At 44.1% G+C, this 57,671-nt stretch carries 58 protein-coding genes, 5 tRNA genes, 1 other RNA gene and 1 riboswitch (2 of these 65 running past the window's edge); of the genes, 37 read left to right on the top strand and 27 right to left on the bottom strand.

What is annotated here, in order from left to right; translation table 11 throughout:
* A protein-coding gene (locus tag H0S56_RS04135; RefSeq protein WP_195725721.1) for a DOMON-like domain-containing protein crosses the window boundary here: on the top strand, nt 1-221 show its final stretch. It extends 319 nt beyond the left edge of the window; 221 of the gene's 540 nt are visible here — the last part of the coding sequence; its start codon lies off the left edge, out of view; it ends in the stop codon at nt 219-221.
* A gap of 148 nt (nt 222-369) precedes the next feature.
* Here the strand turns inward: H0S56_RS04135 and H0S56_RS04130 are convergent, their stop codons facing one another.
* Entirely contained in the window at nt 370-591 is a 222-nt protein-coding gene (locus H0S56_RS04130) for a hypothetical protein (RefSeq protein ID WP_004280572.1), read from the bottom strand.
* Nucleotides 592-693: 102 nt separating this feature from the next.
* Complete coding sequence (locus H0S56_RS04125) at nt 694-1,182, bottom strand: hypothetical protein (RefSeq protein ID WP_005252549.1); 489 nt, start codon at nt 1,180-1,182, stop codon at nt 694-696.
* A gap of 308 nt (nt 1,183-1,490) precedes the next feature.
* Between H0S56_RS04125 and carA the strand changes: the two genes are divergently transcribed.
* The 3 genes from carA to greA all read left to right on the top strand — a co-directional run bounded on the left by carA (nt 1,491) and on the right by greA (nt 6,442).
* Nucleotides 1,491-2,630: a glutamine-hydrolyzing carbamoyl-phosphate synthase small subunit gene (gene carA, locus H0S56_RS04120; RefSeq protein ID WP_004280574.1), complete on the top strand. Its 1,140-nt coding sequence runs from the start codon at nt 1,491-1,493 to the stop codon at nt 2,628-2,630.
* Between the two features lie 13 nt (nt 2,631-2,643).
* Nucleotides 2,644-5,874: a carbamoyl-phosphate synthase large subunit gene (gene carB / locus H0S56_RS04115; protein ID WP_195725720.1), complete on the top strand. Its 3,231-nt coding sequence runs from the start codon at nt 2,644-2,646 to the stop codon at nt 5,872-5,874.
* A gap of 91 nt (nt 5,875-5,965) precedes the next feature.
* Nucleotides 5,966-6,442: a transcription elongation factor GreA gene (gene greA / locus H0S56_RS04110; RefSeq protein WP_005103954.1), complete on the top strand. Its 477-nt coding sequence runs from the start codon at nt 5,966-5,968 to the stop codon at nt 6,440-6,442.
* A 74-nt stretch (nt 6,443-6,516) separates the two neighbouring features.
* Here greA and H0S56_RS04105 read toward each other — a convergent pair whose 3' ends face one another.
* Nucleotides 6,517-7,110: a TetR/AcrR family transcriptional regulator gene (locus H0S56_RS04105; RefSeq protein ID WP_086044574.1), complete on the bottom strand. Its 594-nt coding sequence runs from the start codon at nt 7,108-7,110 to the stop codon at nt 6,517-6,519.
* Nucleotides 7,111-7,246: 136 nt separating this feature from the next.
* Here H0S56_RS04105 and H0S56_RS04100 point away from each other — a divergent pair, with 136 nt between their 5' ends.
* Both H0S56_RS04100 and H0S56_RS04095 read left to right on the top strand, forming a co-directional pair.
* Complete coding sequence (locus H0S56_RS04100) at nt 7,247-7,651, top strand: RidA family protein (protein WP_004280579.1); 405 nt, start codon at nt 7,247-7,249, stop codon at nt 7,649-7,651.
* A gap of 101 nt (nt 7,652-7,752) precedes the next feature.
* Nucleotides 7,753-8,376, top strand: a complete 624-nt coding sequence (locus tag H0S56_RS04095; RefSeq protein WP_195725719.1) for a CatB-related O-acetyltransferase — start codon at nt 7,753-7,755, stop codon at nt 8,374-8,376.
* 1 nt (nt 8,377) lies between these two features.
* On the opposite strand, the gene H0S56_RS04090 is transcribed toward H0S56_RS04095, so the two are convergent.
* The 5 genes from H0S56_RS04090 to coaD all read right to left on the bottom strand — a co-directional run bounded on the left by H0S56_RS04090 (nt 8,378) and on the right by coaD (nt 11,212).
* Nucleotides 8,378-9,802: a KAP family P-loop NTPase fold protein gene (locus H0S56_RS04090; protein ID WP_227554925.1), complete on the bottom strand. Its 1,425-nt coding sequence runs from the start codon at nt 9,800-9,802 to the stop codon at nt 8,378-8,380.
* A 100-nt stretch (nt 9,803-9,902) separates the two neighbouring features.
* Nucleotides 9,903-9,979: transfer RNA gene (locus H0S56_RS04085), tRNA-Met, on the bottom strand.
* 72 nt (nt 9,980-10,051) lie between these two features.
* An RNA gene (gene rnpB, locus H0S56_RS04080) (RNase P RNA component class A) lies at nt 10,052-10,429 on the bottom strand.
* A gap of 26 nt (nt 10,430-10,455) precedes the next feature.
* Nucleotides 10,456-10,719: a YfhL family 4Fe-4S dicluster ferredoxin gene (locus H0S56_RS04075; protein ID WP_004280584.1), complete on the bottom strand. Its 264-nt coding sequence runs from the start codon at nt 10,717-10,719 to the stop codon at nt 10,456-10,458.
* Between the two features lies 1 nt (nt 10,720).
* Nucleotides 10,721-11,212, bottom strand: coding sequence for a pantetheine-phosphate adenylyltransferase (gene coaD, locus H0S56_RS04070; protein WP_004280585.1), 492 nt, complete (start codon nt 11,210-11,212; stop codon nt 10,721-10,723).
* 139 nt (nt 11,213-11,351) lie between these two features.
* Between coaD and smpB the strand changes: the two genes are divergently transcribed.
* The gene (smpB, locus tag H0S56_RS04065) at nt 11,352-11,831 is read left to right on the top strand and encodes an SsrA-binding protein SmpB (protein WP_004280586.1); all 480 of its coding nucleotides are present in this window, start codon (nt 11,352-11,354) and stop codon (nt 11,829-11,831) included.
* A 55-nt stretch (nt 11,832-11,886) separates the two neighbouring features.
* On the opposite strand, the gene H0S56_RS04060 is transcribed toward smpB, so the two are convergent.
* The 3 genes from H0S56_RS04060 to rluD are packed head-to-tail and all read right to left on the bottom strand — an operon-like array spanning nt 11,887 to nt 14,318.
* On the bottom strand, nt 11,887-12,447 hold the full coding sequence (locus H0S56_RS04060; protein ID WP_004645771.1) for a flavodoxin family protein: 561 nt from the start codon (nt 12,445-12,447) through the stop codon (nt 11,887-11,889).
* A 40-nt stretch (nt 12,448-12,487) separates the two neighbouring features.
* Nucleotides 12,488-13,228 carry a peptidoglycan editing factor PgeF gene (gene pgeF / locus H0S56_RS04055; protein WP_195725717.1) on the bottom strand — a complete coding sequence of 247 codons (741 nt, stop codon included), beginning with the start codon at nt 13,226-13,228 and terminating at the stop codon, nt 12,488-12,490.
* Between the two features lie 37 nt (nt 13,229-13,265).
* Complete coding sequence (rluD, locus tag H0S56_RS04050; RefSeq protein WP_184412382.1) at nt 13,266-14,318, bottom strand: 23S rRNA pseudouridine(1911/1915/1917) synthase RluD; 1,053 nt, start codon at nt 14,316-14,318, stop codon at nt 13,266-13,268.
* Between the two features lie 71 nt (nt 14,319-14,389).
* On the opposite strand from rluD, the gene H0S56_RS04045 reads away from it, so the two are divergent.
* Together H0S56_RS04045 and H0S56_RS04040 are read left to right on the top strand one after the other, a co-directional pair.
* Nucleotides 14,390-15,355 carry an outer membrane protein assembly factor BamD gene (locus H0S56_RS04045; protein ID WP_044108721.1) on the top strand — a complete coding sequence of 322 codons (966 nt, stop codon included), beginning with the start codon at nt 14,390-14,392 and terminating at the stop codon, nt 15,353-15,355.
* Nucleotides 15,356-15,580: 225 nt separating this feature from the next.
* Nucleotides 15,581-17,503, top strand: coding sequence for a DNA primase (locus tag H0S56_RS04040; RefSeq protein ID WP_195725716.1), 1,923 nt, complete (start codon nt 15,581-15,583; stop codon nt 17,501-17,503).
* Nucleotides 17,504-17,642: 139 nt separating this feature from the next.
* Here the strand turns inward: H0S56_RS04040 and hemA are convergent, their stop codons facing one another.
* Nucleotides 17,643-18,932 (bottom strand): glutamyl-tRNA reductase, encoded by a 1,290-nt coding sequence (gene hemA / locus H0S56_RS04035; RefSeq protein WP_044108718.1) that lies wholly within the window; start codon nt 18,930-18,932, stop codon nt 17,643-17,645.
* A 79-nt stretch (nt 18,933-19,011) separates the two neighbouring features.
* Between hemA and H0S56_RS04030 the strand changes: the two genes are divergently transcribed.
* The 11 genes from H0S56_RS04030 to panD all read left to right on the top strand — a co-directional run bounded on the left by H0S56_RS04030 (nt 19,012) and on the right by panD (nt 25,109).
* The gene (locus tag H0S56_RS04030; protein WP_180086312.1) at nt 19,012-20,724 is read left to right on the top strand and encodes a tetratricopeptide repeat protein; all 1,713 of its coding nucleotides are present in this window, start codon (nt 19,012-19,014) and stop codon (nt 20,722-20,724) included.
* A 7-nt stretch (nt 20,725-20,731) separates the two neighbouring features.
* The gene (gene lolB, locus H0S56_RS04025) at nt 20,732-21,310 is read left to right on the top strand and encodes a lipoprotein insertase outer membrane protein LolB (RefSeq protein ID WP_195725715.1); all 579 of its coding nucleotides are present in this window, start codon (nt 20,732-20,734) and stop codon (nt 21,308-21,310) included.
* Between the two features lie 21 nt (nt 21,311-21,331).
* Nucleotides 21,332-22,159 (top strand): 4-(cytidine 5'-diphospho)-2-C-methyl-D-erythritol kinase, encoded by an 828-nt coding sequence (gene ispE, locus H0S56_RS04020; protein ID WP_195726048.1) that lies wholly within the window; start codon nt 21,332-21,334, stop codon nt 22,157-22,159.
* A gap of 2 nt (nt 22,160-22,161) precedes the next feature.
* A tRNA-Gln gene (locus H0S56_RS04015) sits at nt 22,162-22,236 on the top strand.
* Nucleotides 22,237-22,262: 26 nt separating this feature from the next.
* Nucleotides 22,263-22,337: transfer RNA gene (locus tag H0S56_RS04010), tRNA-Gln, on the top strand.
* 20 nt (nt 22,338-22,357) lie between these two features.
* Nucleotides 22,358-22,432 (top strand) — tRNA-Gln (locus tag H0S56_RS04005).
* A 92-nt stretch (nt 22,433-22,524) separates the two neighbouring features.
* Nucleotides 22,525-22,599 (top strand) — tRNA-Gln (locus H0S56_RS04000).
* Between the two features lie 36 nt (nt 22,600-22,635).
* A complete protein-coding gene (locus H0S56_RS03995) occupies nt 22,636-23,589 on the top strand; it encodes a ribose-phosphate pyrophosphokinase (protein ID WP_005103975.1) in 954 nt (317 codons plus the stop codon).
* A 98-nt stretch (nt 23,590-23,687) separates the two neighbouring features.
* Nucleotides 23,688-23,984 (top strand): 50S ribosomal protein L25, encoded by a 297-nt coding sequence (gene rplY / locus H0S56_RS03990; RefSeq protein WP_004645781.1) that lies wholly within the window; start codon nt 23,688-23,690, stop codon nt 23,982-23,984.
* Nucleotides 23,985-24,002: 18 nt separating this feature from the next.
* Nucleotides 24,003-24,584, top strand: a complete 582-nt coding sequence (pth, locus tag H0S56_RS03985) for an aminoacyl-tRNA hydrolase (protein ID WP_195725714.1) — start codon at nt 24,003-24,005, stop codon at nt 24,582-24,584.
* A gap of 144 nt (nt 24,585-24,728) precedes the next feature.
* The gene (gene panD, locus H0S56_RS03980) at nt 24,729-25,109 is read left to right on the top strand and encodes an aspartate 1-decarboxylase (RefSeq protein WP_004280606.1); all 381 of its coding nucleotides are present in this window, start codon (nt 24,729-24,731) and stop codon (nt 25,107-25,109) included.
* Between the two features lie 68 nt (nt 25,110-25,177).
* On the opposite strand, the gene H0S56_RS03975 is transcribed toward panD, so the two are convergent.
* Nucleotides 25,178-25,744, bottom strand: a complete 567-nt coding sequence (locus H0S56_RS03975; RefSeq protein ID WP_195725713.1) for a GDYXXLXY domain-containing protein — start codon at nt 25,742-25,744, stop codon at nt 25,178-25,180.
* On the bottom strand, nt 25,741-27,546 hold the full coding sequence (locus H0S56_RS03970; protein WP_121979627.1) for a DUF2157 domain-containing protein: 1,806 nt from the start codon (nt 27,544-27,546) through the stop codon (nt 25,741-25,743). The genes H0S56_RS03975 and H0S56_RS03970 overlap by 4 nt, the downstream gene beginning before the upstream one ends.
* Nucleotides 27,547-27,716: 170 nt before the next feature.
* Nucleotides 27,717-27,871, top strand: a riboswitch (FMN riboswitch).
* Between the two features lie 106 nt (nt 27,872-27,977).
* Between H0S56_RS03970 and ribB the strand changes: the two genes are divergently transcribed.
* Nucleotides 27,978-28,637, top strand: coding sequence for a 3,4-dihydroxy-2-butanone-4-phosphate synthase (ribB, locus tag H0S56_RS03965; RefSeq protein WP_044108711.1), 660 nt, complete (start codon nt 27,978-27,980; stop codon nt 28,635-28,637).
* 65 nt (nt 28,638-28,702) lie between these two features.
* Here ribB and H0S56_RS03960 read toward each other — a convergent pair whose 3' ends face one another.
* Both H0S56_RS03960 and H0S56_RS03955 read right to left on the bottom strand, forming a co-directional pair.
* Nucleotides 28,703-29,314: a LysE family translocator gene (locus tag H0S56_RS03960; RefSeq protein WP_195725712.1), complete on the bottom strand. Its 612-nt coding sequence runs from the start codon at nt 29,312-29,314 to the stop codon at nt 28,703-28,705.
* Between the two features lie 44 nt (nt 29,315-29,358).
* Nucleotides 29,359-29,847, bottom strand: a complete 489-nt coding sequence (locus tag H0S56_RS03955; protein ID WP_227554943.1) for a DUF1289 domain-containing protein — start codon at nt 29,845-29,847, stop codon at nt 29,359-29,361.
* Nucleotides 29,848-30,036: 189 nt separating this feature from the next.
* On the opposite strand from H0S56_RS03955, the gene trhO reads away from it, so the two are divergent.
* The 4 genes from trhO (at nt 30,037) to H0S56_RS03935 (ending at nt 32,612) form a co-directional block, all read left to right on the top strand.
* Complete coding sequence (trhO, locus tag H0S56_RS03950; protein ID WP_004645789.1) at nt 30,037-30,969, top strand: oxygen-dependent tRNA uridine(34) hydroxylase TrhO; 933 nt, start codon at nt 30,037-30,039, stop codon at nt 30,967-30,969.
* A 206-nt stretch (nt 30,970-31,175) separates the two neighbouring features.
* Nucleotides 31,176-31,454 (top strand): hypothetical protein, encoded by a 279-nt coding sequence (locus H0S56_RS03945; protein ID WP_004280617.1) that lies wholly within the window; start codon nt 31,176-31,178, stop codon nt 31,452-31,454.
* Between the two features lie 87 nt (nt 31,455-31,541).
* The gene (locus H0S56_RS03940; RefSeq protein WP_180086320.1) at nt 31,542-32,159 is read left to right on the top strand and encodes a DedA family protein; all 618 of its coding nucleotides are present in this window, start codon (nt 31,542-31,544) and stop codon (nt 32,157-32,159) included.
* Between the two features lie 27 nt (nt 32,160-32,186).
* Complete coding sequence (locus tag H0S56_RS03935; RefSeq protein WP_195725711.1) at nt 32,187-32,612, top strand: ABZJ_00895 family protein; 426 nt, start codon at nt 32,187-32,189, stop codon at nt 32,610-32,612.
* A 77-nt stretch (nt 32,613-32,689) separates the two neighbouring features.
* On the opposite strand, the gene H0S56_RS03930 is transcribed toward H0S56_RS03935, so the two are convergent.
* The 3 genes from H0S56_RS03930 to H0S56_RS03920 all read right to left on the bottom strand — a co-directional run bounded on the left by H0S56_RS03930 (nt 32,690) and on the right by H0S56_RS03920 (nt 34,764).
* Entirely contained in the window at nt 32,690-33,841 is a 1,152-nt protein-coding gene (locus H0S56_RS03930) for an IS4-like element ISAbe18 family transposase (RefSeq protein ID WP_195726034.1), read from the bottom strand.
* Nucleotides 33,842-33,961: 120 nt separating this feature from the next.
* A complete protein-coding gene (locus tag H0S56_RS03925; RefSeq protein WP_004280621.1) occupies nt 33,962-34,486 on the bottom strand; it encodes a YecA/YgfB family protein in 525 nt (174 codons plus the stop codon).
* A 71-nt stretch (nt 34,487-34,557) separates the two neighbouring features.
* The gene (locus H0S56_RS03920; protein WP_004280622.1) at nt 34,558-34,764 is read right to left on the bottom strand and encodes a PA3496 family putative envelope integrity protein; all 207 of its coding nucleotides are present in this window, start codon (nt 34,762-34,764) and stop codon (nt 34,558-34,560) included.
* A 399-nt stretch (nt 34,765-35,163) separates the two neighbouring features.
* On the opposite strand from H0S56_RS03920, the gene rpoD reads away from it, so the two are divergent.
* From rpoD to H0S56_RS03890, 6 genes are all read left to right on the top strand, one after another.
* A complete protein-coding gene (rpoD, locus tag H0S56_RS03915) occupies nt 35,164-37,050 on the top strand; it encodes an RNA polymerase sigma factor RpoD (protein WP_004280624.1) in 1,887 nt (628 codons plus the stop codon).
* A gap of 113 nt (nt 37,051-37,163) precedes the next feature.
* Nucleotides 37,164-37,451 carry a YbeD family protein gene (locus tag H0S56_RS03910; RefSeq protein ID WP_114541670.1) on the top strand — a complete coding sequence of 96 codons (288 nt, stop codon included), beginning with the start codon at nt 37,164-37,166 and terminating at the stop codon, nt 37,449-37,451.
* 150 nt (nt 37,452-37,601) lie between these two features.
* Entirely contained in the window at nt 37,602-38,261 is a 660-nt protein-coding gene (lipB, locus tag H0S56_RS03905) for a lipoyl(octanoyl) transferase LipB (RefSeq protein WP_195725710.1), read from the top strand.
* Between the two features lie 74 nt (nt 38,262-38,335).
* A complete protein-coding gene (locus H0S56_RS03900; protein ID WP_004645797.1) occupies nt 38,336-38,869 on the top strand; it encodes a hypothetical protein in 534 nt (177 codons plus the stop codon).
* Nucleotide 38,870: 1 nt separating this feature from the next.
* Nucleotides 38,871-40,055, top strand: a complete 1,185-nt coding sequence (locus tag H0S56_RS03895) for an iron-containing alcohol dehydrogenase (RefSeq protein WP_004280629.1) — start codon at nt 38,871-38,873, stop codon at nt 40,053-40,055.
* Between the two features lie 267 nt (nt 40,056-40,322).
* On the top strand, nt 40,323-41,714 hold the full coding sequence (locus tag H0S56_RS03890) for an APC family permease (RefSeq protein WP_195725709.1): 1,392 nt from the start codon (nt 40,323-40,325) through the stop codon (nt 41,712-41,714).
* A gap of 68 nt (nt 41,715-41,782) precedes the next feature.
* Here the strand turns inward: H0S56_RS03890 and H0S56_RS03885 are convergent, their stop codons facing one another.
* The 8 genes from H0S56_RS03885 to rplU all read right to left on the bottom strand — a co-directional run bounded on the left by H0S56_RS03885 (nt 41,783) and on the right by rplU (nt 48,420).
* A complete protein-coding gene (locus H0S56_RS03885) occupies nt 41,783-42,265 on the bottom strand; it encodes a hypothetical protein (protein WP_195725708.1) in 483 nt (160 codons plus the stop codon).
* Between the two features lie 89 nt (nt 42,266-42,354).
* Nucleotides 42,355-42,831, bottom strand: a complete 477-nt coding sequence (locus tag H0S56_RS03880) for a tRNA (cytidine(34)-2'-O)-methyltransferase (protein WP_195725707.1) — start codon at nt 42,829-42,831, stop codon at nt 42,355-42,357.
* A gap of 302 nt (nt 42,832-43,133) precedes the next feature.
* Nucleotides 43,134-44,516: a siroheme synthase CysG gene (gene cysG / locus H0S56_RS03875; RefSeq protein ID WP_195725706.1), complete on the bottom strand. Its 1,383-nt coding sequence runs from the start codon at nt 44,514-44,516 to the stop codon at nt 43,134-43,136.
* 73 nt (nt 44,517-44,589) lie between these two features.
* Complete coding sequence (gene serS / locus H0S56_RS03870) at nt 44,590-45,861, bottom strand: serine--tRNA ligase (RefSeq protein WP_195725705.1); 1,272 nt, start codon at nt 45,859-45,861, stop codon at nt 44,590-44,592.
* A 100-nt stretch (nt 45,862-45,961) separates the two neighbouring features.
* Nucleotides 45,962-46,723 (bottom strand): RsiV family protein, encoded by a 762-nt coding sequence (locus H0S56_RS03865; protein ID WP_195725704.1) that lies wholly within the window; start codon nt 46,721-46,723, stop codon nt 45,962-45,964.
* A gap of 169 nt (nt 46,724-46,892) precedes the next feature.
* Nucleotides 46,893-47,588 carry an outer membrane lipoprotein chaperone LolA gene (gene lolA, locus H0S56_RS03860; RefSeq protein ID WP_005106298.1) on the bottom strand — a complete coding sequence of 232 codons (696 nt, stop codon included), beginning with the start codon at nt 47,586-47,588 and terminating at the stop codon, nt 46,893-46,895.
* Between the two features lie 246 nt (nt 47,589-47,834).
* Nucleotides 47,835-48,089, bottom strand: coding sequence for a 50S ribosomal protein L27 (rpmA, locus tag H0S56_RS03855; RefSeq protein ID WP_004280639.1), 255 nt, complete (start codon nt 48,087-48,089; stop codon nt 47,835-47,837).
* A 19-nt stretch (nt 48,090-48,108) separates the two neighbouring features.
* The gene (gene rplU, locus H0S56_RS03850; RefSeq protein ID WP_004280640.1) at nt 48,109-48,420 is read right to left on the bottom strand and encodes a 50S ribosomal protein L21; all 312 of its coding nucleotides are present in this window, start codon (nt 48,418-48,420) and stop codon (nt 48,109-48,111) included.
* A gap of 445 nt (nt 48,421-48,865) precedes the next feature.
* Here rplU and sdsA point away from each other — a divergent pair, with 445 nt between their 5' ends.
* The 6 genes from sdsA to adeK form a co-directional block, all read left to right on the top strand.
* A complete protein-coding gene (gene sdsA, locus H0S56_RS03845; protein ID WP_004280641.1) occupies nt 48,866-49,843 on the top strand; it encodes an All-trans-nonaprenyl-diphosphate synthase in 978 nt (325 codons plus the stop codon).
* Between the two features lie 15 nt (nt 49,844-49,858).
* The gene (locus H0S56_RS03840; protein ID WP_195725703.1) at nt 49,859-51,907 is read left to right on the top strand and encodes a site-specific recombinase; all 2,049 of its coding nucleotides are present in this window, start codon (nt 49,859-49,861) and stop codon (nt 51,905-51,907) included.
* Nucleotides 51,908-52,059: 152 nt separating this feature from the next.
* Nucleotides 52,060-52,662 (top strand): phosphatase PAP2 family protein, encoded by a 603-nt coding sequence (locus H0S56_RS03835; RefSeq protein WP_195725702.1) that lies wholly within the window; start codon nt 52,060-52,062, stop codon nt 52,660-52,662.
* 36 nt (nt 52,663-52,698) lie between these two features.
* Nucleotides 52,699-53,961 carry an efflux RND transporter periplasmic adaptor subunit gene (locus tag H0S56_RS03830; RefSeq protein ID WP_004280644.1) on the top strand — a complete coding sequence of 421 codons (1,263 nt, stop codon included), beginning with the start codon at nt 52,699-52,701 and terminating at the stop codon, nt 53,959-53,961.
* A gap of 13 nt (nt 53,962-53,974) precedes the next feature.
* Nucleotides 53,975-57,151, top strand: coding sequence for an efflux RND transporter permease subunit (locus H0S56_RS03825; RefSeq protein ID WP_195725701.1), 3,177 nt, complete (start codon nt 53,975-53,977; stop codon nt 57,149-57,151).
* Nucleotides 57,151-57,671, top strand: partial view of a multidrug efflux RND transporter AdeIJK outer membrane channel subunit AdeK gene (gene adeK, locus H0S56_RS03820; RefSeq protein WP_195725700.1) — the start only. 946 nt of this gene lie beyond the right edge of the window; only the first 521 of its 1,467 coding nucleotides appear in the window; it begins with the start codon at nt 57,151-57,153; its stop codon lies beyond the right edge, outside the window. Before H0S56_RS03825 ends, adeK begins: the two co-directional genes overlap by 1 nt.

Genomic DNA, 57,671 nt, shown 5'->3' with positions numbered 1-57,671 from the left:
ATGATATTGAGCTGAATCAGCTCAAACGTACGCATTATGGTCTTAATGTCAGTGTGGATCTGACTGATTTTATGGCAACACATAAACTGAAATGGGAAAACTTGTTCCTGGGTTTATCTGCTGTTTTAAAAACCTCACAAGGTGATCAATACTATGCCATGCAGCATAGTAGTCCTCAGGCAGATTTTCATAATAAACGTGACTGGTTGCATGTGTTTTAAATAGATTGACGCTGTGCATCAGCTATTTAAAGTGTAACAGGCGAATGAAACGTGAGACTTAAAGTCTCACGTTTTTGTTTATCGCTCAACAATGATTGATCCTCTGTATAATTATTCTAGATTTTTTATCGTTTTCAACGTTCATATTTTAATGATGCAGATGATGCTGTTCCTGAATGGATTTCACAGCAGCATAAAGAATAAAAGCAAAAGTAATGATCATCAGAAGAATGGTCCCAAACACCAGTCCCAGTACTCCCAGACATAATACGATTACACCCAGATAAAGTATGCGCCCCAATCCGCTTTCCAGATTCAGTAGCATGATCAATATCAGTAAAATAAGTACACCTACAAAATGCTGTTGCATCGTGACCCCCTTTAATTGTTATTGTGAGTCCGTTTTGCTGCATAAAGACAAAGGAGAACATTTGATTGTTCTCCTTTTTAAATAGCGACCTTTCAGCGCAGCCTAACTTTTCAGCTCAGGACTTTTGTCTGAGCTCTCTGTTTTCACCACGGGTTTGACTTTTTTCAGTACTTCAATGGTACTGTCCTTAGAACGTTTAAAAGTATCGGTCAGATGTTCCTTATGCTTGGTCGAAATCTGACTGACATCTTCTTTCAGCTCTTTACCCAGATTGGATAGGTCTTCAACGACAGCGTTGAATTCTGTCTTGATAAAGCTTTTCAATTCGGTTAATTCTTTCTGCGAACCGAAAATCTGCTCCTTCAAAGTATCAATACGCTGTAACACCTCCTGCTTAAATTGATGCAATTGTTCCTGCACAGTATCGCTTAACTGTTTGGCTTCAACTTCAAGCTTTTCCTTACTTTCCTCGATGGTTTCAATTGCCTGATCTTTAGCCTCGACTGCTACTTTTTCAAGCTTCTCGGCAGTTTCAGTGACCACGCTCGGAGTGATTTTTTTAGATGTAGTAGATTTAGGTGCTGTAGCCATTTGTCTTGTTCCTATTGTTATATCGACTAAGCTATATTAGTAGATTTGATAAAAATTAAGATTTGATTTGTCTGACAATTATTAATTGCTTACATTTTTTCACATTGCTTACAAAACAGACTTCCATGCAAAAAGCAAGCCATTTATCTCATACTTTCGCTGCAAAGCCGTTGGACTTTGGGGGGCATTCTGCGTATAATGCCGTGTTAAGTTCAAGCGAGCAGACATAGGAGGGTAGGTTTAAAAATTAGCCTTCCTTTTTTTTCGTCTTCTCGCTTTTTTACAGCCTAAATTTCAGGAGCTTTGGTTTGAGCACCCCAGCAATTTTAGCCCTTGCCGATGGAACTATCTTTAAAGGTACTTCGATTGGCGCATCGGGTAGTACGACTGGTGAAGTCGTTTTCAACACTGCCATGACTGGCTATCAAGAAATTTTGACTGACCCGAGTTATGCACAGCAACTTGTGACACTGACTTACCCACATATCGGTAACACAGGCTGCAATGAAGAAGACGCTGAATCAGGTCGTATTCATAAGGTTTGGGCTAACGGATTGATCATTCGCGACCTGCCTTTACTGCACAGTAACTTCCGTTCAACCCAATCATTAGCTGAATATTTGGTACAACACAATGTTGTGGCAATTGCGGATATCGACACGCGTAAATTGACACGTATCTTACGTGACAAAGGTGCGCAAAATGGCTGTATCCTTGCTGGCGAAAATATCACTGAAGCTGAAGCGCTTGAAAAAGCACGTGCATTTGGTGGTTTAAACGGTTTAGACCTGGCAAAAGAATGTTGCGACCCTGAAGGTTTTGAATGGACTGAAGGCTCTTGGACATTAGGCAAAGGTTTCTCTCAACCAGAAGCTAAATTCCATGTTGTTGCATACGATTACGGTGTCAAAACCAACATCTTACGTATGCTCGCAGACCGCGGTTGTAAACTGACTGTTGTGCCGGCGCAAACTCCTGCTGCTGATGTACTTGCACTGAATCCAGATGGCGTGTTCCTTTCGAACGGTCCTGGTGATCCGGCTGCATGTGACTACGCAATTGAAGCTGTAAAAACAATTGTAGAAACCACTGAAATTCCAGTATTTGGTATCTGCCTGGGTCACCAGATCCTTGCGCTTGCAAGTGGTGCTAAAACCTTAAAAATGCCTCACGGCCACCACGGTGCGAACCATCCTGTACAAAATCTTGATAACGGTACAGTGATGATTACTTCTCAAAACCATGGCTTCGCAGTCGATGAAAGCAATCTGCCTGATGTGTTGCGTGTAACGCATCGCTCACTGTTTGATGGCACCAACCAAGGTATCCATCGTACAGACAAACCTGCGTTCAGCTTCCAGGGTCACCCTGAAGCAAGCCCGGGTCCACATGACTGCGCACCATTGTTCGATCATTTCATCGAACTTATCGAAGCATCTAAGAAGTAATTAAGGAAGCATCATGGCTAAACGTACTGACATTAAAAGCATCTTGATTATTGGTGCTGGTCCGATTGTCATCGGTCAAGCATGTGAGTTTGACTACTCAGGTGCTCAAGCATGTAAAGCCCTTCGTGAAGAAGGTTACCGCGTTATTTTGGTCAACTCGAACCCAGCGACCATCATGACCGACCCAACCATGGCGGATGCAACTTACATTGAGCCAATTACTTGGCAAACTGTTGCAGCGATCATTGAGAAAGAACGTCCAGATGCTGTTCTTCCAACCATGGGTGGTCAAACGGCATTGAACTGTGCCCTTGCCCTCGATGAGCACGGCATTTTAGAGAAATTCAATGTTGAATTGATCGGTGCAACCAAAGAAGCGATTGAAAAAGCTGAAGACCGTAAACTGTTTGACCAGGCAATGCGTAAAATTGGTCTTGAATGTCCAAAAGCTGACGTTGCTGAGTCAATGGAACATGCTTTAGAAATTCAAGCACGTTTCGGCTTCCCAGTGATTATCCGTCCATCATTCACCATGGGTGGTTCTGGTGGCGGTATCGCTTACAACAAAGAAGAATTCATCGAAATTTGTGAACGCGGTTTCGATCTTTCTCCGACTAAACAATTATTGATCGATGAATCTTTAATTGGTTGGAAAGAGTACGAGATGGAAGTTGTTCGTGACAAAAACGACAACTGTATCATTGTATGTACCATTGAAAACTTTGACCCAATGGGCGTACACACTGGTGACTCAATCACTGTTGCTCCTGCGCAAACATTGACAGACAAAGAATTCCAGTTACTACGTAACGCATCTTTAGCTGTACTACGTGAAATTGGCGTAGAAACAGGTGGTTCTAACGTACAGTTCGGTATTTGTCCAAATACTGGTCGTATGGTTGTGATCGAGATGAACCCACGTGTATCACGTTCATCTGCCCTTGCCTCTAAAGCAACTGGTTTCCCGATTGCAAAAATCGCTGCGAAATTAGCGGTTGGTTACACGCTTGATGAGTTGAAAAACGACATCACTGGCGGTACCACACCTGCATCGTTTGAACCTGCAATTGACTACGTTGTAACCAAGATTCCTCGTTTCAACTTCGAGAAATTCCCACAAGCTGACGCAACGCTTACAACTCAGATGAAATCTGTCGGTGAAGTAATGGCGATTGGTCGTAACTTCCAGGAATCTGTACAAAAAGCCCTTCGTGGTCTTGAAGTGGGTGCTTCTGGTTTTGACGAAAAAATTGAAGTGGGTGCTGAAGGCGCGCGCGACAAAATCTTGCAAGAACTTAAAGTGCCAGGTCCAGAGCGTATCTGGTACGTGGGCGATGCATTCCGTCACGGCTTTACTTTAGACGAAGTATTCGCTGCAACGAACATTGACCGCTGGTTCTTGATTCAAATAGAAGACATCATCAAAACTGAAAACCAAATCAAAACTTTAGGTTTTGGCGACTTGAATGCGGACAACATCCGTGCTTTCAAACGTAAAGGTTTATCAGATCTTCGCATTGCAGACTTGATGGGCATTTCACAAAAACAATTCCGTAAACACCGTTGGAACTTGGGCGTCACCCCTGTTTACAAACGTGTCGATACCTGTGCTGCAGAATTCGAATCTGATACAGCGTACATGTATTCAACTTACGATGAAGAATGTGAAGCAAACCCATCATCTAAAGACAAGATCATGGTGATCGGTGGTGGTCCTAACCGTATTGGTCAAGGTATCGAGTTCGATTATTGCTGTGTACACGCTGCCCTGGCAATGCGTGAAGACGGCTATGAAACCATCATGGTGAACTGTAATCCTGAAACGGTTTCTACGGATTACGACACATCAGATCGTTTGTACTTCGAACCAATCACTTTAGAAGACGTTTTAGAAATCGTGCGTATCGAGAAGCCTAAAGGCATTATCGTTCAGTACGGTGGTCAAACACCTTTGAAATTGGCTCGTGCTCTAGAAGAAGCCGGTGCGCCAATCATTGGTACATCACCTGACGCGATTGACCGTGCAGAAGACCGTGAACGTTTCCAGCAAATGATTCAACGTCTGCAACTTCGTCAACCAAACAACAGCATTGTAAAATCTGCTGAAGAAGGTATGGCTGAAGCGTCTAAAGTAGGCTATCCATTAGTGGTACGTCCTTCTTACGTGCTTGGTGGTCGTGCGATGGAAATCGTGTACAACGATGAAGAACTCAAACGCTACTTACGTGATGCGGTTCAAGCATCAAACGAAGCACCTGTTCTGCTTGACCGTTTCTTAGATGATGCGATCGAAGTTGACGTAGACTGCGTATCTGATGGTAAAGACGTTGTAATCGGCGGCATCATGCAGCACATCGAACAAGCGGGTATTCATTCAGGTGACTCGGCATGTTCAATTCCTCCTTACTCTCTATCTAAAGAGATTCAGGACGAAATGCGTCGTCAAACTGTGGCGATGGCAAAAGAGCTTGGCGTAATCGGTTTGATGAACGTTCAGTTTGCTGTCAAAGGTGAAGATGTTTACATTCTGGAAGTGAACCCACGTGCGTCTCGTACTGTGCCATTCGTTTCTAAGTGTATCGGCGAATCTTTAGCGAAAGTTGCTGCACGTTGCATGGCTGGTCAATCTCTTGAGTCGCAAGGCTTCACAACTGAGATTATTCCTGAGCACTTCTCTGTCAAAGAAGCAGTGTTCCCGTTCAACAAATTCCCTGGTGTTGACCCGATCCTTGGCCCTGAGATGAAATCGACTGGCGAAGTGATGGGCGTTGGTAAAACATTTGGTGAAGCGTTCTATAAAGCTGTTTTAGGTGCAAATGAGCGTTTACCAGGTCTTCCAACTGAAGGCGAAGTGAAACACGCATTTATCTCTGTACGTGATTCTGATAAACCACGTGCGGCTGGTATCGCAAAACAATTGATTGACCTAGGCTTCAAGATTCTTGCAACTGATGGTACATTTAAAGTGATTAGCGATGCTGGTCTTGAATGTGAACGTGTCAATAAAGTAACTGAAGGTCGTCCTAACATTGTGGACCGTATTAAAAACGGCGAAATCCACCTTGTGATTAACACGACTGAAGGCAAAAAGGCACAAGAAGACTCATTCTCGATCCGTCGTTCAGCACTTCAAGGTAAAGTGTATAACACAACTACATTGAATGGTGCGGATGCAGTATGCCAAGCTTTAGCAATTAAATTGCCGATGGATGTATATCGTTTACAAGACCTAACTAAAGGTTAATTCACTTCCAAGAAGTCCCGCCACCTTCTTGGTGGCGGGCTTTTTTTTATTTATAGATTTTATATCTTTCAACTGACTTTTGAGGGACAACATGCAACGTTATCCTATGACACCTGAAGGCAAAATTGCCTTAGAGAAAGAATTACACCAACTGAAAACAGTGGATCGTCCACGTATTACAGCTTCAATTGCAGAAGCGCGTGAACACGGTGACTTAAAAGAAAATGCAGAATACCATGCAGCACGTGAACAGCAAGGCTTCTGTGAAGGCCGTATTCAGGACATCGAAGGCAAACTGGGTGCAGCTCAGGTGATCGATGTAAAAGAACTTGAACAGAATGGTCGTGTGGTTTTCGGTGTAACGGTCACGATTGAAAATCTGGATACTGAAGAGCAGAAAACCTATAAAATTGTAGGTGATGACGAAGCAGACTTTAAAATTAACAAGATCTCTGTGAACTCGCCGATTGCACGTGGTCTTTTGGGCAAGAACGAAGGCGACGATGTGAAAATCAATACACCAAACGGTGAAGTTGAATACGAAATTGTGAAAGTTGAATATATCTAAATTTTAGATATTTAAGCTTGCATGAACCCCTCGATTGAGGGGTTTTTTACCTTTATTCGCCTCTTACAAATGGATTAGCTCTGTGCTTCTTTTAAAAACCCCGATGCAAATAAATTAAATGCATGTAAGGCCTCAGGGAGTACTTGCTCAGGATGTTCGCTAGAAGCTACCCAGAGTGCTGCATTCATTGCTGCACCATTTAAAAATATCGCAGCAGCTTCTGGATCAACTGTTTTAATTCGGTCTACTGCCAATAATTGTTCAACACATTCACGCGTGGACTGCAAACATCTGTTTTGACTTGGCCAATGTGCAGGATCGCCCAGCACAGCCGGCCCGTCACGCAGCACAATGCGCTGGAATTCCGGATTTAAGGCATTTTGAATATAGGTCCGCCCTTCTAGCATCAATCCTTCCCACAGATCAGCAGGCTGCTCCAGATGCTGCTGGGCAGATGAAGCCATTTCCGAATCGATCTGGTCGACCACTGCAGCAAACAAGCCTTTTTTATCACCAAAATGGTGATACAACGCTCCACGAGTCAGCCCCGCTTCTGCCGTGAGTTTATCCATTGAAGTGTCTGCATAGCCATATTCAGCAAATGTACGGCGCGCTACTTTTATCAGTTTCTTACGGGTTTCCGCCATTTTTTGTTCACGAACAGACATGAATTACTTTACCTCATCATCATAAAAATTTTAATTGACATACGCTCCGTATGTCAATTATGTTTACATACGATGCGTATGTGAAAGTTAAGTTGCTTTCACTCACTTATAAATTAGATATTGAATGAGAATAGACATGACTAGAACTGCGATATTTCCCCAAGACCGCCATGCCCTCTATGAACAGCATGGTTATTCTGCTGCGATCAAATCGGAAGACTTACTTTTTGTTTCTGGTCAGGTCGGTAGCCGTGAAGATGGTTCTCCTGAACCAGATTTCGAGAAACAGGTAGAACAGGCTTTTAAAAACTTAGCTGCAACTTTGGCAGCGGCTGGTTGTACTTTCGATGATATTGTTGATGTCACCACCTTTCACACTGATCCAGAACAGCAGTTCGAAAGCATCATGAAAGTTAAAAATCAGGTGTTTACGCAAAAGCCTTATCCTAATTGGACAGCTGTAGGTGTCACGTGGTTAGCAGGTTTTGATTTTGAAATTAAGGTGATTGCTCGTATTCCTCCAGCATCGACCACAGCTTAATCATTGTTTTATGCGTGCGCGAATGTCTTTTAGATATTATTCAGCAAGTTTAAACCCCGATTAGGTATAATTTCTTATTCACTATTTTTTGTATCTCCCTTATGTCTGAAAAGTTAATTAATTCTCCTGTAAATCACTGGTGTGAATTTGAGTTCATCTCAAAAACGGTGAAGAACCCGAATATTCATATTAAAGGGAATTATTCTTACTACTCAGCGTATTGGGATCAAGGTTTTGAGCGCTGTGTGGTGCGCTATCTGCATGATAAGCCTGCCACGCCTGAGAAGCCCATAGACCAGCTCTATATCGGCAATTTCGTCTGTTTTGGCGCAGAATGCGTGATTATGATGGGCAGCAACCAATTACACCGTACCGACTGGATTTCTGCGTTTCCGTTCGATACACGCAGTTTTGTGCCTGCTGGCGATACTATTATTAGTGATGGTTGCTGGATTGGCTCTCGTGCCATGATTATGCAAGGTGTAAAGCTGGGTGAAGGTGCTGTGGTGGCAACAGGTGCAGTAGTCGCTAAAGACGTACCGCCTTATGCTGTAGTTGGTGGTGTACCTGCAAAAATTATTAAATACCGTTTTCCACAAGAAGATATAGAAAAAGTACTCTCTCTAAAAATCTATGATATAGATGAAAAGCAGTTTTTAAAAATGCGCGAGCAGTTGCAGACGGATGATGTGGAAAAATTAGTTAAATATTTTCATCAATTATAGATTAAAGCCCTTTATGTATGTATGACTGCCAATCTTTAATAAAATTACTTGAATGATCCAGTTCAGAAATTGATACCTCTTTCAACACACTAATTAATTGATATTCAGGATCACTACTCTTCTTAGCACTTTCATATGCCGCAAGAAGCTTATCAATAAATGTATCTGTAATCTCCAAGTCCTTCTCTAAAATCAATCTAAACCACTCTGATTCTCCAATATCACTAATTCCATTAGAACCCCATGTACTCAAATTATGTCTTTGCATAAAGAGGCGTTTATCAGTACATAAATATTCATTTATTTTTTTGACGACTGAATTGATAAAAATATGATAATTTGCATAAGATTCCTGCCCCATTATCAAACTAAGTAAAATTAAATTTTTCTTTTGATGTGATGTTCGTAACAAAGCATATTTATTCAGCTTTTTTATTAACTCTCTACTATTAAACTTGCTATCTAACTGCAACCCTAATGCCCAATAAAATAATTCACTTCTGTCATTAAGTGAATTCAACTCACCAATTCTAAATAATTGATATTTTATTACTTCTTCAAAATCATAAAGATCACTCTCGCTAGACATATGAACAGTAAAATCTACAAATTTTTCAAGATAATCACCATTCATTTCAGAATCATAACCATAAAATTTTTTGACTGATTGCAGTAATTGGGGCTTATTCATAACTAAAACAAATACAATTTTCGGGATATCAAAAAAATGTTTAATCCGCTCAATTAAACGAATCGCAAAGTCGGGTCGGCAACGATCTAGCTCATCAATAATAAAAACTAAAGGTTTTTCTAATTGAGCAGCAAGTTCAGTGAGTTCTTTTTTAAAATCTTGGATCGTTTGTTTTTCAATATGGTGATTTTCTATTTTCTTTTCGATTTGTTCTTTTACCTTAGATGCTATTTCATCACTAGCAGTATCGAAAACATCTTGCCCTTGTTTATAGACTTCCTGTATAGCTTCACCTGCACCACCTAGACCAATCCAATGCATACCTGCTTTGGCAGCGATCATAGGAATAACAGCAGCTAAAGAAATTAACACTGAGGCAGTCTTTGAATTAAAATCATTAATCTCTTCAATACCAATTTCATCAGAATCTTTAAAAGCTTGGCTAATTTCAGCTGCAATTGTTAGAAAAGGATCATCTAAATAATCATTTGCAAACGCATCCAAATAAATAACGTTATGTTTCGTATCATCTAAATGCTTTGCCCAATGCCTTACAAACCATGTTTTTCCTTCACCCCAACGAGCATCCAAAGCTAAAACAGCACCACATTGTAGATGATCAACATAGTTAGTCAGTTGTTCACCCAAGCGACGTCGATCCCAGAGATCACCTTCCCAAGCTGTTTGAATATTCTCAAAATTATCTTTCTGCCAATTTATTTGATCTATAGTCATTTTATTAAATTTCATTCGTTTACAATTCATTCATTATATTCATTTTAATTTTTAAAGGCATAAAAAAACCCACTCAATCGGAGCGGGTTTTTTCAGAATATGGTGGCTATGACGAGACTTGAACTTGTGACCCCCGCATTATGAGTGCGGTGCTCTAACCAACTGAGCTACATAGCCTTAAACTGTGCGCGCATTATGGGATTTTCTGTAAATCACGTCAACCCCATATTGTGCTGTTTGATCAAAATTTGTTGAAGTGAGCCGATAAGCCGGGTTCTGTCGTGAACGATCATTCCTCTAGGCGCACAATCACTCATGCGCTCAAGCGACCTACCCGAATCCAGCATGGGCCATGCCTAATGGATTCCTATTTGGTCTTGCTTCCGGTGGGGTTTACCTCGCCATGAACTGTTACCAGCCATGCGGTGCGCTCTTACCGCACCCTTTCACCCTTACCTCCGATTCCGATTGCTCGAAAACATAATGAAGGCGGTCTTCTCTCTGCTGCACTTGCCGTCGGTTTACACCGCCCAGGCGTTACCTGGCACCTTGCCCTATGAAGCCCGGACTTTCCTCCCCTGCTTCAATCACGGAGATTTCCACAGCAGCGATCGTCTGGCTCACTTCGAGCGGCATAGTATCAAATATCGAGACTAATTGCTTGATGTTTTTTGAGCAGTCAGTTTTTCATACTTGGCTTGCAGCTGTTCCTGCGTTTCGACATGATTCGGATCCAGTGGAATACAATCCACCGGACAGAACAACTGGCACTGCGGTTGATCATGATGTCCGACGCACTCTGTACATAAATCTGGATGAATCTCATAAATGAGTTCACCCATATAGATGGCCTCATTCGGGCATACAGGTTCACAGACATCACAGTTAATGCATTCATCGGTGATATATAAAGACACGCTACCAACCTTGTTGAAGTTTACGCTCGAAGGCAGCAACCACGTTTGGTGGTACAAACTTGGTTACATCACCTCTTAGTCGAGCAATTTCACGCACCAAAGTGGATGAAATAAAAGAATATTGCTCTGAAGGGGTTAAAAACACCGCTTCAAAGTGGGAGTCCAGCTGACGGTTCATATTGGCCAGCTGAAATTCGTACTCAAAATCAGACACTGCACGCAAACCACGCAATACAGCAGTCGCCTTTTGCTCACGGAAAAAATTGACGAGCAAACCATCAAAACCTACAAATTCAACATTGTCCAAATGACTCAATGACTCTTTCGCCAATGCGACACGCTCTTCCAGACTAAATACCGGATTTTTATGATGACCGATAGCAATGGCTACCACAACTTCATCAAACATTCGCGCTGCGCGGGTTACCAAATCAATATGTCCATTGGTAATTGGATCAAAAGTCCCCGGATAAATCACACGAGTTTTAGACATCCATTTGTACTCTGTTTGTTATGTAGAATCTTATTTTAGCAAAAACTTGTTTTTTTGGTGAATAATCCTCATTAATTTAAAAAACTTCACCTTATTTCTAGTTGCGGTACAATAGCAGCACGTTTGGAAGTATCAGATTATGGCGAAAGCATCTATTGTAGTAAAAAAAAATAATGGCGGTACCATTGCACTGAATAAACGTGCCCGCCACGATTATTTTATTGAAGAGAAATTTGAAGCGGGGCTTTCATTAAAAGGCTGGGAAGTCAAATCAATGCGTGCTGGTCGCATGACCATCGTAGAAAGTTATATTACCTTTAAAAATGGTGAAGCGTTCTTGTTTGGTGCACAGGTTCAGCCCTTGTTAAGTGCTTCGACCCATGTGGTGCCTGAAGCAACCCGTACCCGCAAACTGTTGCTGAATCGCCGTGAAATTGAAAAGTTAATGGGTGCGATTAACCAGAAAGGTTATTCCTGCGTTCCACTGGCCTGTTACTGGAAAGGTCCACATGCCAAGCTGGAAATTGCCTTGGTGAAAGGTAAGCAGCTTCATGACAAACGTGCCACCGAAAAAGACCGTGACTGGCAACGTGATAAAGCACGAATTTTCCACAAATAATGGATTAAAAATTGAATATAAAAAAACCTCCGCATTCGGAGGTTTTTTTATGGTTTTAAGTATGGCTATTTAAACGCGCCAGAGTCAGTGCAATATATTCACCAAACCAGAAAGCAGTTTTTAAATCCCCTTCAGGTGGGGTGACTTCAACCGGGGCATTATCCGACTGGGTCATAAGCCCCAAGAAGCTCGACATCCGATTCAGATCCGTCACTGCACGACCTGTCGGCATCAATGGCAATCCACTCCATAGCATACCGTGCTGCATGGCAAACAGATTGATTTGCTGCAAGACCGCCAGCTTGTCGCCACTGAGTCCACCACCATTGGTAAAGGCTGCTGCCAGCTTACCCTGCCAGCTACGTGCCAGCCAGCGCTTGGAAGACTGTTCCATAAACAGCTTCATGGCAGAAGTCAGGCTACCCATATAGGTCGGACAGCCAAAGATAATCGCATCGGCGGCATCCAGTACATCCCAGTCTATATGTTCGACATTCATCATATGCACCTGAACACCAGTTTCGCGCGCACCATCGGCAATAAAATTTGCCACTTTAGCCGTGTGTCCATAAGGACTGTGATAAACAATCGCAACAGATTTGGAAGATAGGGACATAACGCTCAAAAGCCAAAAAATTCAGTTAAGTTTAACATTTTCATGCCATAAACACGAATGTCGCCATACGCCCTGTTTTAGCTTCGCGGCGATAAGAGAAATATTCCTCTGGCTGGCGATAAGAACACTGATCCCCACCCAATACGGTATTTATGCCGTGTTGCTGCAAGATATAACGCACAATCGCGTACAGGTCGGCATAATATTTACCTGCCTGTTCCCCGGCCTGAAATGCACTGTCCAGTTCAGGATATTTACTGCAAAAAGCCGCTTTTACTTCAGCACCAATTTCAAAACACGGCTGGCTAATCGCTGCCCCGAGCCAGGCCCAGGTCGGCGGAGTTTGCATGGCAGCGATGGTATTTTCGACAATCCCACCCGCCAGACCACGCCAGCCGGCATGCAGATTCGCCACTTCTGTACCTTCCGCATTACCTAATACCACCGGCAAGCAATCTGCCGTCATCATCATTAAGGCATGCGCCTTGCGCTGCGTCACCAAACCATCTCCGACCAGTGCGGTAAATGGCATCTGCTCATTAATGCTATGACAAATGGTGCTATGCGTCTGGGTCATCCAGGTAATCTTATCTACGCCAAAGGCAGCGAAATCCTGCAATAAAGCCATACGATGCTGTTGTACCCGTAGCGCATTATCCTGCACATGCAAGGCCAAGTTAAAACCTGCAAGCTCAGGCTGTGCGGATGGCTGTACTTTCGCATGGTGAACGCGAGTCTGGCCGACATACACACCTTGTGGAAGTCCTGGTACAAATTGCATCTCGATTCCTTGCTTTGACGCGAGCTAAATAAAAAGATTAATAGGCTTTGTTTTCGGTACGCAGCACTTCCACCAGATTGGCAAAGTCTTCCGGCCACGGCGCCTCAAAGGTCATTTCCTCTTTGGTACGCGGATGGGTCAGACCGAGTTGCACGGCATGCAAGGCCTGACGCTTAAAGCCACGTAAAGTGTCATCTAGTAATTGCGATGCACCTGCTGGCATACGGACACGCGGCATATACACCTGATCACCAACCAAGCCAAAGCCGATATAGCTAAAATGCACACGAATCTGATGAGTACGTCCAGTTTCCAGACGGGCTTGAACACGGGTAAAATGCTGGAAACGCTCTTTGACATTGTAATGCGTCACCGCGTCTTTACCACCTGGAAGTACGGTCATTTTCACACGATCCACCGGATGACGTTTGATGGGTTCATCAATGGTACCGCCAGCAATAATATTGCCGTAAACCACCAAGTCATACAGGCGATATACTGATTTTTTCTCAAGCTGTTTGCTTAAGGCAAATTGTGCTTCCAGATTTTTGGCGACGACTAACAGACCGCTGGTGTCTTTATCGATACGATGTACCAGACCTGCACGCGCCAGTTCAGCCGATTTCGGATAGTGATGCAATAAAGCATTCACCAAGGTGCCAGAACTATTGCCAGCGCCCGGATGTACCACCATACCGACTGGTTTGTTGATGACCATAATGTCATCATCTTCATAGATGATGTCCAGTGGAATATCTTCCGGCAGACTGCGCGTTTGCGCTTCAAGCTCAACATTTAAAGTCAGGGTTTCAAAACCATCACTTTTAAATTTCGGCTTAACCGGTTGACCATTCACCAATAAATTGCCATCTTTAATCCATTGCTTTAATTTTTCTCGAGAAAAATCGCTCCAGACCATTGCGGCAATCTGGTCGATCCGTTGCCCGATATAAGTTTCATCCAGTTGAAATTGCAACGATAAACGTGTTGCAGTTGCTTCTGAAGTATGGTTATCTGCATCCTCAGAATCTTCAAGTAAATTGAAATCAGTATCAGGGATATTAAAATTGGAAGATTGTGCTTGACTCATTTGCTCATTCAGACAAAAGTGGTTTAATAGTGCAATTGTAGCTCATTGCCCGTATTAACAGAGGAATTTTTATGTCGCTACCACATTATAAAATGACAATGCTTGCTGTGACATTAGGCATTGCATCGGCAATGGTAGGCTGTAGCAGTAATCCAAAAAAAGAAGTCGTGGATAAAGGTCCGGAATCTAGCGAACAGGTTTATATTCAAAAAGCACAGAAAGCGCTAGATCGTAATCAATATACCGATGCAGCAAAACAGTTAGAAGCGCTGGAAACTTATTTCCCGACCAGTCAGTATGCCCCTCAGGCGCAGCTTGAACTGTTGTATGTAAAATTCCAGCAAAAAGATTATGAAGGTGCGGTTGCACTGGCAGAGCGTTTTATCCGTCTGAACCCGCAACATCCAAATGTCGATTATGCTTACTATGTACGCGGTGTCGCCAATATGGAACAGAACTATAACGGCCTGCTGCGTTATACCTCACTGAAACAATCGCATCGTGATGTCAGCTACCTGAAAGTAGCTTACCAGAATTTTGTTGATTTCATTCGCCGCTATCCGTCGAGTACCTATGCAGTCGATGCCGCACAGCGTATGCAGTTTATCGGTCAGGAACTGGCTGAGCATGAAATGAATGCAGCACGTTTTAACATCAAGCGTAAGGCGTATCTGGCAGCAGTTGAACGTGGCTTGTGGGTGATTGAGCATTATCCACAAACTCCGCAGATTCCAGAAGCACTGGCAACGGTTGCTTATGGCTATGCTCAGCTAGGTGATAAAGCGACTTCTCAGCAATATGTGGATGTGTTAAAGCTGAATTATCCGAATCTGGTGAAATCAGATGGTACGGTGAATCTGCGTGCAGCGCGTAGCGAAAGCAGTTTCTTTAACCGCGCGACACTGGGTATTTTTGGTAAAGAAGCCAAGACTGTAACCGACACCGATGCACAGTCAGATGCGCCAGAAACTGAAAAGCGCAGCATCACCAACCGTATTTCATTTGGTTTGCTTGATCGTCCTAAAACGGCTGAATAAAGCTGAATAAGTCCGGCAGCATCAGCAAATAAGACAGCGCTTTACAGGTGCATTTTCCTCAAGGGCAAGGTATCATACTTGCCCTTTTGCGTTGTCCGGCCAAGGCTTGAACAAAACGTGCAAAAGGTATACAAAGGAACTTGAAATATTCAATGTTCAGCCAGACTATTTTCATTTTTTCAGTGATTTAGACCTTAAATACCAGCGCGAGAAGCTCAACAGACCATGGCCATTCCTCAACATACGATTGATCAGATTCTCGATCGCACCGATATTGTCGATGTGATTGGTCAATTCGTAAAACTGAAAAAAACGGGCCGTACCTATTCAGGCTGCTGCCCTTTTCATCAGGAAAAATCACCGTCTTTCCACGTCTATCGTGATAAACAGTATTTTCACTGTTTTGGCTGTCAGGCCAACGGTAATGCCATCCGTTTTTTAATGGACATTGGCAGCCGCAATTTTGTCGAAGTGATGAAAGATCTGTCCAGTCAGACCGGCATCGAACTGCCTAAAGACAATACCGATTCCAATAAATTAAAATATAAACGTGAAGCAGCCAAACCTAAAATTGCGCCTGCTCAAGCGGCACCACAAGCTCAGCCGCAACAAAATAACGCCCCAACAGAAAATAATAGTGCTGCATCTACGGCAAGTTTTGACCCATTTGCAGAGTTTCAGACAGCCGAACAGGATTTTTATGGTGACCCTTTTGCTTCTTTTGAGCACCTGCCGATGGCAGAAGTTCAGCAAGACGGTAATCTCTACGATCTGCTGGAAAATATCGCGCAGTTCTATGAGCGCCAGTTACCCAACAGCCCGAGTGCTCAGCAATACTTTAAACAGCGTGGTCTGACTACAGAAACCATTGCCTATTGGCGCTTAGGCTATGCGCCCGAAGACTGGCAACATCTGGAAAAAGCCTTTCCTCAGGATATTGAAGGCTTAAAACTTTTAGGTCTGATTCGTACCAGCGACAGTGGCCGTGATTTTGATCTGCTGCGTGAACGAGTGATTTTCCCGATCCGTGATACCAAGGGCCGTGTGGTCGGCTTTGGTGGTCGCGCACTCAATGACGAGATTAAACCTAAATATATCAACTCGCCAGATTCTGAGGTCTTCCATAAAAACCAGTTGCTGTATGGTCTGTATGAAGGGCGCAAGCAGAAAGCCCAAGAATGGCTGATGGTCGAAGGCTATATGGATGTAATTGCGCTCCAGCAATATGGCATTCATGGCGCAGTGGCGACTTTAGGCACAGCGAGTAATACCGACCACCTGAATATTCTGTTCAAACAGAGCAACCGGCTGACCATTGCCTTTGATGGGGATGCTGCCGGTCAAAAAGCGGCACGCCGTACTCTGGACATTGCCTTGCCCCTGCTGAATGATGGCCGAGAGCTGAAGTTTTTTGTCTTGCCCGCTGACCATGACCCAGATTCATTGATCCGTCGTGAAGGCATAGAGAATTTCAGACGATTGCTGGATCAGGCGCCGTTGATGTCAGACTTCGTGTTTGCTCACCTGACCCAAAATCAGGACATCACCACACCTGAAGGCAAGAGTCAGGTTATGGGTGAACTAAAAAATCTGACCGAATTACTGCCCAAACACGGCTCCTTCCGTTATCTGCTGCAGCAATTTTTCCGTGAAAAACTGGGCTTTAATCGTAAATGGCAACCTAAGGTCAATACAGATGCATCTTTAAGCTTTAGTACCAAAATTGATGCTGAAGAATATGTGATTGCGATCTTGATGAATCATCCTTATCTGTATATTCATTTTGAACCACTGCGCGCGCTAGTAGCGGAAGATCAGTTGCTGTTTAAGATTTTGAATATTCTGAATGTGATTTTTGATGACTTGCCGGATGATCCTGAACTGTCGATCTATTATGTGCTCGGTGCCTGCGCAGCCCATCATCATGAACTGCAGCATATTCTGCAGCATGCCAATGTCAGCGATTACACCTCATCGCCGGAACAGGCCGATAAGCTCGCGGCTGATTTTTCAACCAAGCTGCAATATCAGTGTTTAAAAAACAAGATTAAATCCAAGAAATTTAACAGTATTGCAGAAATGAAAAACCTGAAAATGCAGATTTATGAGATTGACCGCAAACGCTCAATGACCCTGTTAGAAGATTAATTTTTCAAATTATTGATTCTTTTGAATCCAATGAAGTCACTGCTAGCTCACATTATTATTTATAATTTTCTCAAATAATCAGGCTGGGTTTTATGTTGAAGTACAAATCAGCAAAGAACCAAGCTTCTCATCATGCTGATTAAAACGAATGCCTGGATTTACGACGTTTCGCGACTACATTGCCCAGTTCTTCCTGCAACAGCTCAAAATAGGCAGGATCTTCTGCTTTGGCCGCCTCACGCAGCACAATAGAGGTTGGATGCAACAGTTTTTGAGTTAAGCGATGCGAAAACTCGGCCAGTACAATGTCTGCCTTTTCGCCCTTGGCAATTCGCTGCATTGCCAGTGACAATTCTTCCTGACGTAATGTTTCCCCGTGGTCACGGTAGGCATGAATGGTCGCCCCGGCCTGTTTGACCTTTTGCTGGGTCATCAGTTCTGTAGCCAACTGATTGACCATGATCTCGGCTTCAACAGCCGCTTGACGGCGCTGTGCCAGATTTTCCTCAATCACGCTTTGCAGGTCATCGACCCCATATAGATAAACCCCATCCAAGCTTTCTACTTTGGCATCAATATCACGTGGCACGGCCAGATCTACCAGTAGCATCTGCTGGTAACGACGTTTTTTCAGTGCAGCCTTTACATCGGTAAAATGGATCACTTGATGCAAACTGCCGGTACAACTGGAAATGACATCGGCACGATGCAGATTTTCTGCAAGCTGATCAAAACCTATAATTTCGACCTCAACCCGATGTGCAATTTCCTGTGCCAGGATATCCGCACGCTCGCGGGTACGGTTACAGATAATGATTTTGCCCACCCCCATCTCTGCAAGGTGTTTGGCCACCAGACTGTTCATCTCCCCGGCTGCCACTATCATAATGGTCAGCTTGTCCGGATGACTAAATACTTGCAAGGCCAGTTGCGCCACCGCATAGCCCATTGAGACCGCATGACTGCCGACAGCCGTTTCTGAGCGCACGCGTTTAGCGGCATAAAAGGCATATTCAAAAATTCGGTTCAGGTTTTGCGAAACGGTATGAGAGTCTTTAGCCAATGCCAAGGCGGTTTTGACCTGTCCCAGAATTTGTGGTTCACCCAGCATCAGTGAATCCAGTCCACTGGCGACGCGCATCAGATGCGTCACTGCCTGGGCATTTTCATAACGATAGACATGATGTTGCAGTTGTTTGACATCTACCCCATTTTTCTGGGCGAGCCAGTTTAGCACCATGTCAGCATTGTCAGACATGGCGTAAACTTCGGTCCGGTTACATGTAGACACCACCACCATGTCGTTTAGTTCAGGGTGTTGGCTTTGCTCGGCAAGAATGGCACTTAACTTTTCAGGGTTAAACGCCACTTGTTCGCGCAGTTCTACAGAGGCAGTTTGATGGTTGACACCCAATGCAAAGAAAGACATATCAGGTCATCATTTCACTAAATTTATGCTATTGTGCAACATCGGTGTCATAAAAAGCATTACTTGGATCAATAAAAAATTGCGTCAAACAATTAGCCGTATCAACGGCCCTACAATTAAGCAATATTCTACCACATTCCTACTGGTGGGTAGCATGGCTTCGACTGCGCATCTTTATGCAGCGGAAGCAGTTTACCATGCAAATCAAAATTATGATGCGATAAAACAAAGTATGATGGCTGAGTTTGCCATCGCTGCACATGACATTCCGACCGCTTTGCACAACTATACGGTGCTGGCGATCAAGAGCAATTCCACTTCAGTCAAGCAACGTGCGCTGAATGTCGCACTGGAACATGACGATCTGCAGGCAGCATTGGATATCTCCACGCACTGGGTGGTGCAAGAGCCACAAGATGTCCCCGCTTTATTTTATTTATCACATATTGCCCTGAAAGCGCATGAATATGAGCTGGCCGCTGAGACCTTAGAAAAAATTCTGCAAATTGATGACAGCGCCGATCTGGAAGAAATCCTGGCCGGAATTTCACCGGAAGGCACAGATGATCGTACTTATCTGATTCAGGCGTTAAGCACTACCAAAGCCAAGGACAATCCGTCTATTCTGGTGCTGGTAGCCGGTCTGGAAGCACAAAATGGTCAGCTCGAACAGGCTCTAAATACAGTTAACCGCGCCTTAAAAAAACGCCCGAATGCGACCGGCTATATTTTGATGAAAGCCAATCTGCTCAATGCACTCGGCGATACTCAGGCAACATTGCAATGGTATGAAAAATCCAGCCGTAAACACCGCAATAATCTGGATGTGCGTCTGGCCGAAGTCAAATATCTGGTCAAGCTGAACGAAGCGACTTTGGCGCTGAAAAAACTGCAAGACATTCTAAAAAAATGGCCGACTGCCGAAGAAGCCCTGTTTATTGCCGGACTGACCAGTATTGATCTGGAAGAATACGAGAAAGCCGAAAAATATCTGGTCGAACTGCGTTATTCTGAGCAGTATCAAAATGAAGCCTATTATTATCTGGCAGTGAATGCAGAACGCAAACAGCATTATGAAACGGCTAAAGCTTATTATCGTCTGGTCGATGGCAGTCTTTACACCGTCTCACGTCGCAACATGATCTCGATTTTCGCCCAGCAGGATAAGCTGCATGATGCGCTGCGTTTCTTAACACAGGAAAGAGTGAATTATCCACAACATGCCAGCTTCCTCTATCTAGCCCAAGCGGATATTTTGACGCGCATGCAGAATAAAAAAGCCGCGATCCGCCTGCTGGAAGAAGCCAGCAAAAACCTGCCGGATGACCCTGAACTGGTTTATTCGCAAGTCCTGTTGCTGGACCCCCATCAGGATCGCGCCAAGCTGGATGAATTACTCAGCACTTTACTTAAAATTGAACCGAATAGTCCGACCTATCTGAATGCCTATGCCTATACCCTGGCGATGCAGAACCGCCGTCTGGAAGAAGCACGCCGCTATGTCGAACAGGCATTGGAATATGCACCGGAACAGGCGTCCATTCTGGATACCTATGGTTATATCTGTTATTTACAGAATGACTTCACCACAGCTGCGGATGTATTATACAAAGCCTACCAGTTGAATCCGAATGTGAAGATTGGGGTGCGTTATGCCCGGTCGTTGTACATGAAAGGTGATCTACAACACTTCCACCAAGTGTTACAACAATTACAACAAAACCATCCAAATGACCCAGAATTGAAACAACTTAATTCGCTATTGTTAGCACCACAAACCAAAACGAGTTAATTAATTTATGCGCAATTTGAGCCAATTGGGCTGCTGTGCCTTTGCAGCCACTGCTTTATTTTTAACTGGCTGTCAGCAGATGATCAAGCCACAAACGCCTGCCACTCCGTCTGTACAGGCGGAGAATCAATTCCAACTGCAAGGTAAAATTGGCGTTCGCACCCCTCAACAGACTGGCAGTGCATTCTTTACTTGGGTACAACAGCAGGAAGAATTTGATATTGAGCTCAGTGGTATCTTAGGTGTCGGTAAAACCCAGATTTCTGGCACACCGGGACAAGTGACTTTAAACAGCGCAAAAACCGGTGTGATTCAGGCAGCCAGTGCCGAGGAATTACTGCAACGCGCAACAGGCTGGCAAGCGCCGATCAGTTATTTAGTCGATTGGGTACAAGCCCGCCCTGCCACCACGGCTGCCAAATTACAAAAAGACGATGCGCAGCGGATTAACCAGATTATCGAACAGGGCTGGACAGTCGATCTCAATTATAATGCGCAGGCCAAAATGCCAAACCGCTTAATTTTAAAGCAGTCACTTGGAAATGGTGCGGAAAACCGTATTACAATGATCATTGAAAACCGTTAATTGACCTGATTCCAGCCCATGATGATTCGTGTTCCCTCGCCTGCTAAACTGAATTTGTTTTTACATATCACCGGTCGCCGTGAAAATGGCTATCATGAACTGCAAAGTATTTTTCAGCTGATTGACCTGTATGACTGGCTGGAGTTTGAACCAAGCGCTGATGATGCGATTCAGATAGAAGGTTTGGCCTCAGTCGATCTGCAACAGAATTTAATCTATCGGGCGATACAATTATTGAAGCCCTATGCCAAAACGCCGTGCGGACTAAAAATTCGTCTGGAAAAAAATATCCCGATGGGTGCAGGTCTGGGTGGAGGGTCTTCCAATGCAGCGACGACCCTGATTGTGATAAACCAGCTCTGGCAGTGCGATTTAAATATTGAGCAACTGGCAGATCTCGGGGTTAAACTGGGTGCAGATGTGCCGATATTTGTGCATGGTAAAAATGCTTGGGCTGAAGGCATTGGTGAACACTTAACATTCATAGACTTAGATCAAAAAAAATTCATTGTGTTAAAACCTGATTGTTTTATCAGCACTCAAATGCTTTTTTCGCAAAAAGCATTGACAAGAGACACGAAGAGCTCTAAATTTTGCGCCTATCAGGAAACGCCATCTGATTTTGGAAATAACTTTGAGCCACTGGCAAGAAGCTTATATCCTGAAGTCGATGAAGCAATGCAATATCTCGACCAGTTCGGAAAAGCAAAGCTTACAGGTACAGGTGCTTGTGTGTTTATTGAAGTCACTGAAAATCTGAATATCGAAGATATTCTTGCAAATGCACCATGTAAAGCTTACCTGGTCAACAGTTTACAAGAATCACCTTTAGTTCAGTTTAAAGTGTAGATAGGGGTATCGCCAAGTGGTAAGGCACCGGGTTTTGATCTCGGCATCCGTTGGTTCGAATCCAGCTACCCCTGCCATTTTTCACCTGTAGATGTACTGTATTAGGGGTATCGCCAAGTGGTAAGGCACCGGGTTTTGATCTCGGCATCCGTTGGTTCGAATCCAGCTACCCCTGCCATCTTACAGTTCATCAAATTTAGGGGCGTCGCCAAGTGGTAAGGCACCGGGTTTTGATCTCGGCATCCGTTGGTTCGAATCCAGCCGCCCCTGCCATTTTCTCGAAAAAAGACAGAACACTCATTTGCTGTAAGACTGTTAATTTACCTTGACACTTTACCGCAAAAATATTAAAGTTCTGCCGCATTAGGGGTATCGCCAAGTGGTAAGGCACCGGGTTTTGATCTCGGCATCCGTTGGTTCGAATCCAGCTACCCCTGCCATCTATTCCCATATATCCCAACCGCCAAGGGTGCTTCATGCCCAATCTTGTCGTTTTTAGTGGATCTGCGCATCCACAATTCGCTCAAAAAGTCGTAAGTCACTTACATATTCCTCTAGGCGCTGCCTCTGTAGGTCAGTTCTCTGACGGTGAAATTGCTGTCGAGATTACTGAGAACGTTCGTGGTAAAGACGTATTTATCGTACAACCTACTTGTGCCCCAACTAATGATAACCTGATGGAAATCTTGGTGATGGCTGATGCTTTGCGTCGTGCAAGTGCGGGTCGTATTACTGCCGTGATTCCTTATTTTGGTTATGCTCGTCAAGACCGTCGTCCACGTTCAGCACGTGTTCCAATCACTGCAAAAGTTGTAGCAGACATGCTCACTACTGTAGGCGTTGACCGTGTGGTGATGATCGACTTGCATGCTGACCAGATCCAAGGCTTCTTCGATATCCCTGTAGACAACATCTACGGTACACCAGCGCTACTTGCTGACTTGCGTCAACAATCGCATCACAATCTGATGGTGGTTTCACCTGACGTAGGTGGTGTCGTGCGTGCACGTGCTGTTGCGAAACAAATGGGCGATATCGATCTTGCAATCATCGATAAGCGTCGTCAAAAAGCGAATGAATCACAAGTGATGCATTTGATTGGCGATGTAAAAGATCGTGATTGTGTCATCGTCGATGACATGGTAGATACTGCTGGTACGCTATGCAAAGCTGCTGATGCATTGAAAACCTTCGGTGCTCGCAAGGTGGTTGCATATGCAACACATCCAGTACTTTCTGGTAAAGCACTTGAAAACTTAAAGAATTCTGTGATTGATGAACTGGTTGTGACTGATACCATTCCTCTTTCTGATGAAGCTTTAGCACTGGGCAAGATTCGCCAGGTTTCAGTAGCCAGCATGGTTGCCGAAACGATTCGTCGTATTAACAACGAAGAATCTATTAGCGCAATGTTCGATTCTTATCTATAATAGAGCGCTGAATTTTCAAAGCCCTGCCATTTGGTAGGGCTTTTACTCACCAGACTGGTCGCAAGTCTGGTTCATTTAACTTAAATAGGATGTCTATCATGGCAAACTTCGTATTAAACGCAGCAGCACGTGAAGAAGCAGTTCAAGGGAAAGGTGCGAGCCGCCGCCTTCGTCTTCAAGCTAAAGTTCCTGCAATCATCTACGGTGGTGAAGCTGCTCCTGTAGCAATTACTGTTGAGCTTCGTCAGCTTGTTAAATTCTTAGAAAACAATTCATTCTTTGAAGAAGTTATCGAAATTGATGTAGACGGTAAAGTTGAAAGCGTGAAAATCCAAGCGTTACAACGTCACCCAGCTAAAAACACACCAATGCACGCTGACTTCAAACGCGCATAAGTGTTAATGGTGTAATTAGTGTCAAATATTTCACTGATTGTTGGTTTGGGTAACCCAGGTTCTGAGTATGCCCAAACCCGCCATAATGCAGGCTTCTGGTTCGTAGAACGCCTTGCAGAGCAATATGGCATTGTCCTCAAAAAAGACCCAAAATTCAACGGATTTAGCGGTCGTGGCAATATCGAAGGTCAAGACGTCCGTCTTCTTCTACCGACAACCTTTATGAACCTTTCCGGTAAAAGTGTTGTTCCTTTCGCCAAATTCTACAATATTGCACCTGAATCGATCCTGATTGCCCATGATGAACTGGATATGAATCCTGGTGTCATTCGCCTGAAAACTGGCGGTGGTCACGGTGGTCATAATGGTCTACGCGATATCGTGCCGCATATTGGTTCAAACTTCCATCGCCTGCGTATTGGAATTGGCCATCCTGGTGCCAAAGACCGTGTTTCCGGTCATGTGCTCAGTAAAGCACCTAGCAGCGAACAGAATTTAATGGATGATGCAATTTCCCATGCGCTCGCCCGCACAAAAATGCTGGTGAATGGTGAAGTACAGCAAGCCATGAATCAAATCAACGCATATAAGCCGAACTAAACATTCAAAAATTGCTGGACAATTCCGCTTGCCAGAAAGTTTATTTAAGCGCAAAATGCGTTTGCTCGATTGTTCACCATACAGCAAGCAAGATTGATTTAACCAAATGATCAAACTCTTAGGTCAACTCAGGGGACGCTAGCCATGCTATCTCGTTTATTAAAATGCAAAATTCACCGCGCTCACGTTACACATGCAGAACTACACTATGAAGGTTCATGTGCAATTGATGGCGTTTTGATGGATTTGGCTGGCATTCGTGAATACGAAGAAATTCATGTGTGGAACGTGACCAATGGTAAACGTTTTGCAACTTATGCAATTCGTGGCGAAGACAATTCAGGCATCATTTCAGTCAATGGTGGCGCTGCGCATCAAGCCGATGTAGGCGATATCGTGATTATTGCAACCTTTGGCGATTTCACTGAAGCTGAAGCGAATGCCCATCAGCCTCGCTTGGTTTATGCTAACCCAAATAATACAGTCAGCCACACCGCCAACTGTATTCCGGTACAAGTCGCATAATCTGATCAGACCAGATACCCAAAAGCTCGCACATTGCGGGCTTTTTTAATACCGGAATATTGACCTATTTAACTGCCCTCTCGCCAGCTTTTAGAGCTTTCACAGTTTAAGGGTTTTAATTGTTGATCCAGCAAATCAAATAACAAGGCCTTGCCATTTTCCTTCACTTTCAGCTCTGCAAATTTGGCGTTACGATAACAAGGCTCCAGACCCTCGGGGAACATGAAACTGTTAGCAGCAGGATACAAAGCCTCAAAAGTATTGCGTGGGTTTTTCAGCATTAATCGGGCTACACGTTCCGATTGATTGAGTGCACTTCGATCAAAACTGGTTTTAATAACTCTGCGCTGCTGATCCAGCTGCACATAACTCATTACATGTGATTGATTTTTAAAATCTTCAATCTTTATGTCAGAAACAGGCTGTTCGGAACCATTCCCCGCTGCCACTGCGCTAAAATGCAGATCATAGTTCAGTACCATATAATCCCCTTGCAGGATCGAACGCGGATCGACTGGTGCCAACTCGACGAAAATGGACTGGCTGTTCACTAAATGATGTTCATGTTTCAGGATCAATCCCACAAAGAGCAGAATACTGAATCCGGCCAGAATCAGAGGAAGAAACTTTTTCATGCAGTTTCCTCCTGACCAGGTCTAATCCTTACCTGCTTTAAGCCATAGACCATGCACCAAACCATAAGACCTGAGATGAAAATCGTTAGGCTCTTTACCAGGAAACTCAGCCCCAGATTGTAATACAGCATCCATAACCAGAAGATCAGCAATAAAATCGACAGAGCTTGCATCAGTCGTTGCTGATAGACTACAGCCCAGGCCATGAGCAGCATAATGATAAAAATTTCAAAATAGCCCAGCAGGATCAGTAATAAACCCAGAACCGGAATTAACCAGAGCCATTTTTCAGAAAATTGTTGCCAGTTTTGCCAAATAAAACTGAACAACAATAAGCTCGGAAGAATATAAAATAACAGGACTTGGTCAAAGCTGATCTGTCCAATGCTGTGCCAGTGCTCTAATCCGGTCACCGCCTGAACCACCGCTGAACCTGTCAGCATGGCAATCATCCAGAGAAAGATACTTTTCTGATAATGCGAAGATTGCCAATAACGCGCTGTTAGGAATATTCCGATGAAAATGACATAGTTCAAGCTGAGTATGATACTGATCACCATGTCATCATGTTTAAAAGAATTCTCTAAGACCAGAACCACGATTGCTAATGCATGCGTCATCAGCAGCTGTAGGGTCAAAATAGACCAGTGCATCCGTTTGATGGTAGTAAGCCCCAGCATTAATAATTGCAGCAGCCAGACTACAACCATACTGTCGGTCAGCAGTTCTGTATGAATTAAAACTGCTGCCTGACCACAGATCCACAAGCAATAGGCAAACTGGTGCATAAAAACTGAAGCCTGCTGACCCAGCAGTTTCCAGGCGATGCCTATAAAAATGATCCCCATTAAAATCGAAAATGCTTCCCAGTAAGTCAGTAACAGGACTGCAAGAATAATCCCCGAAATCCAGGCACCGAGTGCCAGAGGAATCACAGAAAATTTGGTTTGTGGAAAAATTCTATTTAAAGCAAAACTAATTAAGGCAAACCAGCCAAAAATCAGCACAGCTAGCACAAATAGTCCAGTAGCTGAATTGGTCAGTTGATTTTCAACCAGTTCAAATACCCATAAGCTCACACTGGCAGCCAAACCTGCAATGAGAAGAATGGCTTCTAGCGCCTGATGTTTCCTATAAAAATAAAATGCGGCACCTGTCGGTAAAACAACTGAAGAAGTTAAATAGATCAGCTTAGAGTGATGAATAAACTGCATCATGCTGCTGATCGAAATCACGATCACAAATGCGATAAACAGAAAACGTAGCAGCGCGTAATAGCGCATGGCATACGCAAAGCTAAGTGCTGTCAGCAAATTTAGACCGAGCAAATACAACCCTTCTGCTCTTCCCATCCAGAAGCTCTGTTTAAAATACAGATACAACGTCAGCTGGCTCACTACGCAAAGCATGACAAAAATGCCAATATTGGAGCGATAGAGCCATGGTAAGAGCAAGGCTGACCAGAGCAAAAATAACAGATAACTATCTGCGCCAGTTTGATAAATCTGCCCAATCATTGCCAGACTTAAACCCAGCATGAGACCAGATACTGTATCCAGACTCTGTCTCACCCATTCCTGCTGGTCGAAGTAAATACTTGCTGTTGCACTACAGAGTAAAATCAGCATCGGGATTGCCAGCTGAACCGGATCCGGCAGCATCCACCAGTTCGCTGCCATTAAATACAGCAAACTGACCGTGATGAGTGCCAAGCCCAAGATTTTTAAATAACGTAGTACTTCTACATTGCAGAACAGCAAGGGCGAAAATTGATTATTTCGGATCAGCTCAGTTTTATGCATTGTTAGAATGATTGAAGGATTTCTAATCTTCCTCACACCATAGCATGTTTCCAGTATTTTGCTAAAAACCTGGGTAATTCAGATTATCTGTTTTGTTTATCTAAAATTCTGCAAATTACTTTCCATTTCAACCATCCCATCTTTTTAAAATCAGGACTATAATGTTCTTACATCGCTTCAGGGCGGGGTGTGATTCCCCACCGGTGGTAATTTCAGCTTTTTATAATTAGGCTTGAATTAGCCCACGAGCGGTCAATTTCGATTGATCTGCAGATCTGGTGCAAATCCAGAGCCGACGGTATAGTCCGGATGAAAGAAGACGAAAGCAGCACCAAGGCTGTATGCCGTGCATACACCTGTTTTTGCTATAAGCCTATTTTCACTCAGTCCTGAAATGTTCAATCATATTTTTAGTTTAGGTGAGCATTTCAATGTCAAGTTTGATTCAACCCGAAATTTTCTTTTCTGCTTTAGCCCCTGCTGAACAACGTATCCTTCAGGCACTCGAAGATCTCCGCCAAGGCAAACCTGTCTTGGTCATGGATGATTTTGACCGTGAAAATGAAGCCGATCTGATTGTGGCAGCTGAAACTTTAACTATAGAAACCATGGCGCGTATGATTCGTGATGGTTCCGGCATCGTTTGCTTATGTCTGACTGATGAGCTGGCAAACCATTTAGAGTTACCACCAATGGTACAAGATAACTCTAGCCAGTTTAAAACTGCCTTTACTGTAAGTATTGAAGCAGTAGAGGGTGTAACAACCGGTGTTTCTGCCAAAGACCGCACGACTACAATTAAAACAGCGATTAAAGACGGCGCAGTTGCCAGTGATCTGAATCGTCCTGGTCATGTATTCCCATTACGCGCCCGTGAAGGTGGTGTCTTAACCCGGCGTGGTCATACTGAAGGTACTATTGACCTTGCGCGTCTGGCTGGTTTAAAACCTGCCGGCGTGTTGTGTGAACTGACTAATCCGGATGGCAGCATGGCTTCTGGTATTCAAGTTCTCTCGTATGCACAGACGCATCAACTGAGCCTAATTACCATTGATGAACTGGTACAGTACCGCCAGCAACACAATATATAAGTCTATTTAAAAAGAAAATCCCGGCATTTGGTCCGGGATTTTTTGTGTCGTATATATTGATTGAATTAACTGAAGATGGAATAAATCCCATACAGTGCAACCATTAACAAGATCAAGCCACATAGCCCAAGTAAATGCGGATAAAGCTGAGACCGAGATAATCGCTGAAAACCCAGATACACCAGTGACAGGGTGAGAAAATCCAGAACAATCCAGCTAATTGTCAGAATCACCAAGCTTAAATCGAGGTTTGGGCTAATGCCTATAAATTGCGGAAAAAAGGCGGCAAAGAAAATAATATCCTTGGGATTAGAAATACCTACCAGAAAACCGGTACGAAAGCCACCCTGTAAGGGCTGCAGGTTTTGTGGTCCAGTTGATCCCTGCCCTTGCCAGACTTCCCTGAAAATCTGAATTCCCAGCCAGGCAATATACAAACAGCCAAGTAGCTTAATGCCATTCAGCCAATTTTCGTTAACAACCAGAAGACCTTTTAGACTGAGAATGGATAAACCAATCAGAACCAGTGAGGCAAAGTTAGTCCCGAAAATAGTCTGCAAGGCATGCTTATAGCCGCCTTTGAGCCCAGCACTAGCGACCAGTAACATTACTGGTCCGGGCGTCGCGATCATGATTACTACGGCCAGACAATACAGCAGATATTCGGTAATATTCACCCCATTCCTCCTTGTCTAATATAGTCAGCATAAAAAAAGAGGACCTACTCGTCCTCTTCTTCCATCTGGATCAGATGCTGACTCATCCCATCAGCACGCAAGAATGCCAGATCATAACTGGCTTTTGCCAATGCCAATACTCGACGTTCAAATTCATCCCAAATTGGACGTACTTGTTTGTAATGAATGCCTAGGCCACTCTCATCAGTCAAATGCCGGTTTTTTTCACACAATTTTAATGCATGGTAGAGCTTACGCCCTTTACTGGCATCATCACGCAACCGCACCCGTTTCGACAGCACAAAGGCCTGCACTTTGACAAGATCGGCATGCGGTAACAGCGGCACCAGAATCTGATCCAGCTGTGCATCCAGGCGTTGCCACACAGCTCGATGCTGCTCGGCACTATACGCATTCCAGTGAATCACTTCATGATTAAAACGGCGGCAACCACGACATACCGCATCACCAAATACGGTCGAACAACGCCCTGCACATGGGGTTAAAGACGCAATACGACGATCTGAACTCAAAACACACTCCAAAGATACTGCAACTTTCAGTATCTGCATCACTGCACAAAATCCTGGGTCGGGCATGACTATACACGCTCTCTCCCATGAATTGAAGCCTGTTAAAAGACTTGCGTTTTACTCGCTTATTCACTCGAATCAAGCTAAAATATGCGCCTTTCAAATTATCATGCTACGTTGGAGTATTCCATGAACGCTACTGTAGAACAGCTTGCACCTGTAGAACAGCAAGCGACGACTGGTTGGGTTGTTGCCGCACTTTATCAATTCAAAGAAGTTCAAGATCCTGCCGATCTTCAGCAACGTCTTTTGGACCTGGTAAAATCCATCAACCTTTGCGGTACTCTAATTGTGGCAGGTGAAGGCATTAACGGTACGGTTGCAGGCGACCGTGCATCGATTGATCAAATTCACCAGTTCCTTCTAAATGAAGGTTTTAACGAAATGGAATACAAAGAATCTGACAGTTCTGAAAAGCCATTCCGTAAGATGAAAATTAAATTAAAAAAAGAAATCGTGACTTTAGGCGTGGAAGTAAAACCGCGTGATTTAGTCGGTCACTATCTTGATCCAAAAGAATGGAACGAACTGATTGCACGTGATGACGTGATTCTGGTCGATACACGTAACGATTACGAATACAAAGCCGGCACTTTCAAAGGCGCAATTGACCCGAAAACTGAAAGCTTCCGCGAATTCCCTGAATACGTGAAAAATAATCTGGAACAGCACAAAGACAAGAAGATTGCGATGTTCTGTACAGGTGGTATTCGTTGTGAAAAATCAACCTCTTTACTTCTTCAAGAAGGCTTCACTGAAGTTTATCACCTGAAAGGCGGTATTTTGAAATACCTGGAAGAAACCCCGGCTGAAGAAAGCATGTGGGAAGGTGAATGCTTCGTGTTTGATGGTCGTACTGCCGTAACGCACGGTGTTGAAGAAGGCCAAAACACCAAGTGTCATGCGTGTGGCTGGCCTTTACTTCCAGAAGAAGTTGCCCTCCCAAGTTATGAACATGGTGTCTCTTGTGTGTACTGTATTGACAAAACCTCGGAGAAACAAAAAGAAGGTTTCCGTATGCGTCAATCACAAATTTTAGCAGCAAAACGCAAACGCCTCTAATTTGGCCTTTTGTAATGAAATATATAAAAACCCTCTTCGGAGGGTTTTTTGTTTACATAAAAATCACAACAGTAATAAAACTCTTACCAATTCCTTACCAAGAACCTCATTTTTTTCCAAACAAGATTGTTAGTCTAATGATACGGTGATTTACAAGCTAAGTCTTTCATTATTAACTGAAATTTTTACTTGAAAAGGAATATAAAATGGCAGGCTCACTTGCTCGAGATTCAGACAATCTGGTTCAATTTCAACCAAAAGAAAATATAAAGCTGCAACGACTTCATCAAATTTCTGAAGAGCTTGAACAGCAGTCACATCTGTTCGTCGTTATCTTGGGAACCGTTATTGGCGCAATCTTGGCGCTGTTCATTGGTTACCATATCAATACCAGCATCATGCATTTTATCCTGCTGAGTATTCTGCCGATCTGTTTGGCCTATTTCTTACGTAAAGTTTATATTTATACCCTGACACATAGCTGATTCTGTCTGATCATTTATATTCCAAGACTTTACCGCACAAAAAATACTGCTTAGGATACAGGCAGTATTTTTTATTTTGCCAATCATATGAATCTGACCGAATGGATTATTTCCGTCATGGAGCAACTGGGCTACTGGGGCATTGCCCTGCTTATGTTCCTAGACAATGTCTTCCCGCCAATTCCTTCCGAAATTATTATGCCTTCCGCGGGCTATTCAGCCTCTCAGGGCGAGTTAATACTCGTCGGGGTAATCATGTCCGGCTGTATCGGCTCCCTGCTGGCAGCCGCCTTGCTGTACTGGATTGGCTATAAATTTAACCATGATTCTATTTTTAAATTTGTCGATCGTTATGGCAAATATTTATTTATTAAATCAGAAGATGTAAAAAAATCATTGAGTTGGTTTGAGCATTATGGTCACCGGATTGTGTTCTTTGGCCGCATGATTCCTGCCGTCCGCTCGCTGATCAGCATTCCTGCCGGCATGAGTCATATGCCCTTCTGGAAATTCATGTTCTATAGCGCACTTGGAACCATCATCTGGACCACATTTCTGGCCTGTGTCGGATTTTATTTTGGCGAAAACCAGCAGTTGATGCAGCAAATTTTTAGTAAAGTCAGTTATGTGATTATTGCCATTGTTGCGGTAATTATTATCTGGATTTTCTACCGTAGACAGCAGCGTAAAAATCGTCCATCCTGAGGAAGATCCCTTAAGGAGATTAAAACGATGTCGCATTATCTTAAATATTTTGCCACCGTTTATCTGACCTTGGTTCTATTGGTAGGCATATTCATCTATGTATTCAATCTGGGCGCCATTCTGCTGATTCCTGCCCTGATTGCTTCTGCCTTTCTCAGTGCCCGATACTTTGTTAAGAAAGAACTTCGTTTGCCGACTCAGCAAGAGAAAAGCAAACTGGTCTGGGGCTCCACTATTATTGCCATGACATTCGGGTTTATCTTTTTAGTTGTGGTCATCTGGATGAACCCGCAGACAGATGAGATTTATAGAACCATCACCTATACAGGAAGAGGAACAAATTCATTCCTGGTAGCTGCAAGCATTGCCTTACATGCCTTGCTGTTTCATATCGCCTACAATGCTTATGCACGCTATAGTCTGACGAAGCGTACAGGCTTGGAAAGAAAATAGGGTCGAGTAGATCTCAAAGATGCAAAAAGGCCAAAGCTAAAAAAAGCACCCTGCGGTCATTGCTGTCCCACAATTTTTCACAAGAGGAAGCTCATTTGAGCTTCCTCTTGTTTTATGGGTATTTTATCGGGTGAAAATAAAGCTTTTAAAGTTCTTCTTTCAAACAAATTCACTTGAATTATTCTGAGTAAACGTTGAACTGTCCAACCTGTTTTCCCTAAATGTTGAGCGAAACTCACCAATAAATAGGCGATCATCGCAATCCAGATTTGTGTCTGAATTGCGTTCCTGCTGCGGCCTAGAAACGCTTTTAATTTGAGATTCTGCTTAATCGCCTTAAAGAACAGCTCAACTTTCCAACGATCTTTATAAATCGCCGCAATGGTGGAGGCGGCTAAATGAAAGTTATTGCTGAGAAAGCTAAAGTGCTTGCCACTTTGCTGATCTCTATATTCAATTCTTCTTAACACTGGGGCTTTTCTTTTTAGGGCATGTGCGCTATTCAGCTGAATGGTTTCATCTTTTAGAATACCTTTGGATTCAAGCACTGGATGTTGCCGGATCACCTGATACACAGATTTAGGCCTAAAACGTGTGACAAATCCAATGTTTTGAGCAGTCAGATTTGCATACCATTGGTAATCGACATAGCCTTTATCAAAAACTACAATGCTGCCAGCAGGAAACTGGAATTTGCGGCCTTGTACCATGTCATTTTCTTTGCCATTTTCAACTGCAACAAACTCAGGAATATCATTGCTGTGATTCAATCCTATGCTGAGTTTCATGCTGGCTTTTGAGTCGTGAACTTTGGCCCATTCACATAAGGAAAGCGACAGGTCAATATGACTGGCATCCAAGGAATACAAGGGATTCTTAAAGCGAAATTTATGAGCTACTTTCGAGTGTTCATAGTATTTAAGCAACTTGTAAAATAGCTGTTGATACAAGGCAGCAGGCTGCTGCTCATTGATTCGTGCCAGCGTGCTTCGGGGAATAGACTTTGCTCCGAGATGACTTAGCTTTTCCTGTTGGCACTCCAAATTGGATTGAATATCTCTCAGACTTTGCCTACAAGAGAATTGAGACATCAATATGGCAATAAACTGATCCCACCGGGAAGCCGCTCTAAATTTCTGTCCAACATGGTGTACTTTAGCAAGTTGTTCAAAATCCTGTCGCACAACAGGTTTAATTAGCTCATGAAATACGGTATTCTGATGTGACAAAACCTGAATCCTGGTCGTTAAAGTGTTTGTTTGCACTCATATTTTAACTGTTAGGACTCAGGTTTTTTTATTTAAAGCAAACTATGGGACAGCAGTGCCCTGCGGTGCTTTTTTTATGAATTATTCTGGAGTGTGATACATCAGATACAATTCATTTAAGTTTTCTGGAATTTCTTCTGCAAGTTCATCCATTAACTGACCATTGCGACGGAAAGTTTCCATTTGTGGATCTTCATCATCAATGCCGCTGAAGACCATGATTGGCAGGGTTAAATCCACCAGTTGTTCTTCAAATTCTTCAGTAAACCAAGCGTCTTCGTTTAGGAACATGGCGTCTACAAAGCCCACACTCCAGTCACCCAAGCTTGATTCAGTATCTGCTTCTTCAATTTCAAACGGGAACGTAATCCCTTCTTCATTGGCTAAGCTTTGACGAATAGACTCTAACCATGCTTGCACCTGAGTGATGATTTCTGCAGGCACTTTCTTTTGATTACTATCAAAAAGTTCGTCTAACCATTTGTCGAATTTTGGGCCTACTGCAATAGCACATAAGAAACCATGGGTTGCCGCGAAATCTAGACCATGTTCATTTTGGTCACCATCTAGATATTCACTCAACAGGTCTAAATCTAAAGCACTCATCTAACATCCAAACTTAGAAAACCGAAAGGTTTAGCATAGCATTTATTCAGGCTATGCTAAATCCGAATTCGTTAATCTTCGTCGTCAAAATCGTCATCATCGTCGAAGTCATAGTCAAAATCTTTGAGTTCGCGCTCTAAACGACGTTGGGTCAGCAGATCATCGATCAGACGACGTTTTTCCAACGACTCTTTAGCACTGAGCTTGCTAGAAGCCTCATCGAAATTAACATCATCTTCACCGAAGTTATCATCTAGTTCAAAATCTGTAGAAGACACTAAAACTTCCTCATGAGTGAAAAATGTAAAAGGATTTAAGCGCTATTTATCGTGCCTAAAATAACAAGTCAAGTTTTATTTGGATTTTCGTATTTTTAATTTGTAATTAGGGGTTTTTTCTGTCTCAATTGTGTGCCATGATATAATCCACCCTGCGTCCTTATGTTTTTTGATTCTCCTTTTTTGAGTCATAAACAGACACGCATGGGATGAACTTGAAAACAACAAATTCACCCCCATCTTAAATTACTGAATTTCATTTTAAATATTTTATCAGACAGCTTTAATGCTGAATTCACTGATGAAATATGTAGGCTATTCACTAAATTTAACGAGCTTAAATCGTGCAGCATTGTACGGTTTTTTACTGCCACAGATTCAACGAAGAGTAAGCAAAAGATGAGCGATATGACTTCCCCTACTTCTCAAGTAGCGGCTCTGATTAGCCGAGGCAAAGAACAAGGTTATTTAACCTTCGCTGAGGTTAACGATCATCTGCCGGACTCCATCACAGAAAGCGAGCAGATTGAAGACATCATTCAGATGCTGAATGACGTTGGTATTCCGGTACATGATCGCGCGCCTGAATCTGATGATACGATGTTCGAAGATACTGCAGAAGCGGCGGATGAAGTTGCAGAAGAAGAAGCTGCAGCCGTACTTGCCTCGGTAGAAAACGAGCCAGGTCGTACCACTGACCCTGTACGTATGTATATGCGTGAGATGGGTACAGTAGAACTTCTGACTCGTGAAGGCGAAATCAGCATCGCAAAACGCATCGAAGAAGGTATTCGTGATGTTTTGCACTCGATTGCTTACTGGCCGAATGCGGTAGAAGTGGTACTGCAAGAATACAAAGATTATGAAGCGGGTGAACGCCGTCTTGCTGACCTTTTATCAGGTTATTTAGATCCTGAATCAGATGAAGAAATTCCTGAAGTTCTAGAAGAAGAAGCGGTTCTTGCTGAAGATGAGACTGACTCGAAAAAATCGACCAAAGATGTAAAACTGGACGATGATGAAGAGGAAGAAGAAGCAGATTCTGATGATGAATCAGAAGCAGATTCTGGTCCAGATCCTGAAATTGCTAAAGCGCGTTTTACTGAATTGGAAAATGCGTGGCTGAATACCAAAGCAACTATTGAAAAACATGGTCGTGACAGCAAACAGGCTGAAGAAGCTTTGCAGGCACTTGCAACTGTATTCATGATGTTCAAATTTACCCCGCGTCTATTTGATATCATTTCTGAAATGATTCGTGGTACCCATGATCAAATTCGTGGTGCAGAACGTGAAGTGATGCGTTATGCAGTACGTCGTGGCCGTATGGATCGCACCCAGTTCCGTACCAGCTTCCCGGGCCAAGAATCGAATCCAGCCTGGTTAGATGAGCAGATCGCAAAAACACCTGCAGACCAGAAAGCTTATCTGGAAAAAGTACGTCCAGACGTATTGGCCTTCCAGCAAAAAATTGCCGATATCGAGAAAGAGCTTGGCCTTGATGTAAAAGGCATTAAAGACATTGCCAAACGTATGGCCGTCGGTGAAGCCAAAGCACGTCGTGCCAAGAAAGAAATGGTTGAAGCGAACTTGCGTCTGGTCATTTCGATTGCGAAGAAATATACCAACCGTGGCTTGCAATTCCTGGATCTGATTCAGGAAGGTAACATCGGTCTGATGAAAGCCGTAGACAAGTTTGAATACCGTCGTGGTTATAAATTCTCGACTTATGCGACCTGGTGGATTCGTCAGGCGATTACCCGTTCGATCGCGGATCAGGCACGTACCATTCGTATTCCGGTACACATGATTGAAACGATCAACAAGATCAACCGTGTATCTCGTCAGCTTCTACAGGAAATGGGTCGTGAACCGACTCCTGAAGAACTGGGCGAACGTCTGGAAATGGACGAAGTTAAAGTACGTAAAGTACTGAAAATCGCCAAAGAACCAATTTCGATGGAAACACCGATCGGTGATGATGAAGATTCGCATCTGGGTGACTTCATTGAAGACAGCAACATCACTTCACCAATTGATGCGGCAACGTCTGAAGGCCTGAAAGAAGCGACACGTGAAGTTCTGGAAAACCTGACTGAACGTGAAGCCAAAGTCCTAAAAATGCGTTTTGGTATCGACATGCCGACTGACCATACTTTGGAAGAGGTGGGCAAACAGTTTGACGTAACACGTGAACGTATTCGTCAGATTGAAGCGAAAGCGCTGCGTAAACTTCGCCATCCATCGCGTTCAGAACACTTACGTTCATTCCTTGAGAATGATTAAGATTTGATGCTTATTCTGGAGACTTGAAATTTGATCATCAGTCTCCATTTAAGTGGCCAAGACAGACCCAAACGCCTGCATGATTGCAGGCGTTTCAAATCAGGGGGACTACCATGTTAGACCGTACACCATCTCGTGAACTTCAAGAACATCTTTGGGTTTTCCCTATGGATTATCCGATTAAACTGATTGGCCTTGCGGGTGACGAATTACGCCACGCTGTCATCGAGATTTTTTTAAAACATTTTCCAGATTTTGAAGGTGATAGCGTAAGTATTACGCCATCGCGTACTGGCAAATATCATTCCATTACCGCACAACTGCGCTTTCTGGAACTGGAGCAGGTGCATGCTGTGTATGCAGATTTAGCCGCCTGCCCGCTGATTAAAACGGCACTCTAATCGAAAATGAAAAAGACACGCTTCCGGGCGTGTTTTTTTATGCTCATTAAAAGCTGAGCTAACGCTTAAATATTGCAGATCTCGCCCCTATTTCATGCCGAAATCATTATAATTATGACCAGTTTTTTATAATTACCAAGGACACTTCCTGTGACTGATGTGCTGCAAAAGCCCGAGCTGATCATTCGTCAATATCACGACCTCACACTTTATGAAGATCGTTTTCTGGAAATGAAAACATTTACGGAAACCCGTGATGAACATAGCCCGGATCAATTGTGGATTTTGCAACATCAGGATGTACTGACTCAAGGTCAGGCAGGCAAACCGGAACATATTTTAATACCAAGCAATATTCCGGTGATTCAGACCGATCGTGGTGGTCAGGTGACCTGGCATGGTCCCGGTCAATTGGTGGCTTACTTCATGTTTGACCTGAATCGTCTGGGCTGGAATGTGCGCACCCTGGTGTCTTATGCTGAAAACCTGATGATTGATTTGCTAAAAAAATATGGCATTGATGCCTATGCCAAACCGGATGCACCTGGTGTATATGTGGCTGAACGTAAAATCGGCTCACTCGGTTTTAAAATTCGCAAAGGCCGTAGCTACCATGGTCTGTCCCTAAATCTGGATTGTGATCTGAGCGGATTCAACACCATCAATCCTTGTGGCTATGCAGGACTGGAAATGGTACGCATGAGTGACCTGCTCGAACAACCACCCCAGTTTAGCCAGTTGTGCACTGAAATTATTGAAACTTTGCGCCACAGCGGGTACTTTAAGCAAATAACTGTCGAGCAAAGATAAAGCCTTTGCATTTCAACCCCAAATAAATTAGAGTATTTACTCTAAACTAATAATATTGAGATAGGGATCATCACGTGATTGCGACTAAATCCGTAAAACCCGCTTTGCAGCTTGCCTATGTCAAACTCATGATGGATGTGATTGGCCGAGGTCTGGTCATGGCAAGTCAGGTGGATGAAGAAATCAAACAGGAAGTGGCCCACTTTCCAGAAAATTTTACTCTTTCCATGAAAGTCTTTCCGCATGGCCCAGCCTTTGTGGCGCGGGTCACTGAGGACAAACAACTGGAACTGGTCAAAAATCTGGAAAAAGCACCTGATTTGATCATTACCTTTAAACATCTGCATCATGCCTTTTTGGTGTTTTCTTTTCAGGAAAGCACCTCACAGGCTTTTGCCCATGACCGCATGATTGCTGATGGCGATATTTCCAATGCCATTCGTCTGGTACGCTGCCTGAATAAAATGGAAGCACTGATTTTGCCGAAAATGGTGGCACAACTGGCAGTGAAAGAATATCCAAGCAATCTGAGCCTAAAAGAAAAACTAAGCGAAGCGAGCAGCATTTATCTGAAAATCGCTCAATCCTATTTGAAACGGAGTGTATAACATGGCTAAACCTTATTATGAATTTTTCTGTCCGGTCAAAGTGATTGCCGGTCATGCCGCGTTAGAACATATTCCGTTTGAACTTGCGACTTTGGGGGCCAAACGTCCGCTGATCATTACCGACAAAGGTGTACGCGCCAACAATCTGCTGGCACCGATTGAAGCTGCATTTGAAATGGCGGATGCTGCAATTGTAGCGATTTTTGATGATGTACCACCCGACTCTAGCTTGGGTACAGTACGCAGTGCAGCAAAGCTGTATCGCGAAAATCATTGTGATGCGATCATTGCCGTGGGCGGTGGTTCAGTCATTGATACCTCTAAGGCAACCAATATTCTGGTCTCTGAAGGCGGTGATGACCTGCTGAAATATTCAGGTGCTCACAACCTGCCTAAACCGCTGAAACCGTTCTTTGTGATTCCAACCACGTCTGGTACAGGTTCAGAAGTGACCATGGTCGCTGTCGTGTCGGACACTGAAAAGAACGTCAAAATGCCGTTCGCCTCTTATTACCTGATGCCGCATGCTGCAATTCTGGATCCCCGCATGACCCAGACCTTGCCGCCGCATTTAACCGCCATGACCGCAATGGATGCTATGACCCATGCGGTTGAAGCTTATACCTGCATGGCAGCCAATCCAATTTCGGATGCTTATGCGACTGCAGCAGTCAAGAAGATCAGTACCCACCTATTTAATGTACTAGACAATCCTTCCGATGCACAAGGCCGTCTAGAACTGGCTCAGGCATCGACCATGGCGGGAATTGCATTTTCCAACTCGATGGTCGGCATTGTGCATTCACTGGGGCACTCATTGGGTGCAGTGGTACACCTGCCGCATGGTTTATGCATGAACTTATTCCTGCCTTATGTGCTGGAATACAACAAAGAGGTCAATGGCGATAAAATTGCAGATCTGCTCCTGCCTTTGGCGGGTGCCGATATTTATGCACAAACGCCAGCGCATCTACGTGCTGACAAAACCATTGCGACGATTCTGACCATGCGTGACCGGATTTACAGTCTGACCAAATTACCGCGTACATTACGTGAAACCGGTAAGATTTCTGAAGCCCAGCTCGATGAAGTGGCAGAGAAAGCCCTGAATGATGGTTCCATCATTTATAACCCGAAAGAAGCCACCCTGGAAGATTTAAAATCTATCTTAAAAAAGGCTTGGTAATTACTGAAAAATAAGCCAATATAGCCGAAATTCCAGCCTGATGTTTTTTTAAACATCAGGCTTTTATCTTGCATAAGAAAAAATTCGATTTCTATTTTTGAATGGCACATTTTATGCAGGACAAAAGTCAAAAAAATAGCTAGCAAAAGCCGTTCTTTTCAAGTAGATTGGCGGACTTTTATAGAAAACTGTAGGGGGGATCGTTCGTCTCAAACGATCCTTATAAATATGACTGATCCTTGATCAACGATTAAGAGGATAACGCCGTTGACTAATATCTCTGGGACTCAATCGGCAGCTAAACTGCAAAAAACGCTGGGACTCTGGCACATCATTATTATTGGTTTAGCTTATATTCAACCCATGACCTTGTTTGATACATTTGGTCTGGTATCTGAAGAAAGTAACTTCCACGTTCCCACCTCTTACATTTTTGCACTGATTGCAATTTTGTTAACCTCCTTGAGCTATGGTCATATGATTCGTCGCTACCCTTCTTCGGGTTCGGCCTATACCTATGCGCAAAAATCCATCCACCCGAACGTAGGTTTCATGGTGGGTTGGTCATCCTTGCTGGATTACCTGTTATCGCCAATGGTCAATATCATTCTGGCGGTGATTTATCTGGAAGCACTTTTCCCAGACATGAACCATTGGGTTTGGGTCATTGGTTTAACCGCCTTTATGACCGCGATTAACCTTCGTGGTGCGAGATTTGTTGCCAACTTCAACAGTATGATTGTATTCGTACAATTGGGCGTCATTGCATACTTCACCTGGATGGTTTACCAACTTCTGGAAGGTGGTGTAAATGCAGACGGCACACTGGTCAATGCAAAGTATCAATTGTGGAGTTTAGAGCCATTCTGGAATGAGTTTACGTCTGTTGCTGCCCTGATTACCGGTGCAACCTTACTGTGTTTCTCATTCACAGGCTTTGACTCTTTAAGTTCTCTTGCTGAAGAAACCAAAGATACTGAGAAAACCTTACCTAAAGCGATTTTCTTGACTGCATTATTGGCAGGTATCATCTTCATCATCAGTACTTACTTTATGCAGATCTTCTTCCCGAATGATCCAAAAACTTACTTTGAAGATATCGCTGCAACACAGCCGGATATTTTACAAGCTGTCGGTGGCGTGGCGTTTAAGACAGTCGTACTTTACTTCGCGATTGTGACAGTCATGGCTTCTGGTATTTCAGCACATGCGGGTGTATCACGTCTGATGTACGTGATGGGTCGTGATGGCGTGATCAACAAGAAGATCTTCGGTCATATTAGCCCGAAAAACTACACACCTTCCTACAACATCCTAATCGCTGGTGCAGTGGCTTTAACTGCTGGCTTTATGGATCTTGACTTTGTGGTGTCTTTGATCAGCTTTGGTGCCTTAACTGCATTCAGTTTCGTCAACTTGTCAGTGATTTCACGTTATGCATTACGTGATGGTCGTACCAAGAGTGCTAAAGAGATCATGAACTTTGTCGTTGTTCCTTTACTTGGCTTCATTTCAGTATTTGCATTGTGGCTAGAAGTCGATGAAGCTTCGCTTAAATACGGTCTGATCTGGGCATTTGGCGGTTTCTTGTACTTGGGTTATAAAACCAAAGGCTTCAAGCACCCTGCTCCTCAGCACAATGAATTTGACGATCAATAATATCGTTTCAATTGAAATAAAAAAGGCGCTTCATGCGCCTATTTTATGTCTGTCATGTTTTGATTTTACTAATGCAGATAGCAATCAAAACCCATCTGGGTATTGACCCGATTATTTTCATAACCCAGTTTCTTAATAAACAGACTGCGATTAGACAATAACTTTTGCTCTTCCGGACCTAAACGGGCTTTATTCTTGACGGCCAGTTGATACATTTCATCCACGACATCCTGAAAAATATCACAGATTTCCTCACGCTTGGCAGGCTTTAATTTACGCCCCCGCCAGGTCCATTGAAAATCATCTGAATTTAGGCTCTGCCCCCATTTTTCAATACGCGTATCTAAGCGTTTTTGCATGTTGAGCAAACCCTGCTGTATTTCCGCTTGAGTAATGGGTTGAACTTCCTTCGTTGCTGATGTGGCAGTGCTGCCCTGTTCCGCATTCACGGAAGCTGCAATAGTTCCAAGGCAACATGCGATGACAAATTTTAATAGAGGCTTCAAGGCTGCACCTTTTGTTATATTTGATAAAGTTATAGACTCAAGCATACAATGAAGTGAAAAGCAGTTTATCTATCTGTTACACAAAATAAAAAAGCCACCCAAAGGCAGCTTTTACAATCATCACAAATTTCCGCTTAAAGCGTTTTAAAACCTTGCTGACGCCAAGCTTCGTAGACAATTACTGCAGTAGCATTTGACAGGTTCAAACTTCGCGAGTTTTCTGCCATCGGTAAGCGAATCCAGTGCTTTTGCGGAAACATCAGACGAACATGTTCAGGCAGACCACGAGTTTCCGGACCCATTAATAAAGCTACCGGACGGTTTAAATCCGAAGTATGCGGCGTTTCAGAACCTTTGGTGGTCAATGGATAGATTGCATCCAGCCCAATGCCTTTGCTTGCCAGATCGGCCAGACAGTCTTCAATTTTTTCCCAAATCTGCATATTGGCATATTCGTGATAATCCAGACCGGCACGTTTCAGCTTTTTGTCATCCAGCTCAAAACCCAGCGGCTTGACCAGATGCAACTGTGCTCCGGTATTCGCACATAGACGAATGATATTGCCTGTATTTGCAGGAATTTCAGGCTCATATAAAACAACGTGGATCACAGCTTACTCACTCAATATATTTAATTCAGACAGGACATTCGTCTTGCGCTCGGGCAAAGCAATGCTTTGCTTATCCTCTTACTTCAGGCACAGCCTTCGTCTTGCGCTCGGGCAAAGCAATGCTTTGCTTATCCTCTTACTTCAGGCACAGCCTTCGTCTTGCGCTCGGGCAAAGCAGTGCTTTGCTTATCCTCTTACTTCAGGCACAGCCTTCGTCTTGCGCTCGGGCAAAGCAGTGCTTTGCTTATCCTCTTACTTCAGGCACAGCCTTCGTCTTGCGCTCGGGCAAAGCAGTGCTTTGCTTATCCTCGCTCATGCCATTGCAATTGTTCACGTAAGCGTACAACTTCACCAATAATGGTCAAAGTCGGGGCTTGAATCTGATGTTCGGACACTTTGGATGCAATATCGGCAAGCGTTCCTACTACAACTTTCTGTTCAGGCGTCGTACCTTTAGAAACCAAGGCCACTGGCATGTCGGCTCGCTGACCATGAGCGATTAATTCTGCACAGATTTTCTCCAGTCCCACTAACCCCATATAGAGCACTAAGGTCTGGTTTTCATAGACCAACTCACTCCAAGGCAATTCTGGCGAACCTTCTTTTAAGTGACCGGTCAGAAAACGCACACTTTGTGCATACTCACGATGGGTTAATGGAATACCGGCATAGGCAGAACAACCTGAAGCTGCAGTAATACCCGGGACCACCTGAAAAGTAATCCCGGCAGCGAACAGCTCTTCAATCTCTTCACCACCACGCCCGAAGATAAATGGATCACCGCCTTTCAGACGACAAACCCGCTTTCCTTCACTGGCATATTTCACCAACAAGGCATTAATTCCATCTTGCGGAACCGCATGATTGGAACGTGCCTTACCCACATAGATCTTTTCCGCATCACGACGACATAGATCCATAATTGGTGCTGAAACCAGACGATCGTAAATCACCACATCGGCTTGCTGCATCAAACGTAAGGCTTTTAAGGTCAACAATTCTGGATCACCCGGACCCGCACCGACCAAGTAGACTTCACCTTTTGGCTTTTGCCACTCTTGTAATGCTTGCTCGATCAGGCGATCTGCTTCCGCGATATTGTCGTTGAACACCTGTTCTTTTAGCGGACTGGCATATAAATCTTCCCAGAAAATACGGCGTTCATCCGGATTGACTATTTTAGCCTTAACCGCACTGCGCCATTTTCCTGAAAACTCAGCCAGCTTGCCCATTCCATGCGGAATAGTGGTTTCTAGCTGGGTACGAATCTGGCGGGATAGCACCGGTGAAGTACCGTTACTGGCTACAGAAATAACTAACGGTGAACGGTCAATAATCGCAGGAACCATAAAGCGGCAATGCGGTGGATCATCGACGCTATTGACCAGGACATTTTCCGCTTCACACAGTTCAAAGACCTGACGATTGGTTTCCGCATCGTCAGTTGCCGCAATTACCAGTCGATATGGACGTAATGCAACTTCAGGATGAAAAGCCGCCTGCACATATTGTCCTTGGCTATTTTGCACAATTCGCAGCAGACTCTCTTCAATTTCAGGCGCAATCACATGAATGATCGCACCTGCTTTTTGTAGGAGAAGTGCTTTACGGTATGCAATATGTCCACCACCGACAATCAGACAAGGTTGCTGTTGCAACTTTAACGAGATTGGAAAAATATCCACGAACTACCTCAAAATTTTAAATCTGACTGTCTATGCAATTTTCATGCACATTTAGGGATGCTGAGATCGACAATTAGTCGATATAAGTCGCACCACACATATATGGACGTAATACTTCAGGAATCTCAATGGAGCCATCGGCACGTTGATAGTTTTCCATCACTGCAAGTAAAGTACGACCCACGGCCAGACCTGAACCATTCAAGGTATGCACAAATTCAGTTTTCTTCTGATCAGCACGGTAACGCGCTTTCATACGACGCGCCTGGAAATCACCCATGTTTGAGCATGAAGAAATTTCACGGTAGGTATTTTGGCTTGGTACCCAGACTTCCAAGTCATAAGTCTTGGTCGCACCAAAGCCCATGTCACCACCACAAAGTAAAATTTTACGATATGGAAGTCCGAGTGCTTGCAAAATGCCTTCAGCATGGCCAGTCAATTCTTCAAGCACTTGCATCGAAGTTTCAGGTTTTACAATCTGAACCATTTCGACTTTGTCGAATTGGTGCTGACGGATCAAACCGCGGGTATCACGACCATAAGAACCTGCTTCGCTACGGAAACATGGCGTGTGCGCTGCATATTTCAGTGGCAGACGGTCTGCATCAATAATTTCATCACGTACGAAATTCGTCACTGGCACTTCAGCAGTTGGAATCAGATAAAACTCTTTTTCGCCCTGCAGCTTAAACAGATCTTCTTCAAATTTAGGCAGCTGACCAGTCCCACGCAATGAATCTGCATTGACCAGATAAGGCACATAGGCTTCGGTATAACCATTTTGATCAGTATGCGTATTTAGCATGAACTGGGTAATGGCACGTTGTAAACGCGCCAATGGACCTTTCAATACACTGAAGCGTGAACCAGTTAATTTGGTCGCGGTTTCAAATTCAAGACCGCCCATCATTTCGCCCAGATCCGTATGGTCTTTGATTTCGAAATCAAATTCACGCGGTGTACCCCATTTCAGGATTTCCACGTTATCGCTTTCGTCTTTACCTTCAGGCACAGCTTCATCTGGCAAGTTTGGAATAGATAATAATTTTTCTTCAAGCTCAGTTTGCAGTTCAGCCAGTGCTGCTTCAGCCGCTTTGATTTCATCACCAATCGCAGACATGCGTGTCATGATTTCAGATGCGTCGCCACCTGCTTTTTTAATTTGACCGACTTGTTTGGCACCGGCATTACGTTCAGCTTGCAGGGTTTCTGTCTTGGACTGAATCTCTTTACGGCGTGCTTCTAGAGATGCCCACTCTTCAACATTGAGTTGAACACCACGTTTTGCCAAGGCTACATTTACAGCCTCAATATTATTTCTGAGTAATTTCGGGTCGATCATAATCAATCTTTGCAGAAGAAAAAAACTGGCTATAGTGTAAGCTCTTAACGTCAAAAAATACAGTGACCCTGACCCTAGCTGCGTCCTATTAGCACAATATTTAGGAAGCTGCCTGCTGCAAAATGGCTAAATATTCAGGGCGAATCACTTCATTTAAATCCGCATAGGACACTTTTAATTCAGGCATTCCTGTTGCTGCGGGAGCTAGTTCTCCTGCCGGATACACCATCACCAGACCAGACCTGTCAAAATAATAGTTATCACTCAATTTTAACTGCTGTTGTTGAATCCCTTGCGTATTCAGCCATTGAGTATTGGCTTGATACATTGCATTCAGCAGTTTCTGCTCACCGCCATTTAATAATAGTTGAGACAAGGCCAAACGCTTTCTCTGCTTTAGATCAAAATTGATATATTCCACATGTTTCAGAGAAGCATTTTTACTCCTCGCCAGATTGGAGCTTTTTAAGGAAAAAGTCGCCAAATAAGCACGCTGACCGACAAATTCCACCTTGATAAAGCGCTGATCCAGATAATACGGCTCATCGGCTTTTTTAGGATTTTTCTGGGTGACCTTGGTGAATGCAACAGGTTCGGTATGCTGAATGCGCTCAATAAAATATTGATCAATCCAGTCAATATTACTGTCCACCGTTTGTAGATCAAAGCGTACACAACCCTCTATTTCACACACCACTTTGGCTGCCCCTTTAATTGGAACGGTCTTGGCTTCAATCTGCACAACCCGATCTGTTTGCGCAATCGTTGCCACTGAACTGGATTGAGGCTGACAACCCAACATACTTACAGTGAGTAATAAAACAGCGTAAATTTCAGTAGTTTTAAATAGATTAATCTTCATTTTGAGCTCCCAAAATTTTGCAATTTCATTGACTCGACTTTTATTTATTCTAAGATGCTCTCGTGTTTAGATATAGCTGAACCTTGTAGCCTGTCCAAAACAATCCTGATGATCGGCAATAAAAAAGCAACCTCGAAAAGTTGCTTTTTTAGTTGGTTCATATTGATGCTTATTGATCAATGATGTCCGTACCTTTTGGTGGAGTAAAGTTAAAGGTAGAGGCTGGAATACTGCTATTTACTTTTACATTGCTAAATTTGATATTGGTGGTTTGTCCCAATGAATCCTGCAAGATCATCAAGCTTGGTGCTTTGTTTGCGCCAAAGCTAATGGTCAGGCTTTCAAACACACCATCGGTATTTTTAGGATACAGTGTGTAATAGGTTTTGCCTTTATTTGGCTGAGTCACCCGGTAAGACTGCATAATCTGGCTGGTGTTTCCTGACAGCAATAACGCCGGTGTATTAGCAACCTGCTCATCTAAGCTTTGACGAACGGCTTGTTGCAAGTCAGGATCATAAATCCATACGGTTTTACCCGTGGTTGCAATGACTTGCTTCGACGGTGCGGTCGTTTCCCAATAGAATTTACCCGGACGCTCAACTTTCATCACCCCTTTAAAGGTTTGATTCATATGTTGTGCGGTCAAACCTTTTTTCTGGGTCGCTCTTGGATTGGTTACCTTGGTACTTTGTTCGAAATTTGCCGTCATGCTACGCACATGATTGAGCTGTTTGACCAGACTGGCTGTTGCCTGTTGCTCCGAAGCTGCCACAGGTGCAGCAAACACGGTTGTACTCATCACCGGTGCTAAAGTCACTGCACCCAGAGCCATAGCACAGACGGTTTTACGAAGCATATTCATAATTTCACCTTTATATTTTGCGTGATCGCAATTTATTTGATAGCTCATCTTAAACGAAAATTAAAAGCTAAAATGATAGAAAATAAGAACTTTTGTATTGTTATTAATTCGAAACCGGTTTTTTTGTTCATCATTATGAAGATTTCAGGACAATTTTTACATTATGGAATGTCGCTTAATCTGCCTATTAATTTTCAGGCATAAAAAAACCCACAATAACTGTGGGCTTTTTTCTATCTCAGCGAATTACGCGTCAACAGATACGTAGCGACGGCCGAATTGACCTTTCACTTCGAATTTTACTACGCCATCAGCAGTAGCAAATAATGTATGGTCACGACCCATACCAACGTTTTGACCAGCGTGGAATTCAGTACCACGTTGACGAACGATGATGTTACCTGCAGTTACAGTTTGACCACCGTAAACTTTAACACCTAACATCTTAGGATTCGAATCACGACCGTTCTTAGTCGAACCACCGGCTTTTTTAGTTGCCATGTCTATTTACTCCTCGTAATTAGCCTGAAATAGCTGTAATTTTCAACTCAGTGAACCATTGACGGTGACCTTGTTGTTTACGGTAGTGTTTACGACGACGCATTTTGATGATGCGGATTTTGTCGTGACGACCATGGCTAACTACTTCAGCAGTTACAGTAGCACCAGCAACAACTGGAGCACCGATTTGAATGCTTTCACCGTTAACAAGCATCAATACGTCATCAAACGTAATAGTCGCGCCAGTTTCAGCTTTCAATAATTCTACTTTAAGGGTTTCACCCTCAACTACACGGTGCTGTTTACCACCGCTTTGGATTACTGCGTACATAATGTACTCCAAACAAGCCCGTGTCGTCGTGCCGATAAAGGAATATATCGAACTTAAGACGTACGCCACTGGGGGATATCTAAGGGCGAGGATTTTAAGGGATATTCAAAAAAACAACAAGCCATTTTACTGAAATAATAATGAGCAGGATGCGCTAATTATTTAACTATTAAATAATTTCTATCAAATCAAATACTCAAGATATATTCAGCAACAAAATAATACAGCAGAAATCCGGCCAGTTTGATTAATATACTCAGCCTGACGAATAGGGCGACGCCCCTGACCTTTCCTGATTTTTTATGGCTCGAAATATGGATCGAATCTACATAAGATCTATAAAAAGCTGATTTTTAGTGGAGTTTATGCATTTCTTAGGTTTCACTCATGTTATAAATTGTTAAACTACGCCCAGCGATTTACCAGACTAGAGGTTTTCTTTCACATGACCATCGACTTTAAGCAAGACATTCTCGCTCCTGTTGCTAACGACTTTGCTGCGATGGACACATTCATTAATGAAGGAATTACCTCAAAAGTTGCATTAGTGATGGCCGTCAGCAAACACGTGGTGGAAGCGGGTGGCAAACGTATGCGCCCGATTATGTGTCTTTTGGCCGCCAAGGCGTGTGGTGCTGAAAATTTGGAACCGCACCGTAAACTGGCTGCAATTATTGAAATGCTGCATACCGCAACCTTGGTGCATGATGATGTAGTCGATGAATCCGGTCTGCGTCGCGGCCGCCCGACGGCCAATGCCACCTGGAATAACCAGACTGCGGTTTTAGTCGGTGACTTTCTGATTTCACGTGCTTTTGATTTGCTGGTCGATCTGAACAACATGGTGTTGCTCAAAGATTTTTCGACTGGTACCTGTGAAATTGCTGAAGGTGAAGTGCTGCAACTACAATCCCAGCATCAACCGGAAACCACTGAAGCGACTTATTTGAATATTATTCATGGCAAAACTTCGCGCCTGTTTGAACTGGCCACCGAAGGTGCTGCCATTTTGTCGGATAAAGATGAATTCCGTCAGCCTTTAAAAACCTTTGCCGGACATTTCGGCAATGCTTTCCAGATTATTGATGACATTTTAGATTACACCTCCGATGCGGACACGCTCGGCAAAAATATTGGTGATGATCTCATGGAAGGTAAACCGACCCTGCCATTGATTGCGGCACTGAAAAACACCACCGGTGAGCAACATGAAATTATCCGTCGCAGTATTGCGACTGGCGGTACGGAACATCTGGAACAGGTCATTCAGATTGTCAATGAATCTGGTGCGCTGGATTATTGCCGTCAACGTGCCACTGAAGAAACTGAAATTGCAATTGATGCCTTACAGGCATTACCTGACTCCGAATATCGTCAGGCCCTGATTAATCTGGCCAAACTGGCCCTACACCGAATTCAGTAACTTTTAAACTCGCCTATGCATATTAATTTTCTAGATCTTTTTCAAAACATGCAACACCAGCTTGAACAACCTCGGGCGGTGCTGGATGAAAATCTTCTGATTGAACTGGTTGAAAGAATCAGACCTGAAGACAGCAGAAATACCGAAGAGATCGAAGCGAAATTCAATGCATTTATCCGGGCTTTATTACTCACCCCGAATGCGGTTGCCACGCTTCAAACCTTTACCCTGCGGATCATTAACCGTTATAAACAGACCAGTCTGTTTTCCGATACCGGTATTTTGTCTCTGGATGGTTTCTGGAATCAGCTCAATCAGCGTATTGGCGCGCATATCCTGCCAGTTATTCCGGATCATCAGCAATTACAAGAATTATTTCGCAAGGTTTTTTATCAGCCGACCGATAAATACTGGCTCGACTATTTTGATGAAGATGACTGGCAACGTTTATTTGCAGTCCTGAATCAGGGACATTCCAATCAGCCTGAAAAGACCCGCATTAAAGATCAACTGATCAAGGCACTGACCATTTTGTCTTACCGGATCAGTGGTATTGGTCTGCACCCTGAATTTATTAATGCCCAGCCTGAACTGATGGAATATGAATCTCCCTTTCTGGTACAGAATCGTGAGATTAACGAGTTTATTCAGGAATATAAAAAGCGCTATAACACGGTCACCCTGGTCGATTCGATCACACCACCCGATGCGTCACAAGCGCTGGTGATGCTGGAACAGTGCCATGATGTCGTGGCCAAGATTCGCCGTTCTACCAAGCGGACTGGCGTCAGTGTCAGTCTGACCTATATGCTGGCACTGCTAGAACAGTGTCTGGAACGCGTTGAAATCCTGCTCAATATGGTCATGGATGACGATGATCTGCGTTATCAATCCATTGGCCTGTTTATGGCGGACATTACTGAAGCAATTTATAGCGAACGCAGTGTGCGGGCCCTGTTGGCCACCAATAGTGAACTTTTGGCTTTACAGGTCACTGAAAATGCCAGCAAGACCGGTGAACATTATGTGAGTACCGACAAGCAAGGCTTTCTGGCCATGTATAAATCGGCTGCAGGTGCTGGTGCCATCATCGCGACGATGGCCACCTTAAAAGTTCTGATGACACGCCTCACCATGGCCCCTTTGATGCAGGCCTTTAGCTATAGCATGAACTATTCGCTGGGCTTTATGCTGATTCATGTGCTGCATTTTACCGTGGCAACCAAACAGCCGGCGATGACTGCTGCCGCACTGGCGGCTACTGTACAGCAGCGTAAAGGCTCGAAAATGGCTCAGATTGCCGAGCTGGCCGCGTTGATTGTAAATATCATCCGCACCCAGTTTGTCGCCATTTTGGGCAATATTTCGATTGCGATTCCTGTAGCAGCATTGATTACCTTGTTGTGGGATTTTGCGCTGCATGAACCTTTAATGAATCATGCCAAGGCGGCCAAAACCTTGCATGACCTGAATCCTTTTACTTCGTTGGCAATTCCGCATGCAGCAATTGCCGGAGTATGTTTGTTCCTGTCCGGATTATTGGCCGGTTATTTTGACAATATGGCCGTTTATCGCAAGGTCGGCCCGCGCCTGAAAGCCCATGTGCGTTTATCGCAGCTGATGGGGCAAGAGCGTCTTTACCGTTTTGCTGATTATATCGAACGTAATCTGGGTGCACTGGCGGGTAATTTTATTTTTGGGATCATGCTCGGCAGTATGGGCACCATTGGTTTTATTCTCGGTCTGCCGCTGGATATTCGTCATATTGCCTTTGCTTCTGCCAACTTTATTCAGGGCCTGATTACGATCAATGGTCCCGATATCGGCTTGATCGTGGTGTCTTTTCTGGGTGTGTTACTCATTGGCCTGACCAACTTGTTTGTCAGTTTCACTCTGACAATTATTGTAGCCTTACGCGCGCGCCGGGTACGTTTTGAACAATGGAAACCTTTGGCAAAACTGGTCATGACTCACTTCCTGACTCGACCTAGTGATTTCTTCTGGCCACCCAAGCAAAGCATTGAAATTGACGAAAATCATACATCGACAAAAACTCAAAACTGAGATAATTACAGTATATTTAGCAACAAATTCCTTACGAAAAAAATGGAATTCGCATAAAATACGCACACTTGAAAAAAAGTGTACTGACAAGTACACTTTGGTTCAGACAATTGGCCGATCTGCGAACGGTTAAAAGAACAAGGATTTTTGGCATGCATTACTTGTTACTTTTTGTCGGTATTTTATTTTTAATTTTCAGTGTGTTCATCCTGAATATTCCCGCTTTAAGCAAGCTCGACTTGCAGGCTGTGGAATGGATGAGTCTGTATCGCACCGAGTTTTGGAATCAAATTACTCAGTCCTTATCCCTAATAGGTGGCATGCCATTTGTATTATTTTTATCCACACTATGGTGTATTGCATTGCTGTGGTATAAAAAGTATACAAACGCAATTTTTATATGTATCGGAATTATCGGAGGAATTCTCCTAGCTTGGCTGTTGAAATTTACGATTGCCCGACCCCGACCACCAGAATCCTTGCATCTGGTTGAAAGCTTTGGAAGTTCCTTTCCAAGTGCCCATAGTCTATATGCGGCTTGTCTGGCTTGTTTGGCAATTTACATCCATCGGCAACATTCCCGTTATACCCTCATCGTGATCGGTGCAGTGGTATGGATGCTGATGATGGGGATCTCAAGAGTTTATCTGGGCGTACATTTTCCTTCAGATGTCATATCCGGCTGGAGTATCAGTTTTATTTGGATTTCGTTGTGGTATATGGTCTGGATCAGATATTGCGCGGCTCACAAATAAGAAAATTTAGATATAAATCTAATTAGAGGTGGAATAATGATGTCTGCAAAGCTTTGGGCACCTGCCCTGACTGCTTGCGCATTGGCAACAAGTCTTGCACTTGTTGGTTGTAGCAAAGATCCTAAAGAGGGCCAGCAAGCTGGTGCTCAACAACAAATGCCACCGACTGAAGTCGGTGTTCTTGTTGCACAACCGCAAAGTGTAGAGCAGTCTGTAGAGCTCTCAGGTCGTACAACAGCATTTGAAATTTCAGACGTACGTCCACAAGCCAGTGGCGTGGTGCTTAAACGCTTGTTCACGGAAGGCAGCTATGTGCGTGAAGGTCAGGCCTTGTATGAAATCGATTCAAGCACCAACCGCACTACAGTAGACAATGCTCGTGCAGCGATTGCCCGTGCTGAAGCCAATCTAGGCGTATTGCGTGTGAAGGAAGGTCGTTACCGTCAACTGGTCGGTACCAATGCCATTTCCAAACAGGAATATGATGACATCGCGGCACAGGTCAAACTGGCTGAAGCTGATTTGAATGCCAATCGCGCAACTTTGCGTAATGCCGAAATCAACCTGGGCTATTCGACTGTACGCGCGCCGATTTCAGGCCAGACCAACCGTTCGTCTGTGACGGCGGGTGCTTTGGTAACAGCGAATCAGCCAGAGCCATTGGTAACGATTCAGCGTCTGGATCCAATCTATGTAGATATCAACCAGTCAAGTGCCGAGCTATTACGCTTACGTCAACAGCTTAACCAAGGTAGCTTAAACAGCTCGAACAATACCAAAGTCAAGTTGAAGCTTGAAGATGGCAGTATCTACCCGGTTGAAGGCCGTCTTGCATTCTCTGATGCCAGCGTGAACCCTGAAACAGGTACTGTGACTTTACGTGCGGTATTCCCGAACAAAAATCACCTGCTTCTTCCAGGTATGTTTGCCACTGCGCAAATCGTACAGGGTGAAGTACCGAATGCGTTCCTGATTCCGCAAGCAGCTTTGACCCGTACCCCAACAGGTCAGGCGATGGCGATGCTGGTCGGTGCTGACAATAAAGTGACGCCACGTCCAGTGACTACCGTTGGTTCCCAAGGCAGTAACTGGATTGTGACCGAAGGTCTGAATCCAGGCGATAAAGTGATTGTAGATGGTATTGCGAAAGTAAAACCTGAACAGCAAGTTGTACCAAAACCTTATCAACCTCAAGCTGCTGCGCCACAAGGTGCTGCACCGCAACAGCCTGCAACGAGCGAGAAAAAGGCAGATGATGCTAAAGAGAAACCTGAACAAAAACCTGCTGCAAATGCATAAGGAGTAATGGTTCATGGCTCAATTCTTTATTCATCGCCCGATTTTCGCTTGGGTGATTGCATTGGTGATTATGCTGGCGGGTATTTTAACCATCAGTAAAATGCCGATTGCACAATATCCAACCATTGCACCACCAACCGTAACCATTTCTGCGACTTATCCGGGTGCATCTGCTGAAACTGTTGAAAATACAGTGACCCAGATCATCGAGCAGCAGATGAACGGTATGGATGGCTTGCGCTATATCTCGTCTAACAGTGCGGGTAATGGTTCTTCGTCTATTTCCTTGAACTTTGACCAGGGTGTCGATCCTGATATCGCACAGGTTCAGGTTCAAAACAAATTACAGTCTGCGACTGCCCTGCTGCCTGAAGATGTACAGCGTCAGGGTGTGCGGGTGACCAAATCGGGTGCCAGCTTCCTACAAGTTTTGGCATTCTATTCACCTGATAGCAGCCTGACCGCAGATGACATCAAAGACTATGTTAACTCGAATATTGCTGAGCCTTTAAGCCGTGTGGCCGGGGTCGGTGAAGTTCAGGTCTTTGGTGGTTCTTATGCGATGCGTATCTGGCTGGATCCAGCCAAGATGGCCAGCCTGCAAGTAACGCCAAGTGATATTGCTACTGCAATCCGTACCCAGAATGCACAGGTTGCGGTAGGTCAGTTGGGTGGTGCGCCTGCAGTTCAAGGACAAGTGTTAAATGCGACGGTAACGGCTCAAAGTCTGTTACAAACGCCGGAACAGTTCAGCAATATCTTCCTGAAAAATGCCACTTCTGGTGCGCAGGTTCGCTTAGGTGATGTTGCACGAGTTGAACTCGGTGCAGATAACTATCAGTTTGATTCTAAATTTAATGGCAAACCGGCTGGTGGTGTAGCAATCAAGCTTGCGACTGGCGCCAATGCCCTGGATACCGCACAAGCGGTTGAAGAACGCTTAAAACAGTTACGTCCGAACTATCCGCAAGGCATGGTCGACCAACTGGCGTTTGACACCACACCATTTATTGAACTGTCGATTAAGAGTGTAGTTAAAACCCTGATCGAAGCGATTATTCTGGTGTTCCTGGTCATGTTCCTGTTCTTGCAGAACTGGCGTGCCACCATCATTCCAACCATGGCGGTTCCAGTCGTTGTATTAGGTACATTTGCCGTCATTAACATCTTTGGCTTCTCGATTAATACCCTGACCATGTTTGCCATGGTGTTGGCGATTGGTCTTCTGGTGGATGACGCGATTGTTGTGGTCGAGAACGTCGAACGGGTCATGGTGGAAGAACATCTCGATCCAGTGGCTGCAACTGAAAAATCAATGAAACAGATTTCTGGCGCATTGATTGGTATTACCTCGGTGCTGTCGGCAGTATTCGTTCCAATGGCTTTCTTCGGTGGAACCACCGGGGTCATTTATCGCCAGTTCTCGATTACGCTGGTAACAGCGATGGTCTTGTCACTGGTGGTTGCCTTAACCTTTACCCCTGCCCTATGTGCGACCCTGCTGAAACAGCATGATCCGAACAAGCCGGAAAGTAATGGTATTTTTGCGCGTTTCTTCCGCTGGTTTAATAGCAGTTTTGACAAGGTTTCTGTGAAATATCAGGGCGGCGTCAACCGCATGACTCACAGCAAGATTTTCTCAGGCGTGGTGTATGCCGTGGTACTGGGTATTATTGTGCTGTTGTTCCAGAAACTGCCTTCTTCGTTCCTACCTGATGAAGATCAGGGCGTGGTCATGACGCTGGTTCAGTTACCGCCAAATGCTACCTTGGAACGTACCGACAAAGTGGTCAGCACCATGACCAACTATTTCTTGGAAAACGAGAAAGAGCATGTCGAATCCGTCTTTAGTGTGGCAGGTTTCTCCTTCACGGGTGTGGGACAAAACGCAGGTCTGGCATTTATTAAACTGAAAGACTGGTCAGAGCGTCACAGTCCGGAATCTCAAATCGGTGCCATTATTCAACGTGGTATGGCGCTGAACATGATTGTCAAAGATGCGTCTTACATCATGCCACTGCAATTACCTGCAATGCCTGAACTGGGTGTGTCGGCTGGCTTTAACTTACAGCTCAAAGCTGCAAGTGGTCAAAGTCATGATCAGCTCCTGGCAGCACGTAATACGATTCTCGGTCTAGCAGCACAAGACTCGCGTCTGGCTGGTGTGCGTCCAAATGGTCAGGAAGATAATCCACAGTACCGTGTCATTGTCGATCATGCACAAGCCGGTGCATTGGGCGTGAGTGTTGCTGAAATTAACAGCACCATGGGCATTGCTTGGGGCGGTTCGTATATCAATGACTTCATTGATCGCGGTCGTGTCAAGAAAGTCTATGTTCAGGGTGAAGCTGGCTCGCGTATGATGCCGGAAGATCTGAACCAATGGTATGTGCGTAATAATCGCGGTGAAATGGTGCCATTCTCGGCATTTGCTACAGGCGAATGGACCTACGGTTCTCCACGTCTTGAGCGTTATAACGGCGTATCGTCCATGAACATTCAGGGTACACCTGCTCCGGGTATCAGCTCGGGCGATGCAATGGTGGCCATGGAAGAAATTGTAGCGAAGTTACCAGAAATGGGCTTGCAAGGTTTCGACTTCGAATGGACAGGTCTATCTTTAGAAGAACGTGAATCTGGTGCACAAGCGCCGTTCCTGTACGCCTTGTCACTGCTGATAGTCTTCCTATGTCTGGCAGCCCTGTATGAAAGCTGGTCGATTCCGTTCTCGGTTCTACTGGTGGTCCCATTAGGTATTGTCGGTGCATTATTACTCACCTTTGGTGGAATGGTATTGCTGCAAAACCCGAACCTGTCGAATAACATTTACTTCCAGGTGGCGATTATTGCCGTGATTGGTCTTTCTGCGAAAAATGCGATCTTGATTGTCGAGTTTGCGAAAGAATTGCAGGAACAAGGTGAAGAGTTATTTGAAGCAACCTTGCATGCGGCAAAAATGCGTTTACGTCCAATTATCATGACCACGTTGGCCTTTGGTTTTGGTGTATTACCGCTTGCTCTGGCTTCAGGTGCAGGTGCAGGTAGCCAGCATTCAGTCGGTTATGGTGTACTCGGCGGCGTGATCAGCTCGACCTTGTTAGGTATCTTCTTTATCCCGGTCTTCTATGTCTGGATTCGAAGTATCTTTAAATACAAACCAAAACAACAAAATCAGGAGTATAAGTCGTAATGCAAAATGTATGGTCTATTACAGGTCGTAGCATTGCGGTATCTGCCCTTGCGCTTGCTTTGACCGCCTGTCAAAGCATGCGTAGTCCAGAGCCGGTTGCGCAGGCAAATATCCCGAGCAGTTATGCCAATGCGTCTGGTACTTCTGTAGCAGAACAGGGTTATAAAAACTTTTTTGCTGACCAGCGCCTGTTACAGGTGCTGGATCTGGCATTAAACAATAACCGGGATTTGCGTATTGCTGCCCTCAATATTCAACGAGCCCAGCAACAGTATCAGATTACTGAAAACAATCAGTTACCAACGATTGGTGCCAGTGGTAGCGTATTGCGCCAAGACACCATGAATTCCCAGAATCGTGGTGCAGTCACGACTTATAATGTCGGACTGGGTGTAACTGCATATGAACTGGATTTTTGGGGACGTGTCCGCAGCTTGCGTGACAATGCGCTGGATAGTTTTCTGGCGACCCAAAGTGCTCGAGATGCGACACAAATTGCCTTGATTGGTCAGGTGTCTCA

Source organism: Acinetobacter lwoffii (assembly GCF_015602705.1).
Classification (GTDB): domain Bacteria; phylum Pseudomonadota; class Gammaproteobacteria; order Pseudomonadales; family Moraxellaceae; genus Acinetobacter; species Acinetobacter lwoffii_E.
This window is presented reverse-complemented; position numbering and strand designations above follow the sequence as displayed.

Bases quoted from the DNA above. Each gene is read 5' to 3' on its own strand.
- rplY (WP_004645781.1), top strand. From the start codon at position 23,688: ATGGCAAACTTCGTATTAAACGCAGCAGCACGTGAAGAAGCAGTTCAA.
- sdsA (WP_004280641.1), top strand. From the start codon at position 48,866: ATGACCATCGACTTTAAGCAAGACATTCTCGCTCCTGTTGCTAACGAC.
- H0S56_RS04105 (WP_086044574.1), bottom strand. From the start codon at position 7,110: ATGTCTGTTCGTGAACAAAAAATGGCGGAAACCCGTAAGAAACTGATA.
- H0S56_RS03840 (WP_195725703.1), top strand. From the start codon at position 49,859: ATGCATATTAATTTTCTAGATCTTTTTCAAAACATGCAACACCAGCTT.
- pgeF (WP_195725717.1), bottom strand. From the start codon at position 13,228: ATGCAATTTGTACCAGGACTTCCACAAGGTGTGTATGTCGGCCAGACT.
- H0S56_RS04060 (WP_004645771.1), bottom strand. From the start codon at position 12,447: ATGTCCCTATCTTCCAAATCTGTTGCGATTGTTTATCACAGTCCTTAT.
- H0S56_RS04095 (WP_195725719.1), top strand. From the start codon at position 7,753: ATGTCTGAAAAGTTAATTAATTCTCCTGTAAATCACTGGTGTGAATTT.
- H0S56_RS04130 (WP_004280572.1), bottom strand. From the start codon at position 591: ATGCAACAGCATTTTGTAGGTGTACTTATTTTACTGATATTGATCATG.
- H0S56_RS03925 (WP_004280621.1), bottom strand. From the start codon at position 34,486: ATGAGTGCTTTAGATTTAGACCTGTTGAGTGAATATCTAGATGGTGAC.
- H0S56_RS03830 (WP_004280644.1), top strand. From the start codon at position 52,699: ATGATGTCTGCAAAGCTTTGGGCACCTGCCCTGACTGCTTGCGCATTG.
- H0S56_RS03835 (WP_195725702.1), top strand. From the start codon at position 52,060: ATGCATTACTTGTTACTTTTTGTCGGTATTTTATTTTTAATTTTCAGT.
- H0S56_RS03885 (WP_195725708.1), bottom strand. From the start codon at position 42,265: ATGCTTGAGTCTATAACTTTATCAAATATAACAAAAGGTGCAGCCTTG.
- rpmA (WP_004280639.1), bottom strand. From the start codon at position 48,089: ATGGCAACTAAAAAAGCCGGTGGTTCGACTAAGAACGGTCGTGATTCG.
- carB (WP_195725720.1), top strand. From the start codon at position 2,644: ATGGCTAAACGTACTGACATTAAAAGCATCTTGATTATTGGTGCTGGT.
- H0S56_RS03995 (WP_005103975.1), top strand. From the start codon at position 22,636: ATGCCCAATCTTGTCGTTTTTAGTGGATCTGCGCATCCACAATTCGCT.
- H0S56_RS04090 (WP_227554925.1), bottom strand. From the start codon at position 9,802: ATGACTATAGATCAAATAAATTGGCAGAAAGATAATTTTGAGAATATT.
- trhO (WP_004645789.1), top strand. From the start codon at position 30,037: ATGAACGCTACTGTAGAACAGCTTGCACCTGTAGAACAGCAAGCGACG.
- H0S56_RS03945 (WP_004280617.1), top strand. From the start codon at position 31,176: ATGGCAGGCTCACTTGCTCGAGATTCAGACAATCTGGTTCAATTTCAA.
- H0S56_RS03970 (WP_121979627.1), bottom strand. From the start codon at position 27,546: ATGCATAAAACTGAGCTGATCCGAAATAATCAATTTTCGCCCTTGCTG.
- ribB (WP_044108711.1), top strand. From the start codon at position 27,978: ATGTCAAGTTTGATTCAACCCGAAATTTTCTTTTCTGCTTTAGCCCCT.
- lolB (WP_195725715.1), top strand. From the start codon at position 20,732: ATGCGCAATTTGAGCCAATTGGGCTGCTGTGCCTTTGCAGCCACTGCT.
- coaD (WP_004280585.1), bottom strand. From the start codon at position 11,212: ATGTCTAAAACTCGTGTGATTTATCCGGGGACTTTTGATCCAATTACC.
- H0S56_RS03935 (WP_195725711.1), top strand. From the start codon at position 32,187: ATGTCGCATTATCTTAAATATTTTGCCACCGTTTATCTGACCTTGGTT.
- ispE (WP_195726048.1), top strand. From the start codon at position 21,332: ATGATTCGTGTTCCCTCGCCTGCTAAACTGAATTTGTTTTTACATATC.
- lolA (WP_005106298.1), bottom strand. From the start codon at position 47,588: ATGAATATGCTTCGTAAAACCGTCTGTGCTATGGCTCTGGGTGCAGTG.
- H0S56_RS03895 (WP_004280629.1), top strand. From the start codon at position 38,871: ATGGCTAAACCTTATTATGAATTTTTCTGTCCGGTCAAAGTGATTGCC.
- H0S56_RS04100 (WP_004280579.1), top strand. From the start codon at position 7,247: ATGACTAGAACTGCGATATTTCCCCAAGACCGCCATGCCCTCTATGAA.
- hemA (WP_044108718.1), bottom strand. From the start codon at position 18,932: ATGTCTTTCTTTGCATTGGGTGTCAACCATCAAACTGCCTCTGTAGAA.
- H0S56_RS03910 (WP_114541670.1), top strand. From the start codon at position 37,164: ATGTTAGACCGTACACCATCTCGTGAACTTCAAGAACATCTTTGGGTT.
- rpoD (WP_004280624.1), top strand. From the start codon at position 35,164: ATGAGCGATATGACTTCCCCTACTTCTCAAGTAGCGGCTCTGATTAGC.
- H0S56_RS03975 (WP_195725713.1), bottom strand. From the start codon at position 25,744: ATGAAAAAGTTTCTTCCTCTGATTCTGGCCGGATTCAGTATTCTGCTC.
- serS (WP_195725705.1), bottom strand. From the start codon at position 45,861: ATGATCGACCCGAAATTACTCAGAAATAATATTGAGGCTGTAAATGTA.
- H0S56_RS03940 (WP_180086320.1), top strand. From the start codon at position 31,542: ATGAATCTGACCGAATGGATTATTTCCGTCATGGAGCAACTGGGCTAC.
- H0S56_RS04045 (WP_044108721.1), top strand. From the start codon at position 14,390: ATGTCGCTACCACATTATAAAATGACAATGCTTGCTGTGACATTAGGC.
- H0S56_RS04125 (WP_005252549.1), bottom strand. From the start codon at position 1,182: ATGGCTACAGCACCTAAATCTACTACATCTAAAAAAATCACTCCGAGC.
- panD (WP_004280606.1), top strand. From the start codon at position 24,729: ATGCTATCTCGTTTATTAAAATGCAAAATTCACCGCGCTCACGTTACA.
- rluD (WP_184412382.1), bottom strand. From the start codon at position 14,318: ATGAGTCAAGCACAATCTTCCAATTTTAATATCCCTGATACTGATTTC.
- H0S56_RS03865 (WP_195725704.1), bottom strand. From the start codon at position 46,723: ATGAAGATTAATCTATTTAAAACTACTGAAATTTACGCTGTTTTATTA.
- greA (WP_005103954.1), top strand. From the start codon at position 5,966: ATGCAACGTTATCCTATGACACCTGAAGGCAAAATTGCCTTAGAGAAA.
- H0S56_RS04040 (WP_195725716.1), top strand. From the start codon at position 15,581: ATGGCCATTCCTCAACATACGATTGATCAGATTCTCGATCGCACCGAT.
- H0S56_RS03825 (WP_195725701.1), top strand. From the start codon at position 53,975: ATGGCTCAATTCTTTATTCATCGCCCGATTTTCGCTTGGGTGATTGCA.
- smpB (WP_004280586.1), top strand. From the start codon at position 11,352: ATGGCGAAAGCATCTATTGTAGTAAAAAAAAATAATGGCGGTACCATT.
- rplU (WP_004280640.1), bottom strand. From the start codon at position 48,420: ATGTACGCAGTAATCCAAAGCGGTGGTAAACAGCACCGTGTAGTTGAG.